General features: G+C 72.2%; 60 protein-coding genes and 1 tRNA gene (2 of these 61 cut by a window edge). 21 read left to right on the top strand and 40 right to left on the bottom strand.

All coding sequences use genetic code 11. The features are described from left to right. From ACFC0Z_RS24215 to rsmI, 4 genes are all read right to left on the bottom strand, one after another. On the bottom strand, positions 1-92 hold the beginning of the coding sequence (locus ACFC0Z_RS24215) for a ubiquitin-like domain-containing protein (RefSeq protein WP_376441589.1). The gene continues 1,162 nt to the left of window position 1, outside the view; the window shows 92 of its 1,254 coding nt (coding positions 1-92); it begins with the start codon at positions 90-92; its stop codon lies off the left edge, out of view. Positions 93-186: 94 nt separating this feature from the next. After that, positions 187-1,059, bottom strand: a complete 873-nt coding sequence (locus ACFC0Z_RS24210; RefSeq protein WP_376441587.1) for a TatD family hydrolase — start codon at positions 1,057-1,059, stop codon at positions 187-189. A gap of 75 nt (positions 1,060-1,134) precedes the next feature. Then, positions 1,135-1,563, bottom strand: a complete 429-nt coding sequence (locus ACFC0Z_RS24205) for a hypothetical protein (protein WP_376441584.1) — start codon at positions 1,561-1,563, stop codon at positions 1,135-1,137. Positions 1,564-1,685: 122 nt separating this feature from the next. Beyond that, positions 1,686-2,555, bottom strand: coding sequence for a 16S rRNA (cytidine(1402)-2'-O)-methyltransferase (rsmI, locus tag ACFC0Z_RS24200; RefSeq protein ID WP_376441581.1), 870 nt, complete (start codon positions 2,553-2,555; stop codon positions 1,686-1,688). A 52-nt stretch (positions 2,556-2,607) separates the two neighbouring features. On the opposite strand from rsmI, the gene ACFC0Z_RS24195 reads away from it, so the two are divergent. The 4 genes from ACFC0Z_RS24195 to ACFC0Z_RS24180 all read left to right on the top strand — a co-directional run bounded on the left by ACFC0Z_RS24195 (position 2,608) and on the right by ACFC0Z_RS24180 (position 7,557). After that, positions 2,608-4,389, top strand: coding sequence for a dolichyl-phosphate-mannose--protein mannosyltransferase (locus ACFC0Z_RS24195; RefSeq protein ID WP_376441578.1), 1,782 nt, complete (start codon positions 2,608-2,610; stop codon positions 4,387-4,389). Between the two features lie 107 nt (positions 4,390-4,496). Continuing rightward, a complete protein-coding gene (locus tag ACFC0Z_RS24190) occupies positions 4,497-6,146 on the top strand; it encodes a penicillin-binding transpeptidase domain-containing protein (RefSeq protein ID WP_376441575.1) in 1,650 nt (549 codons plus the stop codon). A gap of 77 nt (positions 6,147-6,223) precedes the next feature. Then, on the top strand, positions 6,224-6,709 hold the full coding sequence (locus ACFC0Z_RS24185; RefSeq protein WP_376441573.1) for a YbaK/EbsC family protein: 486 nt from the start codon (positions 6,224-6,226) through the stop codon (positions 6,707-6,709). After that, positions 6,706-7,557: an EamA family transporter gene (locus ACFC0Z_RS24180; RefSeq protein WP_376441570.1), complete on the top strand. Its 852-nt coding sequence runs from the start codon at positions 6,706-6,708 to the stop codon at positions 7,555-7,557. Before ACFC0Z_RS24185 ends, ACFC0Z_RS24180 begins: the two co-directional genes overlap by 4 nt. 13 nt (positions 7,558-7,570) lie before the next feature. On the opposite strand, the gene ACFC0Z_RS24175 is transcribed toward ACFC0Z_RS24180, so the two are convergent. From ACFC0Z_RS24175 to ACFC0Z_RS24150, 6 genes are all read right to left on the bottom strand, one after another. Beyond that, positions 7,571-7,855 carry a hypothetical protein gene (locus ACFC0Z_RS24175; RefSeq protein ID WP_376441568.1) on the bottom strand — a complete coding sequence of 95 codons (285 nt, stop codon included), beginning with the start codon at positions 7,853-7,855 and terminating at the stop codon, positions 7,571-7,573. Then, positions 7,852-8,199, bottom strand: a complete 348-nt coding sequence (locus ACFC0Z_RS24170; protein WP_376441565.1) for a DUF6247 family protein — start codon at positions 8,197-8,199, stop codon at positions 7,852-7,854. The genes ACFC0Z_RS24175 and ACFC0Z_RS24170 overlap by 4 nt, the downstream gene beginning before the upstream one ends. Further along, on the bottom strand, positions 8,196-8,390 hold the full coding sequence (locus ACFC0Z_RS24165; protein WP_376441563.1) for a hypothetical protein: 195 nt from the start codon (positions 8,388-8,390) through the stop codon (positions 8,196-8,198). The genes ACFC0Z_RS24170 and ACFC0Z_RS24165 overlap by 4 nt, the downstream gene beginning before the upstream one ends. Before the next feature lie 64 nt (positions 8,391-8,454). Then, on the bottom strand, positions 8,455-8,727 hold the full coding sequence (locus tag ACFC0Z_RS24160) for a hypothetical protein (protein ID WP_376441560.1): 273 nt from the start codon (positions 8,725-8,727) through the stop codon (positions 8,455-8,457). A 19-nt stretch (positions 8,728-8,746) separates the two neighbouring features. Beyond that, on the bottom strand, positions 8,747-9,196 hold the full coding sequence (locus tag ACFC0Z_RS24155; RefSeq protein WP_376441558.1) for an ATP-binding protein: 450 nt from the start codon (positions 9,194-9,196) through the stop codon (positions 8,747-8,749). Then, on the bottom strand, positions 9,196-9,468 hold the full coding sequence (locus ACFC0Z_RS24150; protein ID WP_376441555.1) for a hypothetical protein: 273 nt from the start codon (positions 9,466-9,468) through the stop codon (positions 9,196-9,198). Before ACFC0Z_RS24150 ends, ACFC0Z_RS24155 begins: the two co-directional genes overlap by 1 nt. Before the next feature lie 271 nt (positions 9,469-9,739). Here ACFC0Z_RS24150 and ACFC0Z_RS24145 point away from each other — a divergent pair, with 271 nt between their 5' ends. The 4 genes from ACFC0Z_RS24145 to ACFC0Z_RS24130 are packed head-to-tail and all read left to right on the top strand — an operon-like array spanning position 9,740 to position 11,952. Next, positions 9,740-10,618, top strand: coding sequence for a helix-turn-helix domain-containing protein (locus tag ACFC0Z_RS24145; protein ID WP_376441553.1), 879 nt, complete (start codon positions 9,740-9,742; stop codon positions 10,616-10,618). After that, positions 10,615-10,812 (top strand): DUF397 domain-containing protein, encoded by a 198-nt coding sequence (locus ACFC0Z_RS24140; protein WP_376441551.1) that lies wholly within the window; start codon positions 10,615-10,617, stop codon positions 10,810-10,812. The genes ACFC0Z_RS24145 and ACFC0Z_RS24140 overlap by 4 nt, the downstream gene beginning before the upstream one ends. Positions 10,813-10,847: 35 nt before the next feature. Next, positions 10,848-11,498, top strand: a complete 651-nt coding sequence (locus ACFC0Z_RS24135; protein WP_376441548.1) for a YdcF family protein — start codon at positions 10,848-10,850, stop codon at positions 11,496-11,498. A gap of 31 nt (positions 11,499-11,529) precedes the next feature. Next, positions 11,530-11,952 carry a hypothetical protein gene (locus ACFC0Z_RS24130; RefSeq protein WP_376441547.1) on the top strand — a complete coding sequence of 141 codons (423 nt, stop codon included), beginning with the start codon at positions 11,530-11,532 and terminating at the stop codon, positions 11,950-11,952. A 16-nt stretch (positions 11,953-11,968) separates the two neighbouring features. On the opposite strand, the gene ACFC0Z_RS24125 is transcribed toward ACFC0Z_RS24130, so the two are convergent. The 5 genes from ACFC0Z_RS24125 to ACFC0Z_RS24105 form a co-directional block, all read right to left on the bottom strand. Next, entirely contained in the window at positions 11,969-12,538 is a 570-nt protein-coding gene (locus ACFC0Z_RS24125; RefSeq protein ID WP_376441544.1) for a GNAT family N-acetyltransferase, read from the bottom strand. A 44-nt stretch (positions 12,539-12,582) separates the two neighbouring features. After that, on the bottom strand, positions 12,583-12,930 hold the full coding sequence (locus ACFC0Z_RS24120; RefSeq protein WP_376441542.1) for a hypothetical protein: 348 nt from the start codon (positions 12,928-12,930) through the stop codon (positions 12,583-12,585). Continuing rightward, entirely contained in the window at positions 12,927-13,544 is a 618-nt protein-coding gene (locus ACFC0Z_RS24115; RefSeq protein WP_376441540.1) for an RNA polymerase sigma factor, read from the bottom strand. The genes ACFC0Z_RS24120 and ACFC0Z_RS24115 overlap by 4 nt, the downstream gene beginning before the upstream one ends. Positions 13,545-13,627: 83 nt before the next feature. After that, on the bottom strand, positions 13,628-14,008 hold the full coding sequence (locus ACFC0Z_RS24110; protein WP_376441537.1) for a hypothetical protein: 381 nt from the start codon (positions 14,006-14,008) through the stop codon (positions 13,628-13,630). A gap of 104 nt (positions 14,009-14,112) precedes the next feature. Then, a complete protein-coding gene (locus ACFC0Z_RS24105) occupies positions 14,113-14,898 on the bottom strand; it encodes an SDR family NAD(P)-dependent oxidoreductase (RefSeq protein WP_376441534.1) in 786 nt (261 codons plus the stop codon). A gap of 57 nt (positions 14,899-14,955) precedes the next feature. On the opposite strand from ACFC0Z_RS24105, the gene ACFC0Z_RS24100 reads away from it, so the two are divergent. Next, the gene (locus tag ACFC0Z_RS24100; RefSeq protein ID WP_360810396.1) at positions 14,956-15,576 is read left to right on the top strand and encodes a LysE family transporter; all 621 of its coding nucleotides are present in this window, start codon (positions 14,956-14,958) and stop codon (positions 15,574-15,576) included. Here the strand turns inward: ACFC0Z_RS24100 and ACFC0Z_RS24095 are convergent. The 4 genes from ACFC0Z_RS24095 to ACFC0Z_RS24080 all read right to left on the bottom strand — a co-directional run bounded on the left by ACFC0Z_RS24095 (position 15,566) and on the right by ACFC0Z_RS24080 (position 19,449). Beyond that, positions 15,566-16,765 carry a serine hydrolase domain-containing protein gene (locus ACFC0Z_RS24095; protein ID WP_376441530.1) on the bottom strand — a complete coding sequence of 400 codons (1,200 nt, stop codon included), beginning with the start codon at positions 16,763-16,765 and terminating at the stop codon, positions 15,566-15,568. The two genes, ACFC0Z_RS24100 and ACFC0Z_RS24095, sit on opposite strands and share 11 nt — an antisense overlap. A gap of 71 nt (positions 16,766-16,836) precedes the next feature. Then, positions 16,837-17,589: an energy-coupling factor ABC transporter ATP-binding protein gene (locus tag ACFC0Z_RS24090; RefSeq protein WP_376441528.1), complete on the bottom strand. Its 753-nt coding sequence runs from the start codon at positions 17,587-17,589 to the stop codon at positions 16,837-16,839. Further along, entirely contained in the window at positions 17,586-18,350 is a 765-nt protein-coding gene (cbiQ, locus tag ACFC0Z_RS24085) for a cobalt ECF transporter T component CbiQ (RefSeq protein ID WP_376441526.1), read from the bottom strand. Before cbiQ ends, ACFC0Z_RS24090 begins: the two co-directional genes overlap by 4 nt. 1 nt (position 18,351) lies before the next feature. Then, on the bottom strand, positions 18,352-19,449 hold the full coding sequence (locus tag ACFC0Z_RS24080) for an energy-coupling factor ABC transporter permease (protein WP_376441523.1): 1,098 nt from the start codon (positions 19,447-19,449) through the stop codon (positions 18,352-18,354). 157 nt (positions 19,450-19,606) lie between these two features. Between ACFC0Z_RS24080 and ACFC0Z_RS24075 the strand changes: the two genes are divergently transcribed. Beyond that, a complete protein-coding gene (locus tag ACFC0Z_RS24075) occupies positions 19,607-19,954 on the top strand; it encodes an SsgA family sporulation/cell division regulator (RefSeq protein ID WP_376441521.1) in 348 nt (115 codons plus the stop codon). Positions 19,955-19,978: 24 nt separating this feature from the next. Here ACFC0Z_RS24075 and ACFC0Z_RS24070 read toward each other — a convergent pair whose 3' ends face one another. Both ACFC0Z_RS24070 and ACFC0Z_RS24065 read right to left on the bottom strand, forming a co-directional pair. After that, complete coding sequence (locus tag ACFC0Z_RS24070; RefSeq protein ID WP_376441518.1) at positions 19,979-22,162, bottom strand: MMPL family transporter; 2,184 nt, start codon at positions 22,160-22,162, stop codon at positions 19,979-19,981. Between the two features lie 93 nt (positions 22,163-22,255). Further along, positions 22,256-22,828, bottom strand: coding sequence for a TetR/AcrR family transcriptional regulator (locus tag ACFC0Z_RS24065; protein WP_376441517.1), 573 nt, complete (start codon positions 22,826-22,828; stop codon positions 22,256-22,258). Positions 22,829-23,011: 183 nt separating this feature from the next. Between ACFC0Z_RS24065 and ACFC0Z_RS24060 the strand changes: the two genes are divergently transcribed. After that, the gene (locus tag ACFC0Z_RS24060; protein ID WP_376441514.1) at positions 23,012-26,317 is read left to right on the top strand and encodes a S41 family peptidase; all 3,306 of its coding nucleotides are present in this window, start codon (positions 23,012-23,014) and stop codon (positions 26,315-26,317) included. A 93-nt stretch (positions 26,318-26,410) separates the two neighbouring features. Here ACFC0Z_RS24060 and ACFC0Z_RS24055 read toward each other — a convergent pair whose 3' ends face one another. Next, positions 26,411-26,917, bottom strand: coding sequence for a GNAT family N-acetyltransferase (locus ACFC0Z_RS24055; protein ID WP_376441512.1), 507 nt, complete (start codon positions 26,915-26,917; stop codon positions 26,411-26,413). Between the two features lie 228 nt (positions 26,918-27,145). Here ACFC0Z_RS24055 and ACFC0Z_RS24050 point away from each other — a divergent pair, with 228 nt between their 5' ends. Beyond that, the gene (locus ACFC0Z_RS24050; RefSeq protein ID WP_376441509.1) at positions 27,146-27,994 is read left to right on the top strand and encodes an IclR family transcriptional regulator; all 849 of its coding nucleotides are present in this window, start codon (positions 27,146-27,148) and stop codon (positions 27,992-27,994) included. Between the two features lie 9 nt (positions 27,995-28,003). Here the strand turns inward: ACFC0Z_RS24050 and ACFC0Z_RS24045 are convergent, their stop codons facing one another. The 4 genes from ACFC0Z_RS24045 to ACFC0Z_RS24030 form a co-directional block, all read right to left on the bottom strand. Next, a complete protein-coding gene (locus tag ACFC0Z_RS24045) occupies positions 28,004-28,186 on the bottom strand; it encodes a hypothetical protein (RefSeq protein ID WP_376441506.1) in 183 nt (60 codons plus the stop codon). 85 nt (positions 28,187-28,271) lie between these two features. Further along, positions 28,272-29,207: an SDR family oxidoreductase gene (locus ACFC0Z_RS24040; RefSeq protein ID WP_376441503.1), complete on the bottom strand. Its 936-nt coding sequence runs from the start codon at positions 29,205-29,207 to the stop codon at positions 28,272-28,274. Then, entirely contained in the window at positions 29,204-30,118 is a 915-nt protein-coding gene (locus ACFC0Z_RS24035) for an alpha/beta fold hydrolase (RefSeq protein WP_376441500.1), read from the bottom strand. Before ACFC0Z_RS24035 ends, ACFC0Z_RS24040 begins: the two co-directional genes overlap by 4 nt. Continuing rightward, entirely contained in the window at positions 30,115-31,731 is a 1,617-nt protein-coding gene (locus ACFC0Z_RS24030; protein WP_376441498.1) for a flavin-containing monooxygenase, read from the bottom strand. The genes ACFC0Z_RS24035 and ACFC0Z_RS24030 overlap by 4 nt, the downstream gene beginning before the upstream one ends. A 296-nt stretch (positions 31,732-32,027) precedes the next feature. Here ACFC0Z_RS24030 and ACFC0Z_RS24025 point away from each other — a divergent pair, with 296 nt between their 5' ends. Continuing rightward, positions 32,028-32,648 (top strand): MerR family transcriptional regulator, encoded by a 621-nt coding sequence (locus ACFC0Z_RS24025; protein ID WP_376441964.1) that lies wholly within the window; start codon positions 32,028-32,030, stop codon positions 32,646-32,648. A 13-nt stretch (positions 32,649-32,661) separates the two neighbouring features. Here the strand turns inward: ACFC0Z_RS24025 and ACFC0Z_RS24020 are convergent, their stop codons facing one another. Next, the gene (locus ACFC0Z_RS24020) at positions 32,662-33,465 is read right to left on the bottom strand and encodes an exodeoxyribonuclease III (protein WP_376441495.1); all 804 of its coding nucleotides are present in this window, start codon (positions 33,463-33,465) and stop codon (positions 32,662-32,664) included. A 58-nt stretch (positions 33,466-33,523) separates the two neighbouring features. On the opposite strand from ACFC0Z_RS24020, the gene ACFC0Z_RS24015 reads away from it, so the two are divergent. Beyond that, positions 33,524-34,006, top strand: coding sequence for a GNAT family N-acetyltransferase (locus ACFC0Z_RS24015; RefSeq protein ID WP_376441493.1), 483 nt, complete (start codon positions 33,524-33,526; stop codon positions 34,004-34,006). On the opposite strand, the gene ACFC0Z_RS24010 is transcribed toward ACFC0Z_RS24015, so the two are convergent. After that, the gene (locus ACFC0Z_RS24010; protein WP_376441490.1) at positions 34,003-35,637 is read right to left on the bottom strand and encodes a DHA2 family efflux MFS transporter permease subunit; all 1,635 of its coding nucleotides are present in this window, start codon (positions 35,635-35,637) and stop codon (positions 34,003-34,005) included. The two genes, ACFC0Z_RS24015 and ACFC0Z_RS24010, sit on opposite strands and share 4 nt — an antisense overlap. 280 nt (positions 35,638-35,917) lie before the next feature. Here ACFC0Z_RS24010 and ACFC0Z_RS24005 point away from each other — a divergent pair, with 280 nt between their 5' ends. After that, on the top strand, positions 35,918-38,218 hold the full coding sequence (locus ACFC0Z_RS24005) for a PA14 domain-containing protein (RefSeq protein ID WP_376441488.1): 2,301 nt from the start codon (positions 35,918-35,920) through the stop codon (positions 38,216-38,218). Between the two features lie 130 nt (positions 38,219-38,348). On the opposite strand, the gene ACFC0Z_RS24000 is transcribed toward ACFC0Z_RS24005, so the two are convergent. The 7 genes from ACFC0Z_RS24000 to galU all read right to left on the bottom strand — a co-directional run bounded on the left by ACFC0Z_RS24000 (position 38,349) and on the right by galU (position 43,629). Further along, positions 38,349-38,422 (bottom strand) — tRNA-Ala (locus tag ACFC0Z_RS24000). A 106-nt stretch (positions 38,423-38,528) separates the two neighbouring features. Beyond that, complete coding sequence (gene glpR / locus ACFC0Z_RS23995; RefSeq protein ID WP_376441485.1) at positions 38,529-39,575, bottom strand: gephyrin-like molybdotransferase receptor GlpR; 1,047 nt, start codon at positions 39,573-39,575, stop codon at positions 38,529-38,531. 136 nt (positions 39,576-39,711) lie between these two features. Continuing rightward, positions 39,712-40,326 (bottom strand): GNAT family N-acetyltransferase, encoded by a 615-nt coding sequence (locus ACFC0Z_RS23990; protein ID WP_376441482.1) that lies wholly within the window; start codon positions 40,324-40,326, stop codon positions 39,712-39,714. Next, a complete protein-coding gene (locus ACFC0Z_RS23985) occupies positions 40,323-40,826 on the bottom strand; it encodes a molybdenum cofactor biosynthesis protein B (protein ID WP_376441479.1) in 504 nt (167 codons plus the stop codon). Before ACFC0Z_RS23985 ends, ACFC0Z_RS23990 begins: the two co-directional genes overlap by 4 nt. Continuing rightward, positions 40,823-41,308 carry a cyclic pyranopterin monophosphate synthase MoaC gene (gene moaC / locus ACFC0Z_RS23980; protein ID WP_376441476.1) on the bottom strand — a complete coding sequence of 162 codons (486 nt, stop codon included), beginning with the start codon at positions 41,306-41,308 and terminating at the stop codon, positions 40,823-40,825. The genes ACFC0Z_RS23985 and moaC overlap by 4 nt, the downstream gene beginning before the upstream one ends. A 58-nt stretch (positions 41,309-41,366) precedes the next feature. Further along, positions 41,367-42,713 carry a gephyrin-like molybdotransferase Glp gene (gene glp / locus ACFC0Z_RS23975; protein ID WP_376441474.1) on the bottom strand — a complete coding sequence of 449 codons (1,347 nt, stop codon included), beginning with the start codon at positions 42,711-42,713 and terminating at the stop codon, positions 41,367-41,369. Positions 42,714-42,717: 4 nt separating this feature from the next. After that, a complete protein-coding gene (gene galU / locus ACFC0Z_RS23970; RefSeq protein WP_376441471.1) occupies positions 42,718-43,629 on the bottom strand; it encodes a UTP--glucose-1-phosphate uridylyltransferase GalU in 912 nt (303 codons plus the stop codon). A 104-nt stretch (positions 43,630-43,733) separates the two neighbouring features. Between galU and ACFC0Z_RS23965 the strand changes: the two genes are divergently transcribed. Next, positions 43,734-44,357, top strand: coding sequence for a 5-formyltetrahydrofolate cyclo-ligase (locus ACFC0Z_RS23965; protein ID WP_376441468.1), 624 nt, complete (start codon positions 43,734-43,736; stop codon positions 44,355-44,357). A gap of 14 nt (positions 44,358-44,371) precedes the next feature. On the opposite strand, the gene ACFC0Z_RS23960 is transcribed toward ACFC0Z_RS23965, so the two are convergent. Then, positions 44,372-47,161, bottom strand: coding sequence for a penicillin acylase family protein (locus tag ACFC0Z_RS23960; protein ID WP_376441466.1), 2,790 nt, complete (start codon positions 47,159-47,161; stop codon positions 44,372-44,374). Positions 47,162-47,453: 292 nt separating this feature from the next. Here ACFC0Z_RS23960 and ACFC0Z_RS23955 point away from each other — a divergent pair, with 292 nt between their 5' ends. The 5 genes from ACFC0Z_RS23955 to mscL all read left to right on the top strand — a co-directional run bounded on the left by ACFC0Z_RS23955 (position 47,454) and on the right by mscL (position 52,277). Then, a complete protein-coding gene (locus ACFC0Z_RS23955) occupies positions 47,454-49,007 on the top strand; it encodes a potassium/proton antiporter (protein ID WP_376441463.1) in 1,554 nt (517 codons plus the stop codon). Between the two features lie 237 nt (positions 49,008-49,244). Then, complete coding sequence (locus tag ACFC0Z_RS23950) at positions 49,245-50,519, top strand: MFS transporter (RefSeq protein ID WP_376441462.1); 1,275 nt, start codon at positions 49,245-49,247, stop codon at positions 50,517-50,519. Positions 50,520-50,588: 69 nt separating this feature from the next. Continuing rightward, positions 50,589-50,924, top strand: coding sequence for an FmdB family zinc ribbon protein (locus ACFC0Z_RS23945; protein WP_376441459.1), 336 nt, complete (start codon positions 50,589-50,591; stop codon positions 50,922-50,924). Positions 50,925-51,131: 207 nt separating this feature from the next. Then, positions 51,132-51,638, top strand: a complete 507-nt coding sequence (locus ACFC0Z_RS23940) for a hypothetical protein (RefSeq protein ID WP_376441457.1) — start codon at positions 51,132-51,134, stop codon at positions 51,636-51,638. Positions 51,639-51,710: 72 nt separating this feature from the next. Then, positions 51,711-52,277 (top strand): large conductance mechanosensitive channel protein MscL, encoded by a 567-nt coding sequence (gene mscL / locus ACFC0Z_RS23935; RefSeq protein WP_376441454.1) that lies wholly within the window; start codon positions 51,711-51,713, stop codon positions 52,275-52,277. Positions 52,278-52,293: 16 nt separating this feature from the next. On the opposite strand, the gene ACFC0Z_RS23930 is transcribed toward mscL, so the two are convergent. The 4 genes in view from ACFC0Z_RS23930 to ACFC0Z_RS23915 are tightly spaced (at most 52 nt apart) and all read right to left on the bottom strand, a layout consistent with a single transcriptional unit that may run on beyond the window. Next, the gene (locus ACFC0Z_RS23930; protein WP_376441452.1) at positions 52,294-52,488 is read right to left on the bottom strand and encodes a hypothetical protein; all 195 of its coding nucleotides are present in this window, start codon (positions 52,486-52,488) and stop codon (positions 52,294-52,296) included. A 52-nt stretch (positions 52,489-52,540) separates the two neighbouring features. Further along, positions 52,541-53,011 (bottom strand): hypothetical protein, encoded by a 471-nt coding sequence (locus ACFC0Z_RS23925; RefSeq protein ID WP_376441450.1) that lies wholly within the window; start codon positions 53,009-53,011, stop codon positions 52,541-52,543. Continuing rightward, positions 53,008-53,664 (bottom strand): ubiquinol-cytochrome c reductase iron-sulfur subunit, encoded by a 657-nt coding sequence (locus tag ACFC0Z_RS23920; protein WP_376441447.1) that lies wholly within the window; start codon positions 53,662-53,664, stop codon positions 53,008-53,010. Before ACFC0Z_RS23920 ends, ACFC0Z_RS23925 begins: the two co-directional genes overlap by 4 nt. Continuing rightward, on the bottom strand, positions 53,661-53,870 hold the 3' portion of the coding sequence (locus ACFC0Z_RS23915) for a 4Fe-4S dicluster domain-containing protein (RefSeq protein ID WP_125751250.1). 390 nt of this gene lie beyond the right edge of the window; only the last 210 of its 600 coding nucleotides appear in the window; its start codon lies beyond the right edge, outside the window — the gene reads right to left on this strand; the stop codon is at positions 53,661-53,663. Before ACFC0Z_RS23915 ends, ACFC0Z_RS23920 begins: the two co-directional genes overlap by 4 nt.

Below are 53,870 nucleotides of genomic sequence, written 5' to 3'. Positions count from 1 at the left end.
TGTGCGGGCAGGGGAACTACGGCCGGCGGCTCGTACGCGGGGAGGGTCGCCGTCCGCCGTCCGGCCCGGTGGCTGCCCTGGGAAGTGCTCACGAGGCCGGGACACTAGCCTCGCGCACGGTCACGCGTACGTGACTGGCCGACTACGACACGTAACCGTTATGGATCAGTGACCAGTCGGTTCCGCTCAGTAGTCGAAGGCGCGGGCCGTGTTCGCGGCGATCGCCTCGGCGAGCTCGTTCTCCCCGATCCCCCGCACGGCGGCCATCGCCCGGACGGTGACCGGGATCAGGTACGGGGCGTTGGGACGGCCCCGGAACGGCGCGGGGGTGAGGAAGGGCGCGTCGGTCTCGACGAGGACGAGGTCGAGGGGGGCGACGGCGAGCGCGTCGCGCAGCGGCTGGGCGTTCTTGAACGTGACGTTGCCGGCGAAGGACATGTAGTAGCCCTTGGCGGCGCAGATCTCCGCCATCTCGGCGTCGCCGGAGTAGCAGTGGAAGACGGTCCTGTCGGGGGCGCCCTCCTCGTCGAGGACGCGCAGGACGTCGGCGTGGGCCTCGCGGTCGTGGATGACGAGCGTCTTGCCGTGCCGCTTGGCGATCTCGATGTGGGCGCGGAAGGAACGCTCCTGCGCGGCCATGCCCTCGGGGCCCGTACGGAAGAAGTCGAGGCCGGTCTCGCCGACGCCGAGGACGTGCGGGAGGGCCGCGAGGCGGTCGATCTCGTCGAGCGCGTCGTCGAGGGCCGCGTCGCCGCCGCCGGGCCGTGCGCCCTGCCGGGACCAGCCGTCGGGGTCGCCGAGGACGATCCGGGGGGCCTCGTTGGGGTGGAGGGCGACGGCCGCGTGGACGTTCGCGTGGGCGGCGGCGGTCTCGGCGGCCCACTGGGAGCCCTTCACGTCGCAGCCGACCTGGACGACCGTGGTCACGCCGACGGCGGCGGCCTTGACGAGGGCCTCCTCGACCGTCCCGGACTGCATGTCCAGATGGGTGTGCGAGTCCGCGACCTCGACGAGGAGCGGCTCGGGCAGCGGCGGCGGGGCGTCCTTGGCAGCACTCATGCCCTCGATCGTACGAGGGACACGAGTGCCGCCGCCCGGCCGGTTACTTCTGCCGCTTCCTGCTTCGGCTGCTTCTTACTTCTGCTGCTTCCTGAACGGGTGCAGGAGGTCGGAAAGGTGCCAGTGGTGCGGCACGGGGGGCCTCTCGCCCTCCGCCCCGTCCTCGGTGAGCTCCTGCCCGATCGGGCCGGCCATGGAGATCGGTGGGGTCTCCTTCGCCCCCCGGTGGTGCTTCTCGGTGGCCGCGATCAGGTCGAGCACCGTGGACACCTGCCCCGCCCGCATGATCCGGACCACGTGCCCGTCGCAGTTCCTGCAGGTGGGACGGGACAGCGGGGACGGAACCCGCTCCCCGTCGGCCTTGTAGACGACGTACGTGTGTCCGGCGGCGTCGACGTGGTGCTCGATGTCGTACGCCTGCTCCCAGCCGTATCCACAGCGCATGCAGGCGAAGGCGTACGCCTCGTGGGCGACGGATATGCCGGTGCCGGTGATCTCGCTCATGCCAGCTCCTCTCCACTGCCCAGTGGACGCCCTTTCGGGGCGGAATGCATCAGGAGAAGGAAAACCGAAGGAGAACCATTGCCTTTCAGGTTATCCCTTTACGGTTTGCAGGGAGCGGCCCCTCATTCCTTTACCGACTTCTCCGCGTTCTTTGCCGCGACGACGGCATCGAAGACCTCGCGCTTGGGAAGTCCGGCCTCGGCGGCGACCGCCGCGATCGCCTCCTTGCGCCGCTCCCCCGCCTCCTCGCGGACCCGGACCCTGCGCACCAGCTCCTCCGCGTCGAGCTCGGCCGGGCCGGTCTCCGGGGCGCCCTCGACGACGACGGTGATCTCGCCCCGTACGCCCTCCTTCGCCCAGGCCGCGAGCTCGCCGAGCGGGCCGCGCTTGACCTCCTCGTACGTCTTGGTCAGCTCGCGGCAGACGGCGGCGCGGCGCTCGGCGCCGAAGACCTCGGCCATCGCGTCGAGGGTGTCGTCGAGGCGGTGCGGGGCCTCGAAGTAGACGAGGGTGCGGCGCTCGTCCGCGACCTCGCGGAGCTTTCCGAGCCGCTCGCCCGCCTTCCTCGGCAGGAAGCCCTCGAAGCAGAAGCGGTCGACGGGCAGGCCGGAGAGGGCGAGCGCGGTGAGCACGGCGGACGGGCCCGGGACGGCCGTGACCTTGATGTCCTGCTCGACGGCGGCGGCGACGAGCCGGTAGCCGGGGTCCGAGACGGACGGCATGCCCGCGTCGGTCACGAGCAGCACCCGGGCGCCGCCGACGAGCGCCTCGACGAGTTCGGGCGTACGGGCGGACTCGTTTCCCTCGAAGTAGGAGACGACCCGGCCGGAGGTGTGGATGCCGAGGGCCCGGGTCAGGCCGCGCAGCCTCCGGGTGTCCTCGGCGGCCACGATGTCCGCGTTCTCCAGTTCGGTGGCGAGTCGGGGCGGAGCGTCCGCGATGTCACCGATGGGGGTCCCTGCGAGTACCAGCGTTCCTGTCACACAGGACATCCTCCCAGCCCGGACAGGCGACGCGCACAGGAGCGTTCCCTACGATGGCGCGGTGACCAGTACCGCACCCGAGGCCCAGGAGGGCCAGCACCCCGCGACGGAGCCCGTGACCGGGCCCGCGACCGGGCCCGTGGCAGAGCCCTCTCCGTGGCAGCGGAGGCTGCGGCGCTTCGGCTACGCGCCCCGCGCCGACGCCCCCGCCCCCATCGGCCTCCGGGAACGGCTCGACCCGCCGTACGCCCGCCCGTCCGAGCGGATCTGGTCGCTGCTCGGCATCGGCCCCGTCCTCGCCGAGCGGCTGTGGCGGCTGTCGGCGTGGGGCGGTCCGCTCCTGGTCGCGGCCGTCGCGGGCGTCCTGAGGTTCTGGAACCTCGGCAAGCCGCACGCGGTGATATTCGACGAGACGTACTACGCGAAGGACTCGTGGGCCCTGATCAACCAGGGGTACGAGGGGGCGTGGCCGAAGGACATCGACAAGACGATCCTGCGGGACCCCGGCTCGGTCCTGATCCCCACCGACCCCGGCTACGTCGTCCATCCCCCCATGGGCAAGTGGGTCATCGGCGTCGGCGAGAAGATCTTCGGCTTCGAGCCGTTCGGCTGGCGCTTCATGGTGGCGCTGCTCGGCACGCTGTCGATCCTGATGCTGTGCCGGATCGGCCGCCGCCTCTTCCGCTCGACGTTCCTCGGCTGCCTCGCCGGTCTGCTTCTCGCGGTCGACGGCCTGCACTTCGTGATGAGCCGTACGGCCCTGCTCGACCAGGTCCTGATGTTCTTCGTCCTGGCCGCCTTCGGCTGCCTGGTCGTCGACCGCGACAAGGCGAGGAAACGGTTCGCGGGGGCGCTCCCCGTGGACGAGGAGGGCGTCCTGCGCCCCGACGCCGACATCGCCGAGACCCTCCGCATGGGCTGGCGCCCGTGGCGGATCGCGGCCGGTGTGATGCTCGGCCTCGCGGCGGCGACGAAGTGGAACGGCCTGTACGTGATGGCCGCGTTCGGCCTGATGACGGTCCTGTGGGACGTGGCGGGCCGCCGCACGGCGGGCGCCGTACGGCCGCGCGTCGCGGTCCTGCGGCGCGACCTGATCCCGGCGTTCGTCTCGGTGGTGCCGGTCGCGATCGGCACGTACCTGGCGACCTGGACGGGCTGGATCGTCAGCGACAAGGGCTACTTCCGCGACTGGGCCGCGAAGCAGGACGCGCTGCCGGGCGGCGGCGGCACCTGGAGCTGGCTGCCGGAATGGCTGCGGAGCCTGTGGCACTACGAGTCCGAGGTGTACTCGTTCCACGTGGGCCTCACGTCCCCGCACACGTACGAGTCGAACCCCTGGTCCTGGATCGTGCTCGGCCGCCCGGTCTCGTACTTCTACGAGTCCCCCGCCCCCGGCACCGCCGGCTGCCCCTCCACGGCGAAGGAGAAGTGCGCCCAGGAGGTCCTGGCCCTCGGCACCCCGCTCCTGTGGTGGGCCGCCTGCTTCGCCATCCTCTACATCCTGTGGCGCTGGGCCTTCCGCCGCGACTGGCGCGCGGGCGCGATCGCCTGCGGCATCGCCGCCGGCTGGCTCCCCTGGTTCATGTACCAGGAACGCACCATCTTCCTTTTCTACGCGGTCGTCTTCGTGCCGTTCCTGTGCCTGGCGGTGGCGATGATGCTGGGCGCGATCATCGGCCCCCGGGGGACATCGGAAAGGCGCCGGACTTTCGGCGCGGTGGCGGCGGGATGTCTCGTCCTGCTGATCGTCTGGAATTTCATCTACTTCTGGCCGATCTACACGGGAACTCCCATCCCGATAGACCAGTGGCGAAACAGGATGTGGCTGGACACCTGGATCTGACAGATCCGATACGGATCTGACGGAGCTGACAGATCTGAAGAAAGTTGCTCGACACACGGAAGTGACGCTGATTGACTGGACGGCCGTTCGGGGAGGGGACGTCAGTCATGCGCAGTGGAGCGAAGACCGCGATCGTCGGAGGAGTGTTCCTCGTCGTCGCGAGCGGAGTCGGGTACGGCGGATACAACCTGTGGAACGGGATCATGGGCGGCTCCACGTCGCCCACGGACGCACCGAGACGGAGCGGACCCGTCACCTCCGACGAGGTGACGGCGACCGCCCGGGACTTCCTCGCCGCGTGGGCCGCCGGGGAGGCCGAACGGGCCGGCCAGCTGACGAACGACCCGGTCACGGCGTCGCCGGCCCTGGCGGCGTACAAGGAGGGCGCGAGCATCTCGGCGCTGGCCATCACGCCCGAGGCGCCGGTCGACGTGACGGTGCCGTTCACGGTCAAGGCGACCATCACGTACAAGGGCGTGTCGAAGCCCTGGACGTACCGCTCCCAGCTCACCGTCCTCCGGGGCGAGACGACCGGCCGGGCGCTCGTGAAGTGGCTCCCGTCCGTGCTCCACCCGAAGCTGACGACCCCCGACGCCACGATCCGCACGGGCGTCGCGAAGACCGCTTCCGTGAAGGCCGTCGACCACGACGGCGTCGAACTGACGGCGGAGAAGTACCCGTCGCTGGCGCCGGTCCTCGCGGAGCTGCGGAAGCGGTACGGGGCGAAGGCGGGCGGCGAGGCGGGCATCGAGACCTGGATCGAACAGGGCACGGGTACGTACGGCGCTTCCACCCTCCCCCTCCTCGTCCTGACGAAGGGCAAGCCGGGCGAGCTGAAGACGACCATCGACGCGGGCGTCCAGGCGGCGGCAGAGAAGGCCGTCAAGGGCTTCTCGCAGGCGTCGGTGGCGGCGATCGAGCCGTCGACGGGCGCGATACGGGCGGTGGCCAACAACCCGGCCACGGAGTACAACACGGCCTTCATGGGGCAGCAGGCGCCCGGCTCGACGATGAAGATCGTCACGGCGGCGATGCTGATGCAGAACGGGGTGGTGGCAGGACCGGGCAGCTCGGTCGAGTGCCCGCCCACCGTCCTGGCACGGGGCCAGACCTTCCAGAACCTCGAGAAGTTCAGCATCCCCAACGCCACCCTCGCCCAGGCGTTCCGCCGGTCCTGCAACACCGCCTTCATCAAGGGGGTGCTCCCCAAGATGGCCGACAAGAACCTCGCGGACACCGCCCTCGGCACGACGGCCCGCGACTCCTTCGGCATCGGCCAGACCTGGGCGGTCGGCATCGGCGCCTTCGACGGCAGCGTCCCCGAGTCCGCCGGGAGCAACACCCCCGCCTCGTACATCGGCCAGGGCCAGATCCAGATGAGCGCCCTGAACGTCGCCTCGCTCTCCGCGACGGTGAAGAACGGCGGCTTCCTCCAGCCGTACCTGGTGGCGAAGGACCTCGACGACCGCGAGTTCGCCGAGGCGGACCGGCTCTCCCCCGGAGTCGCGTCGGCCCTGAAGCAGATGATGCGGGAGACGGCGACAGCGGGCGACGGCACCGCGACGAACGCGATGAGCGGCGTCCCCTCCCCCAAGGGCGCGAAGACCGGCTCGGCGGAGGTCGACGGGCAGGGGACGTCGAACAGCTGGTTCACCGGCTACTCCGGCGACCTCGCGGCGGCGGCGGTCGTGGAGGCCGGCGGTCACGGCGGTGACGCGGCGGGCCCGGTGGTGGCCCAGGTCCTGAAGGCAGGCTGACACGGCGCCGGGGGGGGCGTCCCACCCTCCGGAACCCGGTCGCATGGCCCGTACACCGGCCGCTAGCGTGTCGGGCCATGACGACCACGGAGCACGCACACCCCCAGTTCGCCGCCGCCCTCGCCGAGTTGGGTCTCGACGTCGAGATCCGCCGCTTCCCCGACGAGACGAGGACGGCCCAGCAGGCCGCCGACGCGATCGGCTGTGAGGTGTCCGAGATCGTGAAGTCGCTGATCTTCGCGGCGGACGGGGTCCCGGTGCTCGTCCTCATGGACGGCGCGTCGCGGGTCGACGTGGAGCGCGTACGGGCGGAACTCGGCGCGGAGAAGGTGACCCGGGCCGACGCGAAGGTGGTCAGGGAGGCGACGGGGTACGCGATCGGAGGCGTACCGCCCTTCGGCCACCGGACGAGCACGCGGGTCCTGGCGGACCGGGGCGTCCTCGACCACGCGGTGGTGTGGGCGGCGGCCGGCACCCCGCACACGGTCTTCGCCCTGCCCCCGAAGGACCTGGTCGCCCACGCGGGCGCGACGCTCGCCGACGTACGGGAACAGACGGCGTGACGCCGCTCGTCACCCTGGCCGTCCTCGTCGCCGCGGTGACGCACGCGAGCTGGAACGCGATAGCCCACGCCATCAAGGACCAGCTGATCTCCTTCACGCTGATATCCGGCGGAGGGGTCCTGATCGGCGCGGCGACGGCACTCTTCGTCCCCCTCCCCGCCCCGGAGGCCTGGCCCTACCTCCTCACCTCCGCCGCCCTCCACATCGGCTACTACGCCCTGCTCATGCGGTCGTTCACGCTCGGCGACTTCGGCCAGATGTACCCGATCGCGCGCGGTACGGCCCCGCTGGTCGTGACCGTCCTGGCGGCGGCCTTCCTCCACGAGGTGCCGAGCGGCTGGCAGTTGCTCGGCGTGGCCGTCGCCTGCGCGGGCCTGACGGGCCTCGCCCTGTGGGGCATCAGAGGCGCGGACGCCCGCCCCCAGTGGCCCGCCCTGCTCGCGGCGGGCGCGACGGGCCTGTCGATCGCCCTCTACACGGTCGTCGACGGCATAGGCGTCCGCGCCTCCGGCACCTCGCTCGGCTACATCGCCTGGCTGATGGTCGTCCAGGGCCTCGCGATCCCCGCATACGCCCTCTGCACGCGCCGCGCGACCCTGCTCCCGGCCCTCCGCCGGTACGCGACCCGAGGCCTCACCGGCGCCACCCTCTCGGTCACGGCCTACGCCCTGGTCCTCTGGGCCCAGACCCAGGCCCCCCTGGCCCCCATCGCAGCCCTCCGCGAGTCCTCCGTCATCGTCGGCGCCGCCATCGGCACCGTCTTCTTCAAGGAACGCTTCGGCGGCCCACGCATCGCGGCGGCGGGACTAATGGTGCTGGGGATCGGGCTGATGCTGCGGGCGGGGTGAGGCGGCGCGGGGGTCAGTCCTCGGCGTCGACGGTGGGAGCGAGGTAGTGGCGTGCGCGGAGGATCAGCACCGTGTCGTCGCGGTAGTCCTCCTGATACCAGAGCATCACCGGTCCCTCGGCGTACGTCTTCACGCCGGAGGCGGACTCCTGGATGTCGAAGGGGTGGCCGATGCGGCGGACGCCGACCGCGTCGGCGATGCGGCGGGCCAAGTCCTCCACATCCTGCCGCTGCTCGGCGGGCAGCCCGCCGACCACGTTCGCGGCATCCGGGTTGTACTCCCAGGTCCAGTCGCTCACGCGGCGGCCGCCTCCGCGTCGGCGAGAATCCGGGCGAGCTCGGCCGACGCGGCGCGCCGGGTGGTCTTGTCCTCGGAGCTTGCCACGATCTGCTCGCACTCGCGGAACCGGGCGGCGAGGTCGGGGATCCTCTGGACGGCGACCCACGACCACCAGTGGTCGACGAAGTGCCTGCCGGGCAGGAGGCTGAACTCGTCACGCGCCTGAGCCATCGCCTCGGTCCAGTGCGCGTCGAACCGGGGCAGGGCGGCGGAGTCGAGGCGGGCCACGGCGACACGGAGCGCGGCCGGGGTCTTCTCCGGCATGGGCACGAGGGGCACGAGGCCTTCTGGCTGGGTCGTCACGCGGCTGCGCTCCCTTCGGTCCGGTCGGCGTACTCGGCCTCGGCCTCGGCCTCGGCCTTGCGGGCGGTCACCCGTGTGGCGACGCGGGCCGGGGTCCGGTCGACGTGGCGGGCGCCGGCGGACGCGCTTCCGTGGCCGATCTCCACGCCGGTGAGGACGGCTCGTCCGCCCCTGGTCCTCGTGGTGGTCATGGTCACGAGAGTGCACCCCGCGCCCCCTACTTTCAACTGCTCTGGAAACGTCCCGCCCTCCGCCTCAGATACCGGTGGTGGTCGCCGCCGCCTCCGTACCCATTCCGTCGCAGGAGGCGCGGAAGAAGTCCGTGCGGATGCGGCGGAAGCCGGTGTGGCCGGTTTCCTGGGCGTGGGACAGGCACCAGGTGGCGGGGCCCCGGGCGTCGTCGGCGGCGCCGGAGCCGTCGTGGCAGGTGGTGCACTCCGCCTCGGTGATCAGACCGCTTCCCGTGCGGTCGGGCCGTAACGCCCAGAGCTTGGGGCGGCGGCCGAGACGGTGGTGGGGCCGGGCCACAGCGGCCCTCCCTGTTCCCTCAATTCCCTTGCTGCGCATGAGACTCCCTCTTCACGACAAGCTCCGCCCACACCAGCTTTCCCGGCCCGGAGCGGTCGCAGACACCCCACTTCTCGGCCAGTACGTCGACCAGCGGCAGCCCCCAGCCGCCGTCGGCTCCGCCGGTCTCCGGGAGCGCTATCAGCGGGCGCCGTTCCGATGCGTCGTGGACCTCGATGCGCAGACCGGCGCCGTCCGGGATCCGCACGAAGCGGGTCTCGATCTCCCGGCCGGGGACCCTGCCGTGGCGCACGGCGTTCGTCAGCAGCTCGGAGAGGACGAGCGAGGCGGCGTCCTCCAAGGCCTGCCACTCCCATCGGGCGAGCGTCCGCCGCAGCTCGCGGCGGGCGAGGGGGACACTTCGGGTGGCCTGCGGCCAGCGGAGGACGACGGTGTCGGGGCCGTGCGCGGTGGCCGGTTCGTTTCCCATCAGGCCACCTCCACGCCGTGGATGAGGCGGGGTCCGACGTCCACCCCGTGCGTCGCCAGCCAGAGGGCGCGGCGGCGGGCCCGGAGTGTGGCGGGGGTGTCCAGGTAGGGGCGGACGAGGGGGCTGCCCTCGCCCCGGAGGAGGGGAACTCGGGTGCAGACGTGGGCGGGTGGGGCCTGTGGGGGCGGGGCCGCCTCCCGTCGGCGCCGCCCGGACGGTGGGAGGAGCAGGGACAGAATCAGTCCGACAAGCCGGACGATAGGGTGGTGCACGTTGACGCTCCTTCGAAGCGTTGGCCACGCCCCCGGACCGGTCGCACGGTCGCGGGGGTTTCGACATTTCCGGATGGCGCCGGATCCCGGCACCCCAAGATCACGCAGTGCACGATCACGCGTGCTCTGCGTCACATTCCTCACGCTAGGGCTGTTCGATTCACCGACGCAAGTGGGCCTTCCGCAAATTTGCGGACCCTCCGAGGGGGGTCGCAACTGGCTCAACTCCGTTGGCAAGCGGCAAACTGACGCCACGTCGAGAGGAGACGACATGCCCGCAGGTGGGAAGCCGACGGTTCGCAGTCGGCGGCTCGGCTCTGCCCTCAAGCGCCTCCGCGAGGCGGCCGGAGTCGACCAGTCGGCGGCCGCCCAGGCCATCCTGAGATCCGTGACCAAGGTCAGCCGCCTGGAGAGCGGGCAGGTCTCCGCCTCCGCCCTGGAAGTCCGCACCCTCCTCGACTGCTACGGCGTCCGGGACCAGGGCGAGCGCGACCGGCTGGAGGAGCTGGCGCGGGCCAGCAATCAGCGGGGCTGGTGGCTGGACTACCAGGAGACGCTACGCCCGGACTACGCGGACCACATCACGCTCGAAAGCGACTCGACGTACATCCGCTCCTGGGAACCCGCCCTGATTCCCGGCCTGTTGCAGACTCCGGAGTACGCGGAGTCGGTGATCTCCTCGGGGCCTGTCTTCATCGCCGCCGACCGCATCGCCGAGCTCGTCAAGGTCCGCCAGGAACGCCAGCGCCGGATCGAAGCGGGCGGGGTGCGCTTCACCGCCATCATCTGGGAGCCCGCCATCACCTCACTCCGCGACGCCCCCGCCGTCCGAGACGGGCAGCTCCGGCATCTGCTCGACGCCGGGCAGCGCCAGAACGTCACCGTGCAGATCCTGCCGACGGCGGCGAACAAGTCCGCCGGCATGTCGGGACCGTTCGTCGCCTTCTCGTTCGGCGTGGAGCCCCACGTCGAGGCGGTGGCCGTACGGACCGTCGTCAACACGACTGTCGTGGAAACCCCCGAGGATCTCGCCGCCTATGCCGACGTTTTCGATCAACTACGCTCGGCGGCGATGTCGCCCGAGGAGAGCGCGGAACTCATCCGCCAGATCCTGGGCGACGCAGCGGATCGGATGGAAGAGGCAACGTGACACCTGAGATCGTCAGCGCATTCCGCAAGTCGTCCTTCTCGGATCAGCAGGGCGACTGCGTCGAGGTGGCGCGCACGTCCGTGGGCGGGAGTGCGGTCCGCGACAGCAAGACCGCCCCCATCGGCCCCCACCTCGCCTTCCCGGCGGACGCCTGGGCTTCGTTCGTCGATGCAGTGACGACCACCCGGCTGTAGGACCCCGTCCACGTACCCGCACCCGAGAAGGCGCGATGCTCCCCGCCACCACCTGGGCCGACGCCCAAACCCTCTGGGACTTCCAGCAGATGGGGCACACACCTCGGCCCTGCTCCGTCCTCGTCGGGCTCGGTAGTCACGACCTCGGGGTCGCCGACGTGGCCGTCGGGCTGTACCGGCGGGGACTGGCGCCGGTCATCGTGTTCACCGGGGCCACGAGTCGGACCACCGAGGGGCGGATGCCCCGGGGTGAGGCCGAGCATTACCGGGAGCGGGCGTTGGAGTCGGGGGTGCCCGAGGACGTCGTGCTCGTCGAGCCCCGGGCCCGTAACACCGGAGAGAACCTGCGGTTCTCCCGGGAGTTGCTCGCCGAGCGCGGGATCGAGGTCTCGTCCGTCCTCCTCGTCAGCAAGCCGTACGAGGAGCGGCGGGCCTACGCGACCGCGCGGAAGGTGTGGCCGGGGGTGGACTTCGTCTGCGCGTCGTCGCCGATGTCGCTGCCCTCGTACGTCGACTCCCTCCAGGATCCCCGGCTCGTCCTCGACATGCTCGTGGGGGCCGTGCAGCGGCTGATGGTCTACCCGGAGCAGGGGTTCATGGTCGAGACGGACGTACCCGAGGCCGTCGTCGGCGCGTTCGAACGGCTCCGTGACCAGGGGTTCACCAGCCGGCTCGTCGCCGGCTGACGCCGCTTCCGCCCTACCGTGAGAGTGCACCATGAGCTGGGACATTCTTCTGCTGCCGCTGCCCGCGGACGTCACGTCCATCGACGATCTTCCCGCCGATCACGAGCCGCCTCCCATCGGCAGCCGGTCCGGCGTTCACCAGGCACTCAGGTCAACAGTGGGCGAGGTCGACCTGACCGACCCAGCGTGGGGCGAGTTGCTCGGTCCGACCTGGGTGATCGAACTCGGCATCGGCGAGCACGACCCCGTCGAGTCGGTCATGCTCCATGTCCGGGGCGGGGAGGACGACGTGCTGCCCGTGATCTTCCGCATCTCCCAGGCCCTTGGCTGCCGCCCCTTCGACTGCTCGACAGGCGAGCTGCTCACGAACGCGGACGATGCCCGGGCGAGCTGGAGCGCTTTCCAGTGCTTCCGGGACAGAGCGATCGCGTCCGACTCGTGGCGTGAACCCTGAGGCACCCCCATGGGCCTCAGCGCAGGTCGAGGCGCATGATGATGCGGGGGTGGCCTGCCAGGACCGAGGTGGTGGGGGAGGCGTAGGTGAAGCCCGCGCGTTCGAAGTTCTTGCGGAGGCCCGCGTACGCCATCGTCGTGTCGACCCGGGCGTCCCCGTTGTCCAGCGGGTACGCCTCGATCGCCGGGGCACCGTGGGCGCGGGCGTATTCGACCGCACCGGCGATCACCGTGTGCGAGACGCCCTTCTTGCGGTGGCCGGGGCGGACGCGGACGCACCACAGGGACCACACCGGCAGGTCGTCGACGTGCGGGATCGTGCGGCTGCGGGCGAAGGACGTCACCGAGCGCGGTGCCACCGCCGCCCAGCCGACGGGCTCGTCGCCGTCGTAGGCGATCACGCCCAGCTGTTCCTTGCCGCAGAGCTCCCGGACGTACTCGCCGCGGGCCGGGCCCCTGAGTTCGTTGTTCAGCTTGGACGGGATGCGGTAGCTGAGACACCAGCAGACGGTGGCTTCGGGGGACTTGGGGCCCACCAGGGCCTTGATGTCCTCGAACTCCGTTGCCGGGCGGACGGTGAGGGTCATGGTCGCCACGATGCCACGGCGGACACCGGTCCGCGCCCCGGCCGTCAGCGGGTCGGGGTCGGGGCCGCCGGTCCGGGGGTTTGCACCTTCGGGGCGGGGAGCGCGGGGTCGTTGGGGGACGGGGTGGGGTCCGTGACCGGTGGCGGGCCCGCCGGGCTGACCGGGGTCGGGGCGAGCGGGGCTCCGGGGAGCAGCGTCAGGAGGCAGACCGCCGCCACGGTCGCCGCCACCGCCAGCACGGCCAGGCCCCGGCCGTAGGCGGACCGGATGCCCCGGGCCCTGCCCGTCGGGGGCGGCTGGCGGCGCAGGTCGTGGTGGGTGACCTGGGCGGCTCGGGCCGCCAGGGCCGCTCTCAGGCGGGCCTCGGTGTCGTGCGGGGGCGTCGGGGTCATCGGTCGGCCTTCTCCAGTTTCTTCGCCAGGGCGCTCAGGGCGCGGCTGGCCGTGGACTTCACCGTGCCCCGCGAGAGGCCGAGCGTTCCCGCGATCTGTTCCTCGGTCAGTTCCGACCAGTAGCGGAGGACCAGGACCTCGCGCTGGCGGTGGGTGAGTTCGGCCAGGGCGTCGAGGACCGTGCGGTGTTCCTCCGCCAGGAGGAGCCCCTCGTCGAGCGGTGGGGTCGGCGGCTCGTGGGGCGGGGTGTAGCCGCGGGCCGTGCGGCGGCGGCGCAGGACCGAGCGGGCCGCGTTGACCACGGCCGTGTGCAGGTACGCCCCCGGGTCCCGCAGGCCGTCGAGTGACGTGCCGTACGCGCGGCACACCGCCGCGAACGCGTCCTGGACGACGTCCTCGGCCGTGTGCAGGTCGTCCACGAGGAAGAGCGCCAGGCGCACCATGTCGAGGCGCCTCGCGTCGTAGAGCGCCGCCAGGCTTGGTGGGTGCTCGCTCTCGTACGGGCGGGCGCCCCCGCCCCGTACCACCGTGAGGTAGCGGGCCGCTCCGGTGATCCTGGCCAGCAGGAGGGACCACCAGGGGGCTGCGGCGGGTGTCGCGTACGCGTACTGCATGTGCCTCGTTCGGATTCGATGAGGAGGGTGGGGGTGGGCCGGGCTCCCCCACGGAGTCCGGCCCACCCCCGCTTTCGTGGTGGCTACTTGGCCGGGGCCGGGCGGGGCTCACCCGGCTCGTAGACGCCGGGGTGCGCCGCCTTGCCCGGGTCGACGACCCTGGCGGGCCCGGACCCGGCCGGCTTCGGGCCGGCCGGTGCGGGAGCCGCGGCCGGCGTCAGGTCGGCGACCTTCGGCGCGGCCGGCTGCGGGGTGTCCGTCGCGGGGCCGGCCGGGGCGGCGGGACGCGGGACGACCACCGCCGGTGCCGGGGCCGCGGGCACGGCCGGTGTGGTCCGGGTCGCGGGCGACGGCTTCGGGCCCGCGTCGGCCACGGCCTGCGCCGTGAAGGCTCCGCCGAGGAGCAGCGCGGCGCCTGCGGCGGCGCCCAGGATCCGGCGGCGGCGACGGGTCGGGTGGGTCATGAGGTCTCCCCAGGGGGTGCGTGCGGGACATGGGTCTGAAGGGCGCCTTCAACCCACCAGACGTGCGTCCCCCTCCGAGGTTGCGTCTCAGGAGGGAATTGTTTTCACGCCTCCCCCAGTACCTCCGCGAAGTGCTGGTTCACCGCCAGCAGTCCGCCGTCCACCCGCAGGGTCGTCCCCGTGATCCAGGAGGCGTCCCGGGAGGCGAGGAAGGCGACGGCCGCCGCTACGTCCTCCGGAGTGCCCACCCGGCCCAGGGGGTACGCCCGGGCGCCCAGGGCCGCCAGGTCGTCCTCCCGGCCCGCCCACGCCGGGGTCGCGATCGTGCCGGGGTTGATCTGGTTGACCCGTACCCCGCGGGGGGCCGCGTCGCCCGCCAGGGTGCGCGTCAGCGAGGCCAGGCCCGCTTTCGCCGCGCTGTACGCGTGGTTCCCGAAGTCCGCCTCGGCGTTGACCGAGCCGATCGTGACGATCGCCCCGCGCCCGCCCGCCGCCGCCAGGTGCGGCAGCGCCGCCCGGGAGCAGCGGACGGCGCCCATCAGGGTCACGTCGAGTTGCTCCGCCCAGCCGCCGTCCGGGTCGTCCTCGAAGCGGGCGCGGTCGGGTGCCACCGGTGCCAGGGCGTTGTTGACGAGGACGTCGAGTCCGCCGAAGGCCTTCACCGCGTGGGCGACGGCCGCGTCCACCGACTCCTGGTCGGCGATGTCGCAGCGCAGCCCTTCCGCGCCGGGGAGCCCGGCGGCCACTCTGCGCGCCCCCGCCTCGTCGATGTCGGTCACCAGGACCCGCGCGCCCTCCTCCGTCAGGCGCCGCGCCGTCGCCGCGCCGATGCCGCGTGCCGCGCCCGTGACGAGGACCCCGTACCCCTCGAACCGCCGTGTGAGTTCCATGGGGAGATTGTCATCTCTCCTTACGGCGGCCGCTGTTGATCGACTAGTTTTTCGTTCATGGGCCAACTGATCGCCGTAGCCGTCATCACCGTCCTGGCCGTCATCAGTCCCGGCGCCGACTTCGCCATGACCGTCCGGAACAGCTATCTGTACGGGCGGGCCGCGGGCGTCCTCGCCGCCGTCGGGATCGCGTTGGGCGTGCTCGTGCACGTCGCGTACACGATGCTCGGGGTCGGGCTGCTCGTGTCCCGTACGCCGGTGCTGTTCACCGTGATGAAGCTCGTCGGCGCCGCCTACCTCGTGTACGTGGGGTACAAGACCTTCGTCGCCCGCGCGACCTCCGTGGACCTGGAGAAGGGCGAGGGGCCCCGCATGACGTCCCTCGGCGCCCTGCGCGTCGGGTTCCTCACCAACGCGCTCAACCCCAAGACGATGCTCTTCGTCGTGAGCACCTACAGCCAGGTCGTCAGCGCGGACACCCCGCTCGTCCAGCAGGTGGGCTACGGGGTGTTCATGTCCGTCGCCCACCTCGTCTGGTTCGGGATCGCCGCCGTGCTCTTCTCCCAGCAGGCCCTGCGCGCACGACTGTTGCGGCGGCAGGCCGTGCTCAACAAGGTCATCGGGAGTGTGCTGGTCGGGCTCGGGGTGGTGCTGGCGTTCGCGCCCGCTACGGCATGACGGACGTCAGGGACTTCTTCACGGCCCTGATCAGTTCCTGCGCCCTCGGGTCCGCCGTCACCGTCTTCCGCATGCCGTTCGTGACGTACCCGAGCGCGATCCCCGACTCCGCGTCCGCGAAGCCCAGCGAGCCGCCCCGGCCCGGGTGGCCGAAGGACGTCGGGCCGAGGAGCGGGGACGCCGGGCCGTGCAGCATGTGGCCGAGGCCGAAGCGGGTGCCGACCAGGAGGACGCGGTCCGGGCCCGCCGACTCCTCCGTACGGGCCAGGGTCAGCGTCGCCGGAGCGAAGAGGCGATCCCCGGAGGAACCGTCGTGGCCGTCGACCGGGCCCAGCGTCGCCGCGTAGAAGCGGGACAGCGCGCGAGCCGTGGCGACGCCCGCGGAGCCGGGGAGTTCGGCCGCCCGGTAGGCCGGGTCGTTCTCGTCGGGCTGCGGCTCGATGACACCGAAGGCGCGGCGGGTGAGGGACTCCGGGTCCTTGTACGCCTCCGTCACCGAGCGCTTCGGGCGGAGCTTGACCGCCCCGGTGCCGGGCGGGTCGAGTTCCTCGACCGGGCCGAGCCGGCCGACGCGGTGGACCTCCGCCTCCGGCAGGCCGATCCACAGGTCGAGGCCGAGCGGGCCGCTGATCTCCTCGGCGACCCAGCGGCCTATGGTGCGGCCGGTGACCCGGTGGACGAGGCCGGAGAGCAGCCAGCTGAAGGTGTGGGCGTGGTAGCCGTGGGCCGTGCCCGGCTCCCAGACCGGGGCCTGCGCGGCGATGGCGCGGGTCGCCGTGTCGAGGTCGGTCGCCTCGGCGAGGGTGAGCGGCCGGTCCAGGACGGGGACGCCCGCCTGGTGCGCGAGCGTCTGCCGTACGGTCACCCGGTCCTTGCCCTCCGACCCGAACTCGGGCCAGTACGTGGCCACGGGGGCGTCCAGGTCGAGCAGACCGCGCTGGTGGAGCAAGAGGGGTACGGCGGCGGAGACGCCCTTCGTCGCGGAGCGGACGACCTGGGCCGTGCCCTCGGTCCAGGGGGTGCCGCCGTCGACGTCCCGGGTGCCCGCCCACAGGTCGACGACCTTGGTGCCCTCGTGGTGGACGGCGACGGCCGCTCCGCGCTCGTCGCGGTGCTCGAAGTTGCGCAGGAACGCGTCCCTGACCGGCTCCCAGCCCGGTGCCACCGTGCCCTGGACGTCGACGTTCACCCGTACCGCTCCTCGTGTCAGCTCCTGCTCGCGGCCCCCATGGTCTCAGGCCGTTGCCCTGGCCACCGAACTCAGGCCACCGAACTCGGGACGAAGCCGAACGGGAGCTCCAGGCGGTGCCGGGCCATCAGCTCCTCGTCGGCGAGGATGCCGCCGGTCGGGCCGTCGGCGGCGATGACGCCCTCGCTGAGGATGACCGAGCGCGGGCAGAGCTCCAGGGCGTACGGGAGGTCGTGCGTGACCATCAGGACGGTGACGTCGAGCGCGCGGAGGATGTCGGCGAGCTCGCGGCGCGAGGCCGGGTCCAGGTTGGAGGAGGGCTCGTCGAGGACGAGGATCTCCGGCTCCATCGCGAGGACGGTCGCGACGGCGACCCGGCGGCGCTGCCCGAAGGAGAGGTGGTGCGGCGGCCGGTCGGCGAACTCGGCCATGCCGACCCGGTCGAGGGCCTTCGCGACGACCGCTTCGAGCTCGGCGCCCCGGAGGCCGGCCGCCGCCGGGCCGAAGGCCACGTCCTCGCGGACGGTCGGCATGAACAGCTGGTCGTCGGGGTCCTGGAAGACGATGCCGACCTTGCGCCGGATCTCGGCGAGGTGCTTCTTGCCGACCGGGAGCCCGGCGACGGTGACCGTGCCCGCGCCGCCGGTGAGGATGCCGTTGAGGTGGAGGACGAGGGTGGTCTTCCCGGCGCCGTTGGGGCCGAGGAGCGCGACCCGCTCGCCGCGGCCGACGGTCAGGTCGACGCCGAAGAGGGCCTGGTGGCCGTCGGGGTACGCGTACGCGAGGCCCTCGACGTTCAGGGACGGTGGTGGTGCGGTGGTCATGTCGTCGTCCATCCGGTGAGGCAGATCAGGAGGGCGGTCAGCGGGAGCGCCGCGGCGTACGTCCACTGGGCGCGGGTCGCCGTCACCTCGTCGATGACCGGCATGGTGCCCGTGTAGCCGCGGCTGACCATGGCGAGGTGGACGCGTTCGCCGCGCTCGTACGAGCGGATGAAGAGCGCCCCGGCGGACTTGGCGAGGACGCCCCAGTGGCGTACGCCCCTGGCCTCGAAGCCGCGCGAGCGGCGGGCGACGGACATGCGGCGCATCTCGTCGGTGATGACGTCGCCGTACCGGATCATGAAGGAGGCGATCTGGACGAGGAGCGGCGGGAGCCTGAGCCGCTGGAGGCCGAGGATCAGGGCGCGGAGCTCGGTCGTCGAGGCGAGGAGGACGGAGGCGGCGACGCCGAGGGTGCCCTTGGCGAGGACGTTCCAGGCGCCCCACAGGCCGGGGACGGAGAGGGAGACGCCGAGGAAGGTCGTCTGCTCGCCGGGGACGACGAAGGGCATGAGGAGCGCGAAGGCGACGAACGGGATCTCGATCAGCAGCCGCTTGAGGAGGAAGCCCGCCGGGACGCGCGCCTTCGCCGCGACGATCCCGATGAGCAGCGCGTAGAGCGCGAACGCCCAGACGGCCTCGCGGGGCGTCGAGACGACGACCACCACGAAGCCGAGGACGGCGGCGATCTTGGTGTGCGGGGGCAGCGCGTGCACCGGGGAGTGCGCGTGCCGGTAGAGCTTGTGGGCGTGCCCTGCGCCCATGTCAGGCGACCTCCGCCGGTACGGGGGTGTCCTGGGGCGACGCGGAGTCGCGGCGACGGCCTCGTACGGCCCAGAAGGCGCCCGTGCCGACGGCGAGGGTGACGCCGACGCCGATGGCCCCGGCGAGGCCGCCGGAGAGGCGGGCGTCGTCGACGTCCTTCACTCCGTAGTCGGCGAGCGGCGAGCCGGCGGCCGCGTGCTCCTCGACCTTGGCGTCGATGCCCTGGTCGGCGGCGACCTTCTCCAGGCCGTCGGGGCTGGCGGAGGCGTAGAAGGAGACGAAACCGGCGAGGACGAGGGCGGTGACGACACCGCCGATCCACAGCTTCTTCGGGGAGCCGGCGGGCTGAGGAGCCGCCGCGGGGGCCGCCGCGGGGGCCGCGTCGACGAGCTCGCCGCCGACGCGGAGCTTCAGCGGGGCGGTCAGGCCGCGCGCGCCGTACACGAGGTCGGGGCGGACGGCGACGACCGCGCCGACCGTCAGCATGGTGATGACGGCCTCGCCGACGCCGATGAGGGTGTGCACGCCGACCATGGCGGTCAGGACCTTGCCGAGCGGGACGTCGGTGGTGCCGCCGACCGCGTAGACGAGGGTGAAGGCGACGGCCGCCGCCGGTACGGAGACGAGCGCGGCGACGAAGGAGGCGAGGGTCACCGAGCGGCGGGTGCGGGGCAGCAGGAGGACGAGGCCGCGGAAGATCGCGTACGCGACGACGACGGTGACGACGCCCATGACGGTGATGTTCACGCCGAGGGCGGTCAGGCCGCCGTCGGCGAAGAGGATGCCCTGCATGAGCAGGACGACGGCGATGCACAGGACGCCGGTCCAGGGCCCGACGAGGATCGCGGCGAGCGCGCCGCCGAGCAGGTGTCCGCTGGTCCCGGCGGCGACCGGGAAGTTCAGCATCTGCACGGCGAAGATGAAGGCCGCGACGAGGCCGGCGAGGGGCGCCGTCCGCTCTCCCCCGTAGCCTCCGGCACGGGAGGTGCCCCCTAGCTCGCGGCGGGCCCCGCGCAGGCTCAGGGCGACGGCCCCGGCGGCGACGACGCCGGCGGCGGCCGACACGGGGGCGTTGATGAATCCGTCAGGTACATGCACGTCCCGAATGATGCGGCTTCCTGCGAACGACTTGCAAGAGCGCACAGGAGACAGGACGGGCGCGAGGCAGATCACACCGGGGGGCGGGCATGGCCGCGCGGGGAGGGGGAAGGAGTGAAACATTGACTTATACCAGGACGAGTCGGGAGGAATCTCCATGGCCACCGCAGTGGACGACCACGCCAAGGGGCGGATCATCAGTGACGCCCCCCTCTCCCGGCCCGTCCCCGTCGCCCTCCGGTACGACCCCGGTTTCACCCCCGCGACCGTGCGCTTCGGCTTCCCCGGCGGCGTCGAGTGGTCCTTCCCGCGTGCCCTCCTGGAGACCGGTCTGAACACCCCGACCCGGCGCGGCGACATCGGCGTCTGGCCGTGCGGGCGGGTGCAGACGGTCGTCGAACTGCACCGGGAGGACGGGGTGACGGTGGTGCAGTTCGACACGACGGCCCTGTCGCGCTTCCTCCGGCACACGTACGCCGCCAACGCCTCGGTGACGAGGCGCTGACGGCGTACGGCGTACTCCGGCAGGTCAGACCTTGACGAGGTCGGGCTTGCCGCTGGGGTCGCCGTCCGTGGCGGCGGCGAGGGCCTCGCCCTCCACGTCCACGTTCGGCAGCACCCGGTCCAGCCACTTCGGCAGCCACCAGGCCTTGTGGCCGAGGAGCGCCAGGACGGCCGGGACGATCGCCATGCGGACCACGAAGGCGTCGAAGAGGACCGCGATCGCGAGGCCGAAGCCGATCATCTTGATCATCTGGTCGTCCATGCCGATGAAGCCGGAGAAGACCGCGATCATGATGACGGCCGCCGCGACGACCACCCGGGCGCTGTGCCGGAAGCCGGTCACGATCGCCTCGCCGGGCCGCTGCCCGTGGACGTACGCCTCGCGCATCCGGGTCACGAGGAAGACCTCGTAGTCCATCGCGAGACCGAAGACGACACCCACCATGAAGATCGGCATCATCGACATGACCGGGCCGGTCTGCTCGACGCCGAACAGGCCGCCGAGCCAGCCCCACTGGAAGACCGCGACGACCGCGCCGAGGGCCGCGACCACCGAGAGCAGGAAGCCGAGGGCCGCCTTCAGGGGGACGAGGACCGAGCGGAAGACCAGGGTCAGGAGGATGAAGGCGAGGCCGACGACGAGGGCCAGGTACGGCACCAGGGCGTCGTTCATCTTCTGCGAGAAGTCGATGTTCATCGCGGTCGCGCCGGAGACCAGGACGTCGTCGCCGGTGGCCTCGCGGATGTCGTGGACGAGGGTCTCGGTCTCGCCGGAGGACGGGCGGTCCTTCGGGACGACCGTGATCATCGCCGCGTCGCCGGCCTTGTTCAGGGTCGGCGGGGCGACCGCGGCCCAGCCCTCCAGGCCCTTGATCGTGGAGACCGTCTTGTCGGCGGCGGCCTTGTCGCCGTCCACGACGACGAGCAGCGGGCCGTTGAAGCCGGGGCCGAAGCCGTCGGACAGCAGGTCGTAGGCGCGGCGCTCGCTGGTGGAGACCGGCTTGGCGCCGTCGTCCGGGAGGCCCATCTCCAGGGAGGCGGCGGGGACGGCGATCGCGCCGAGGCCGAGGACGCCGACGAGCAGGACGAACACGGGGCGGCGGATGACGAAGCGGGCCCAGCGGGTGCCGCCGTTGGGCTTGTCCTGGCTCTTCTCGACGCCCTTCTCGACGCTCTTCTCGACGCCTCGGCGCGCCTTGCGGCCGATGACCTTGTCGCCGGCGAAGCCGAGCAGCGCCGGGATGAGGGTGAGCGCGATGAGGACGGCGATGACGACCGTCGCGGCGGCGGCGAAGCCCATCTTCGTCAGCATCGGGATGTTGACGACGGCCAGGCCGACCAGGGCGATGACGACGGTGAGTCCGGCGAAGACGACGGCGGAGCCGGCCGTGCCGACCGCGCGGCCCGCGGCCTCCTCCTTCTCGCGCCCGTCGGCGAGCTCCGCGCGGTAGCGGGAGACGATGAAGAGCGCGTAGTCGATGCCGACGGCGAGGCCGATCATCATCGCGAGGGTGGAGGTGGTGCTGCCGAGGTCCAGGACGTTCGCGAGCGCGGTGATCGAGGAGACGCCGATGCCGACGCCGATGATCGCGGTGAGCAGCGGGAGTCCGGCGGCGACGAGCGAACCGAAGGTGATGACGAGGACGATGCCCGCGATGACCACGCCGACGATCTCGCCGGCGCCGGTCTCCGGCATGGTGGTGAGGGCGTCGCCGCCGACCTCGACGGTCAGGCCCTTGCCCTGGGCGCTCTCGCCCGCCTGCTTGAGCGCCTCGCGCGTCTCGTCGGTCAGCTCCATGGCGTTGACCTTGTACGCGACGGAGACGTAGGCGGTGGAGCCGTCCTGCGAGACGGCGTGCGCGGTGTACGGGTCGGCGACCGAGACGATCTGGTCCGAGCCGGACTTCAGCGCGGCGACGGTGTCCTCGACGACGGCCTTGTGGGCCGGGTCGGTGACCTTCTGGCCGTCCGGTGCCTTGAAGACGACGCGGGCGGTGGCCCCGTCGGCGCCGGCGCCGGGGAAGCGCTCTTCGAGCAGGTCGAAGGCGCGCTGGGCCTCGGTGCCGGGGACGGAGAAGGAGCTGGAGGTCGCGGCGGGCGCGGTGGCGGCGCCGATCCCGGCGACGGCCAGGAGGGCCACCCAGAGGAGGGCGACGAGCCGTCGGCGCCGGAAGGCGGCACGGCCGAGCTTGTAGAGGAACGTGGCCACGGGGGCGTACTCCCAAGGTGGGGCGGGACAGGACATGGGGAGCCGGCCCGACGGCGTGAGCGGTGCGCAGTCAGGTAAAGAGAGAAAAGAGGGTCAGACGCCGAGTGAGGGGAGCACGACGGCGTCGAAGTACGCGCTGAGGAAGGCGCGGTCGACCGGTTGGTCCTCGATCAGAGGGCGGGCGATGAACGCACCGATCAGCATGTGCGGGACGAGCTTGAGCGCCGGGTTGGCGGCGTCGATCTCCCCCCTGCGTACCGCTCGCTGGAGCACCTCGTCGAGGCCGTTCATCTCGGGTTCGATGAGCAGCTCGCGCAGGGCCCGGTGCAGTTCGGGGTTGGTGTGGACGGCATGGGCGAGGCCCCGCATGAGTGCGGCGTCCTTGTCCATCTGGCAGTCGTCGGTGTGGGAGAGCAACTCCTCGATGTCACCGCGCAGCGAGCCGGTGTCGATCTCGGCGATGTCGACCGGCTTGTTGTGCCGCATCGCCCGGGCGACCAGCTCCGGCTTGCTCCCCCACTGGCGGTAGAGGGTGGCCTTGCTGGAGTGGGTGCGGGCGGCGACGGCGTCCATGGTGAGGGCGTCGTAGCCGACCTCGCGGAGGAGGTCGAGCACGGCCGCGTACAACTCGGACTCCCGCTCGGGAGTGAGTCTGCTGCGTGCCATGGCCGGTACCTCCGATGCGAACGAAGTGCGGAACGAAACGGTTTCGTACAGCTCTTCCGGTACGAAGATACTCCCCGCCTCCTGCGAAACGAAACCGTTTCGTACGTGTCGCGGGCCACACCCCCGGAAACCCGAAGGTACGTACGAGTTGCCGCACCCCCTCCGCGCGGAAAGCATGTGGAGGTGAGCGACAAGGCGAGCGACGACGACATCGCGTACCTCCGGTTCCCGCACCTCCACGACGACCTGCTGTGCTTCGCGGCCGAGGACGATCTCTGGATCGCCCCCCTCGTCCCCGAGGGCCACCGGCCCGGCCGCGCGTGGCGGCTCACCGTCGACCGGACCCGGGTCGGCCACCCACGCTTCTCACCGGACGGCTCCCACATCGCGTACACGAACTGGCGGAGCCTCGACCCGGAGATCCACCTCGTCCCCGTCGAGGGCGGCGCCGCCCGCCGCCTCACCTACTGGGGCTCCACCGACACCCGCGTCTGCGGCTGGACGCCCCCGGACCCCGACCGGGGCGGGCGCTCCGACATCCTCGCCGTCTCCTCGCACGGGCAGCCGTTCTCGTACTTCTCCTGGGCCTACACGGTCCCGACCGACGGCTCCCCGGGCGGCCGGCTGCCCTGGGGCCCGGTCGCGGACATCTCGATGACCGACGCCCCCGCACGCCAGACGCTCCTCCTCACCGGGAAGCCGCCCCACGAACCCGCCGCCTGGAAGCGGTACCGGGGCGGCGCCACCGGCCGCCTCTGGCTGCACGGCGAGCGCCTGCTGCCCGACATCGGGGGCCACCTCGACTCCCCGATGGTCGTCGGCGACCGGATCGCCTTCCTCTCCGACCACGAGGGCGTCGGCAACCTCTACTCCTGCCTGCCCGACGGCACCGGCCTGCGCCGCCACACCGACCACGACGAGTTCTACGCCCGGCACGCCTCCACCGACGGCCGCCGGGTCGTCTACCAGTGCGCGGGCTCGCTGTGGATCGTCGACGCGCTCACCCCCGACTCCCGCCCCCGCAAGCTCGACGTCCGGCTCGGCGGGCAGCGCGTCGGCCGCCGCCCGTACCAGGTGCCCGCCTCCCTCCACGTCGACGCGGTCTCCGTCGACGAGACCGGCCGGGCCAGCGCCGTCTCCGTGCGCGGCAGCCTGTACTGGCTCACGCACCGCGACGGCCCGGCCCGCACGATCGTCGACACCCCCGGCATCCGCGTACGCCTCCCGGAGATGCTCGGCAGCGGCGGCCAGGTCGCGTACGTCACCGACGCCGACGGCGAGGACGCCGTCGAGGTCGCCTACCTCCCGCGCGCCAGCGGCGACCGCCCGCCCCGCCGGCTCGCCTCCGGCGGCCTCGGCCGGGTCGAGGAACTCATCGCCGACCCCGACGGCGAACGGCTCGCCATCGCCTCGCACGACGGCCGGCTCCTCCTCCTCGACGCGACGGAGGAGTCCAACGGCGAGGTCACCGAGCTGATCAGGTCGGTCAACGGCCCCGTCCGCGACCTCGCCTTCTCCCCCGACGGCTCCTGGCTCACCTGGTCCCACCCCGGCATCGGCCGCTCCCTGCGCTCCATCAAGATGGCCCGCATCTCGGGCCCCGGCGCCCGGACGATCGTCGACGTCACCAACGGCCGCTTCGAGGACGAGAACCCCGTCTTCACCCGCGACGGCCGCTACCTCGCCTTCCTCTCCTGGCGCGGCTTCGACCCGGTGTACGACGTCCACACCGGCGACCTCTCCTTCCCGCTCGGCTGCCGCCCCTACCTCGTCCCGCTCTCCTCGGCCACGCCCTCCCCGTTCGCGCTGCTCCCCGACGGGCGGCCGGCGGCCGGCGGTCTCGACCCGGCCGACGACGACTCGGACAGCGGCGACGGCACGGTCACCGTCGAGATCGAGGGCCTCCCCGACCGGGTCACGCCCTTCCCGGTCGCCGCCTCCAAGTACTCGGCGCTCGCCCCGGTCAGCGGCGGCGGGCTCGTCTGGCTGCGCTGGCCCATCTCGGGCGCGCTCGGCGAGACCTTCGCCAACCCGGCCGACACCTCGGGCCGCCCCACGCTCGAACACTTCACCATCACCAAGGCCCGCAAGACCGAACTCGCCAAGGACCTCGACTGGTTCGCGGTCAGCGGCGACGGCACCCGGCTCGTCGTCGCCGACGAGGGCGAGCTGCGGGCCGTGCCCGCCACCGAGTCCGGCGACGGCGACTCCACCGTCTACCTCGACCTGCGGCGCATCCTCCACGAGGTCGACCCCGGCGCCGAGTGGCGGGGCGCCTTCGACGAGGCCGGGCGGATCGTCCGCGCGTACTTCTGGGAGCCGGGGATGGGCGGCGTCGACTGGACGGCGGTCCTCGACCAGTACCGTCCGCTCGTCGAACGGGTCGCGTCCCCCGACGAGTTCGCCGACCTGCTGCGCGAGGTCATGGGCGAGCTCGGCACCTCGCACGCGTACGTCACCCCCGCCCGCCGCAACGAGGGCCCGCCGCACTACCAGCGGGCCATGGGCCTCCTCGGCGCCAACCTCGTGCCCCGCGAGGCCGGCTGGACGGTGAAGCGGATCCTGCCCGGCGAGTCCTCCGACTCCAAGGCCCGCTCCCCCCTCGCCGGTACGGGCATCCGCGAGGGCGCCGTCCTCACCCACGTCGACGGCCGGCCCGTCGACCCGGTCGCGGGCCCCTACCCGCTCTTCTCCGGCACCGGCGGCACCACCGTCGAGCTCACCTTCACCCCCGCCGAGGGCGAGGGCCGCTCCCGCCGCGTCGCCGTCGTCCCGCTCGTCGACGAACGGCCGCTGCGCTACCAGGACTGGGTCGCCAAGCGCCGGGCCGTCGTCCGCGAACTCAGCGGCGGGCGCTGCGGCTACCTCCACATCCCCGACATGGGCGGCTCCGGCTGGGCCCAGTTCAACCGCGACCTGCGCATGGAGGTCTCCCGGCCCGCGCTCATCGTGGACGTCCGGGGCAACGCGGGCGGCAACATCAGCGAGCTGGTCATAGAGAAACTGACCCGCAGGATCCTCGGCTGGGACCTCACGCGGGACGCCCAGCCGGTCTCGTACGCCTCCAACGCCCCGCGCGGCCCGGTCGTCGCCCTCGCCGACGAGGCCACCTCGTCCGACGGCGACATGATCACCGCCGCGTTCAAGCTGCTCGGCCTCGGGCCGGTCGTCGGCCAGCGGACCTGGGGCGGGGTCGTCGGCATGACCGGCCGCCACCGGCTCGGCGACGGCACGCAGATCACGGTGCCGATGAACGCGGCCTGGTTCCCCGAGTACGGCTGGTCCCTGGAGAACCACGGCGTCGAACCGGACGTCGCGGTGCTCCGCACGCCCCTCGACTGGGCGGAGGGGCGGCACGCGCAGCTCGACGACGCGGTGAACGTCGCGCTGTCGCTCCTCTCGGAGACCCCGGCGGCGAGCCCGCCGGGCTACGAGTCGGTCCCGGACCGCTCCCGCCCGAAACTCCCGCCGAGGACCGAAGGGGCGTGAGGGGGCAGCCGACGGGGGCCCGGGCTCGGTCCTCCGTCGGCTGCCCGTCGACTGCCCCCGTCGTCTCAGGCCCCCGCCGGCTGCCCCGTCGGCTCAGACCCCCGTCGCGCCCAGGTCCAGCTCGTACGACGTCCCCGCCCGTCCCTCCAGCGTCACGCTGCCCACCGCGCCGAAGCCGACCCGGCCGAGCACGGTCCTCGACCCCTCGTTGTCGAGCGTCGTGACGGCGGTCAGGCGGCTCAGCCCGTACTCCTCCCGCGCGATCCGGCACACCTCGCGCACCCCCGCCGTCGCCACGCCCCGCCCGGCCGCCTTCCGCGCCACGCGGTAGCCGAGCTCGGCGGAGCCCTCCGCCACGTCCACGAGGTTGAACCGGCCGAGGATCTCCCCGTCCTCCCCCACGAGCACGTGGAAGTGGATCGTCCCCGTCTCCTGCTCGGCGAGCCGCTCCCGGTGCACGGCGTCGAACTCCTCGAAGTACGCATCACCGCGATCGGGCACAGAAGCGGCGAAATACTCCCGGTTCTCCCGCTCGAAGGCGAGCAGGGCGGGGCCGTGATCGTCACGAAGACGCTGAAGTCCGGGCTCTTGTTCAGACATGAGGGCAAGCTAAGCCTTAGCTCTGGAACGCGCGCACGAATATCCTTCGGTTCCGGGCCGGTGACGGCGGAAAACCGCCAGGCGGGAAGTGGACGGAGAGCGCGCTTGCACCCCTGGGTGCGGCGTCACACTCTGACCACGTACCGCCGTGCCGGATCGGGGAACGCAACGGGTCGCGAGGACGGGACAGGGAGCGTGCCGCCCCACGATCCAGAACAGGAACACCGCATGCCCGACGAACGTCCGCCGACCGGACAGACCCTCATCCAGTCCGTCCAACGTGCCATCCACCTGCTGCGGGCCCTGCACCACCGAGGCGGCACCGCGAGCGCGAAGCAGCTCGCCCGGGACGCGGACCTGCCGCTGCCCACCGCCTACCACCTGCTGCGCACGCTCTGCCACGAGGGACTGGTGCGCAAGGAGCGTCACGGGTACACGCTCGCCGACCCGGACGGCCTCGCGGTCCCGCCCACCTCCGCGCCGGAGATCCTGCCGACCCAGGAGTGGGCGGACCACCTGAGTCTGGAACTCGACGCCGCCGTGTACTTCGTCAACTACCGCGAGGGTGACATCGCTGTCACGGCGGTCTCCCGGAACCCCGACTGCCCGCCGGTCTCGGAGTGGGCCGACTTCCGGCTCACCGGCCACGCGCACGCGGCGGGGCAGGCGCTCCTCGCCCAGCTCTCCGACGCGGAGCGCGCCGACCACCTGAGCCGGCACCCGGCCGTGCCGCTGACCCGCCACACCATCACGGGGCGGACCGCCGTCGAGCGGCGGATCGGCTCGCGGCCGCGCGGGGGCGCGAGCCTGGAGTACGAGGAGTACCAGCTCGGCACGGTCTGCGCGGCCGTCCCGATCACGGTCGGCTCCTCGGCCGCCGCCCTCGCGATCTCGCTGCCGACCGCCCGCTCGTCCGAGCTCCAGCCGCTCGCCCGCAAGCTCCAGGAACGTGCGGAAAGCATTCTGCTCGACCGGACCTTCTCGGTGGAGCCGCGTACGCCCCGAGTGCCCCGCCCGTCCCGCCAGGACCCGGGAACGCGCGAGGACGCACCCGGAGCGGTCCCGGGTGCGTCCTGAGAAGGGCCTTCAGATCTCGTAATCCTGGTCGACCTTGTCCTGCGCCTCCTGCTGGGCCCGCCGCGTCTCCTCTTCGGAGAGGTCACGGCCCTTCGACGCGCGCTCGGAGGCCTCGTCCCTGGCCTGCCTGGCCTTGTCCGACTTCTCGGCCAGTCGCTTCGCCTTGTCCTTGAACTGGTCCTGGATGCCCATGGGGGTTCACTCCTAGAAGGGGCGCGAGGGAGACTTGCCCCCCGACCAGCGTGGCACGCGCGAACGCCCGTCGCATGTCGATCGGTTACGCGCTGTGATTCCCGGCGCCCCGCTGACTCCCGGCACCCCGGTGACTCCCGGCACCCCCGTGACTCCTGGCGTCCTCGTCGGCCGCGCCGCCCGCGCCCACGAGCCCCTTGGACACCGTGCCGAGGCGCGGCTCGAACCGCCGCATCTCCCGCTGCCCGACCGTGGCGATCAGGGAGGGCAGGTAGCCCCGCACCGACTGCATCCCCCGCAGCCACCACTGCGCGTACACGTGCGCGGAGCGCCGCTCGACGCCCTCGACGATCCGGTCGACGGCCGGGCCGAGCGGGTACGTGCGGTTCGCCGGCCACGGCAGCCGGGAGCGCAGCTCGCGCATGACGTCGTCCTGGTCGGCGCCCCTGACCATGTCCGTGTCGGTCCAGGACAGGTAGCCGACGCCGACCTTCACGCCCTTGTGGGCGACCTCGGCGCGCAGACTGTGCGCGAAGGCCTCGACGCCCGCCTTGGAGGCGCAGTACGCCGTCATCATCGGCGCCGGGGTGAGGGCGGCGAGGGAGGCGATCTGGAGGAAGTACCCCCGGGACTCCATGAGGACCGGCAGGAACGCCCGGCCGGTCACGGCGCCGCCGACGAGGTTGACCTCGATCACCCGCCGCCAGGCGTCCGGGTCGGAGTCGGCGAACGGGCCGCCCGCCGCGACACCGGCGTTGGCGACGACGATGTCGACCTTCCCGAACCGCTCCTTGACCTCGGCGGCGACCGCCGCCATGGCCACGTGGTCGGTGACGTCGGCGTGCCACCAGTGGGCGTCGGTGTGCAGCCGCCCGGCGACCTCCTTGAGCTGCTGCGGCTCCAGGCCCACGAGCGCGATCTTCGCGCCGCGCGCGGAGAGCTTGCGGGCGAGGAGCTCGCCGACCCCGCGCGCGCCGCCGGTGACGACCGCGACCTGACCTTCCAGACTCACCCTGCTCATGCGTCCGCCTCCTCGTTCGTCGACACGGTCTCCTTCACGCCCAGGTACGTGAGGGTCAGTTCGCGCAGCTGCGCGGTGACGGCCTCGGGGGCCTCCACCGGTGTCATGTGTCCCATGCCGGGCAGTTCGACAAGCCCCGCGCAGTGCGGGAGGGCCTCCGCCATCGCCCGGGAGTGGGCGGCCGGGGTGAGCCGGTCGGCGGTGCCGACGAGCACGGCGGCGGGCACCCGCAGGTCGCGTACGCCCGCTTCGAGGTCGAGCCCGGCGAGGACCTGCGACCAGCCGTACCGCGAGGGACGCGGGCAGGCGTGGACGATCCGGGCGCAGGCGTCGACCCGCTCGGGCGCCGAGGCCGGGCCCATCGTCGCGTACTTGAGGATCCGCTTCGAGACGGCCGTGACGGGCCCCAGCGGCGCCTTCGAGCCCAGTACGGCCCTGGTGAGGCGGGTCCGCAGGCCGCCGGGCCGCAGCGGGACGACGGTGGCCTCCTCGGTGAGCCGCGCGAAGCCGGTGGAGCAGAGCAGGACGGCGGCGGCGTGCTGCCGGAAGCCGGGACGGCCCGCGGCGGCCATGATCGTCATGCCGCCCATGGAGTGCCCGGCGACGACGGCCCGCTCGCCGGGACCGAGGGTGGCCGCGAGCACGGCCTCCAGGTCGTCGGCGAGCGCGGTGGTCGAGTAGCCCCCGGGTCCGGGGACCGGGGAGCGGCCGTGGCCGCGCTGGTCGTAGGCGATGACCCGGTGGTCGGCGGCGAGCGCCCGGATCTGCTCGGCCCAGAAGCCGATGGAGCAGGTCCAGCCGTGGGCGAGGACGACGGCGGGCGCGGCGTCGGGGCCGTACACCTCGACGTGGATCCGCGCGCCGTCGGCGGAGACGGCGGTGAGCTCGCGGGGCGCGGGCAGGGACCTCACTGCGCGGCCTCCTTCTTGCGGGCGGGGGTACGGGTCTTGGCGGCGGTCGCGGCGGTCTCGGTGGACGTGGCGGCCTCGGCGGCCCCGGCGGCCTCGGCGGCCCCGGCGGCCCCGGCGGCCTCGGCGGGCGCCGGGACCGGCTTGGGCGCCCGGATCACCTCGTACTCCGTGAGGTCGACCTGCCGGGTCTCGCGCCGGAACTCGCCGGTCGTCCCCGGCCAGAGCGTGGTGTTGCGCCCGTTGGCGTCGAGGTACCAGCTGTCGCAGCCGCCGGACTTCCAGACCGTCCGCTCCATGCGGGCCTGCACCTTGCGGTTCCAGGCGCCGACGGCGGAGGGCCGGACGGCGAGCGCGGTGCGGCCGCCGAGCAGGGTGAGCTGGCGGAGGTAGTCGGCCATGTAGTTCAGCTGGGACTCGATCATGAGGATCATCGAGGAGTTCCCGAGACCCGTGTTGGGGCCGATGACCGTCATGAAGTTGGGGAACCCGGCCGCGGTGGCCCCGCGCAGCGCCTCCGTGCCGTCCTTCCAGGTCTCCGCGAGGGTCCGCCCGTCGGCACCGACGACCCGCTCGGCGATCGGCATGTCGGTGACGTGGAAGCCGGTGCCGAAGACGATCGCGTCGACCTCGGTCTCGGTGCCGTCGGTGGCGACGAGGGTCGAGCCGCGCACCTCGCGGAGACCGGAGGCGACGACGTCGACGTTGGGCTGCGCGAGCGCCGGGTAGTAGGTGCTGGAGAGCAGGATCCGCTTGCAGCCGATGCGGTACGAGGGCGTCAGCTTGGCCCGCAGGACGGGGTCCTTGATGGCCTTCGCCATGTTGGCCTTGGCGAGCCGCTCGACGAGCCCGAGCTGGTCCGGGTGCTTGGTGAAGGCGCTGACCTGGAGTTCGCGGATGCCCCAGAGGAGACCGCGGCGCGCGGTGCCGGTCGCGGGCACGGCGCGGTGGAGCCAGCGCTCGGGGGCGCTGATCTCGCGGTCCATGCGGCGCATGACCCACGGGGGCGTGCGCTGGAAGAGGGTCAGCTTCCCGACCTCCGGCTGGATGGCCGGGACGATCTGGATGGCGGAGGCTCCGGTGCCGACGACGGCGACGCGCTTGCCGGCGAGGGCGTAGTCGTGGTCCCAGCGGGCCGAGTGGAAGACCTTGCCGGGGAAGTCGGCGAGGCCCGGGATGTCGGGGATCTTCGGGTCGGAGAGCGGCCCGGTCGCGGAGACGACGACCTCGGCGGTGAAGGAGCCCTGGCTCGTCTCGATCTCCCAGCGGAGCTGCTCGGCGTCCCAGGCCATCCGCAGCACCTCGTGGTTCAGGCGCAGGTGCGGGCGGATCCCGAAGGTGTCCGTGACATGCTCCAGGTACGCGCGGATGTGCCGCTGCCCGGAGAAGGTCCGGGGCCAGTCGGGGTTGGGCGCGAAGGAGAAGGAGTAGAGGTGGGACGGGACGTCGCAGGCGCAGCCGGGGTAGCTGTTGTCGCGCCATGTGCCGCCCACGGAGTCGGCCCGTTCCAGGACGACGAAGTCGGTGATCCCCTCGCGGCGGAGCCGGACGGCGGCTCCGAGGCCTCCGAATCCCGATCCGATCACCGCCACCCGTACGTGCTGGTGCTTCGCCATGCCGCCTCCCGCGCGCCCGCAAGATTCCGCCAGCAATCACTGGCACAGTCGGGACTGTAGAGCAGCGACATACCGAGCGGTAGGGGTCGGGCGAGGGAAAGTTACCGGCGGTACGACATAGGCTGGCGGGCGTGGCAGAAGGATCGGGAACCGACGAGGACGCACGCGGGGTCGGCACAAAAGGCGGCGCGACCGCGCACGGCGCCCTGACCGGCGCCCTGACCGCCCCCCGGACCGGCACCGGTACCGGCGCTCGTGCCGGCGCCGGCGCTGCCGCCGGCGTACGCGAGTACCGCATGGAGGAGCTGGCCACGGCCGCCGGCATCACCGTGCGCACCCTGCGCTTCTACCGCGAGCGCGGACTGATCCCGCCGCCCCGCCGCGAGGGCCGCATCGCCTGGTACGACGACCACCACCTCGCCCGGCTCCGCACGATCGCCGCCCTCCTGGAGCGCGGCCACACCCTCAACGGCATCGCCGACCTCACCACCGCCTTCGAGAGCGGCCGCAACGTCCGCGAGGTCCTCGCCCTCGGCGCCCCCACCGAGGAGGAGCCCGTCCGGCTCACCCCCGAGGAGCTCGCCGACCACTTCGCGGACCAGGCGACCCCCGAGAACCTCGCCGCCGCGCTCGACCTCGGCTATCTCGCCACCGACGGCGAGGAGATCATCCACACCAGCCGCCGCCTGCTCGACGTCTCCGCCGCGCTCGTCCGCGAGGGCATCCCGCTCGCCGCCGTCCTGAAGGCGGGCGCGGACGTCCGCGTCCACGCCGAGGCCCTCGCGGACATCTTCGCCACGCTCATCGCCGTCCACACCCCGGACCGCGACCCGGCCCCCCTGCGGCCGCTCGCGAAGAGCGTGGTCGAGGCCGAACTCTCGCTCGCCCTCGACCGCCGCCTGAACGGAACCGTCTAGAGCCGGACAGGGCCTAGAGCTCGTAGACCGCCGTGACGGGCGCGTGGTCGCTCCACCGCTCGTCGTGGGTCGCGGCGCGCTCGACGAAGGCCTTGACGGCCTTGGCCGCGAGGCCCGGCGTGGCGACCTGGTAGTCGATGCGCCAGCCGCTGTCGTTGTCGAAGGCGCGGCCCCGGTAGGACCACCAGGAGTAGGGGCCCTCGACGTCGGGGTGGAGGGCGCGCACGACGTCCACGTACCCGCCGTCCCCGTCCTCGAAGACCCGCCCGAGCCACTCCCGCTCCTCGGGAAGGAAGCCGGCGTTCTTCCGGTTCGCCTTCCAGTTCTTGAGGTCGGCCTCCCGGTGGCAGATGTTCCAGTCACCGCAGACGACGACCTCGCGGCCCTCGGCGGCGGCGCGGACCCTGAGCTCCTTCAGGTACGGCAGGAACTCGCCCATGAAGCGGTACTTCTCGTCCTGGCGCTCGGTGCCGACCTCACCGGAGGGCAGGTAGAGGCTGGCGACGGTGACGCCCGGGAGGTCGGCCTCGATGTACCGGCCGCTGCCGTCGAACTCGCTCGACCCGAAGCCGACGCGGACGGCGTCCGGCTCGCGGCGCGTGTAGAGGGAGACACCGGCTCGGCCCTTGGCGGCGGCGGGCGCGTGGGCGGTGAACCAGCCCTCGGGCGCCCGCACCTCCGCCGGCAGCTGCGCCTCCTCGGCGCGCACCTCCTGGAGGCAGACGGCGTCGGCGGAGGTCTCCGCCAGCCACTCGACGAAGCCCTTCTTGGCGGCGGCGCGGAGGCCATTCACATTCACGCTTGTCACGGTGAGCATCCCGGGAGAATACCGACACCCGCGCCCGTCGATGTCGCATACACGTACGATTCGCCGCATGCGCATCCGTCCCACGCCTTACGACCACCCGGACGCCGTCGCCCTGGAGCAGGCGGTGCAGCGGGAGTACATGATCCGTTACGAGAGCGACGGCGACGCGACCCCGCTGGATCCGCGGATGTTCGTCCCGCCGCACGGCCTCTACCTCCTCGTGTACGACGCCGAGGGCCGCCCGGTCGCCAGCGGCGGCTGGCGGACGCAGGACGAGAACGAGGACGGGTACGCGGACGGGGACGCCGAGCTCAAGCGCATGTACGTGGTCCCCGAGGCGCGCGGCCTGGGCCTGGCCCGCCAGGTTCTGGCTGCCCTGGAGGAGGACGCGCGGGCGGCGGGCCGGACGCGGATGGTCCTGGAGACGGGCACGGCCCAGCCGGAGGCGATCGCGCTGTACGCGTCGAGCGGGTACGAGCGGACCGACAAGAAGTTCGGCCACTACCGCGCGTACGACAGCAGCCGCTGCTTCGTGAAGCCGCTGGTCTAGGAGACGGTCTCCTCACGGCGCGCACGCGCCGGGAGGGTCACCGGAATCCGCGTGGAGGCGAGCGCGCCCAGCCCGAGGAACGCGGCGGCGGCGAACATGGTCCACCGGGTGGCCTGGGCGAACCCGTCGTCGAGCGCGTCGACGACGGCGGGCCCGCCGGCCCCCAGCGGCCCGCTCTCCCCCTGCTCGCGGAGGGTGTCGATGTCGGAACCGGCGGACTGCCGGGTGGCGTCGACGACCTGGTTCGCGACGGTCTCCGGAACGCCCGGAACGCTCTCGACCTTCTGCGGCAGCGTGTGGGCGAGGAGCACGGACAGCAGCCCGCCGATGAGGGCGGCGCCGAGCGCGGAGCCCAGCTGCCGCGCGGTGCTCTGCACGGCGGAGCCCTGCCCGGACTGCTCGACCCTGACGTGGGCGAGGACGGCCCCGGCGAGCTGCGCGGAGGCGAAGCCGAGCCCGAGCCCGTACCCGGCGAGGAGCAGGGCGAGCAGCCAGGGCGCGGTGTCGGCGGTCACGGTGAGGGCCGTGAGGGCGACGAAGACGGCTTCCATGGTGACGCCGAGGGTGACGATCCGGGCGGGCGCCATGGTCCGGGCGAGCCCCTCGGTGAGCCCGCCGGCGAGGAAGGCCCCGACGGCCATCAGGGCCAGCACGACACCGGCGCCCAGGGTGCTCAGCCCGAGCACGTTCACGAGGTACAGGGGCAGCACGAACAGCAGGCCGAACTCGCCGAGGGCGACGACGAGGGCGGTGAGGTTCCCCCACCGGAAGCCGCGGGACCCGAAGAGGGACACGTCGAGGAGCGCGGCCCCTCCGGTCCGGGCCTGCCGGGCCTCGTACCACCAGAACACGCCGAGCAGCACGAGCCCGAGCGCGAGCAGCACGGGGATGGGCGAGATCGGCAGGCTGGTGTCCCGGAGCGGCGTCCACCACCCGTAGCTCTGCCCCTCGATGAGGGCGAAGACGACGAGCGCGAAGCCCAGGGCGCTCAGCCCGACCCCGGCCAGGTCGAAGCCGTCGCTCCCGGCGACGCGGGGCGCCCGGGTCTCCGGCACCCACACCACGGCCCCCACCAGCACCAGGGCGGCCACGGGCAGGTTGACGATGAAGATCCACGGCCAGGTGAACGAGGTGGTGAGCCACCCGCCGAGGAGCGGCCCGACGGCCGCCATCCCGGCGATGACGGACCCCCAGACGGCGAAGGCGACGGTCCGTTCCCGCCCGCGGAAGAGCGCGTTGACGGCGGAGAGGGTGGCGGGCAGGATCAGCGCCCCGCCGACGCCCTGGACGACCCGGCCCCAGATGAGCGCCCCGGAGGAGGAGGCGACGGCCGCGACCAGGCTGCCCAGGGCGAAGACGACGATGCCGGCCGCGAAGGTCCGCCGGCGTCCGATCCGGTCGCCGAGCTTGCCGGACGGCAGCAGGAGCGCGGCGAAGACCACCGAGTACACGGAGTTGACCCACTGGGCGCTGGTGAAGTCGAGCCCGAGGTCGTCGATGATCACCGGCAGCGAGACGCTGACGATGGTCCCGTCGAGCACGATCATCGACAGCCCGAGCGCGAGCACGCCGAGCGCCTTCCACCGCCGGGGATCGAGCCCCTCGTCCGCAGCAGCAGCCGACTCGCTCATGCGCTCTCCCACCCACGTACGGACCCGACGAGCAAGATCACTCGCACCCGCACGCTAGGAGCGGCCCGCCGTCCCCGCACCCGGGACGCGTCCACCCGGGTGACGCGGAGTCATCCGGAGCCCCGAAGCCCCGGGGGCCCGAAGTCCCGTACGCACAAAGGGAAACGGAAGAGCTAATTCCACACAATTCCCCTTTCCCGAACGAACTCTCGAATGACACGATCATGGCGAGTTACACGCCATACACCTGTCCTCTCCTCGAAAGAGTGAACGCCACCTGATGCGCAGATCCCTCGGCACGGCACGTCGCCGCACCGCCGGTGCCGCCGTGCTCTCCCTGGCCACCGTCCTCACCGGGCTCGCCTTCCCCGCCACCGCGCAGGCCGCCACGACCTGCGCCGCCGGCGTCTGGAAGGCCGAGTACTACGCCAACACCACCCTCACCGGTACCCCGAAGGGGACCGTCTGCGACACCGCCATCGCCGAGAACTACGGCCTCGGCGACCCCGCGGGCGTCACCCTGCCGAAGGACAACTTCGGCGTCCGGTGGAGCACCACCCGCAACTTCGGCTCCGGCGGCCCCTTCGACCTCAAGGTCGCCGTCCAGGACGGCGCCCGGGTGTACCTCGACGGCGTCCGCAAGATCGACCTGTGGCGCAACGTCTCCACGAACCAGAACAAGACGGTCCGCCTGACCGTCCCGCGCGGAACCCACACCCTGCGCGTCGACTTCGCCGCCTTCACCGGCACCGCGAACGTCTCCTTCACCTACGCCCCGGTCATCGGCGCCACCCTCGACCGGGTCGCGCCCCTGGCCCCCACCGGCCTGAAGACCGTCTACTCGGCAGCCACGCAGAAGACCACGGTGACCTGGTCGAAGAACGCCGAGATGGACCTGGCCGGCTACCGCGTCTGGCGCCGCACGGGCCCCACGGGCACCTGGGTCCGGCTCAACGCCGCCACCCTCACCGGCACCACCTACACCGACGCTCCCCCGGCCACCGGCGCCAAGTACGAGTACGTGCTCCGCGCCCTCGACCGCTCCGGCAACTCCTCGCCGCTGTCGGCCGTGTCGGGCGTCACCAGCGCCGACAAGACGCCTCCCGGCGTCCCCACCGGCCTCAGGGCCCTCGTGGACCCGTACGGCGCCGGAGCCCGCATCTACTGGTCCGCGGTGAGCGGAGCGAGCGCCTACGAGGTGCAGCGGTCCCTGAGGCCCACGGACGGGTACGCCACCGTCGGTCCACTCGTGACCGGCTACGAGATGACGGACCCGAGCGTCCTGCCGGCCACGACCTACTACTACCGCGTGCGCGCCCGCGACGCGGCGGCGAACACCTCCGCGTACTCGGCGGCGATCCAGCTCGCCGTGCCCGAGACCAGGCCCCTGGCCCCGACCGGCGTCTCCGCCAGCGGCACGCTCGAAGGCAACACCGTCGGCTGGACGTACACGGCCGACGACACCCACCGGTTCCACGTGTACGCCGCCGCCTCGGCCTCCGGCCCCTGGACCCGGCTGACCGAGACCCCGGCACCCAACGCCTTCTACGAGGACGCCACGGCGGTCCCCGGCGAGCTGCGCTACTACCACGTCCGCACGGTCACCCCGCTCGGCACGGAGTCGCACCCGTCGACGACGGTCTCGGCCATCCGCGTCCGCGACACCACCCCGCCTCCCGCCCCGTACGGCCTGCACGCGTACAGCAGCACGGACGGCGTGCGCCTCGACTGGACGCCCAACACCGGCGACGACACGAACCACTACGTCGTCATGCGCAAGCAGTCGTACGAAGGCTGGGAGCAGATCGCCAACGTCTGGGGCGCGACGAGCACCTTCTACCTCGACACCAGCGGCCAGGAGGGCGTGTCGTACGGCTACACCGTCCTCGCCGTCGACGAGGTCGGCAACACCTCCCGCCTGCCCGAGCCCGGCTACAACACCGTCTACGGCAAGCGCACCCCGGTCTACGCTCCCCCGGCCGCGCCCGCCTCGCTGACCGCCACGCTCACCGAGAACGGCAAGGTCAGCCTGGAGTGGGCCGCGAGCACGGCGACCGACGTGGACCACTACTACGTCTACCGCGTGCAGGCCGAGGACCCGAACCCCGACAACGCCACCGCGGTCTCCACGGCCCTCTCGCCGTCGACGACGACGTTCACCGACGAGTCCGTGACCGCCGGCCGGTCCTGGGCCTACTACGTCCGTGCCATCAGCACGCACAACGTCCGGTCCGAGGCCTCGCCGCGCGCCGAGGTCACCGTGCCCTGCCCGACCACGACCGCCCCGGCCAAGCCCCGCCTGACGGGAGGCGACTACTACGAGGGCAACGTCCGGCTCGTCTGGGAGACCGGAACGTGCGACCAGGGCAACACCGTCTCGTACAACGTGTACCGCTCGCGTGACGGCCGCCCCTTCGCCCCCGCGAACCTCGTCGCCACCGGCCTCACGGAGCCGAACTTCAGCGACCCGGACCTGGCGCCGGCGTACTACTACTACGTCGTCACGGCCGTCTCCGCCGACGGCACCGAATCGGCCCCGACCGGAGTCTTCACGGTCTCGGTCCCGTACCCGTCCTCCTGACGCGACACCCGAAGGCCCCCGCCGCCCGGACACCACGTTCCGGGCGGCGGGGGCCTTCGCCGTGCCATCGCGCCCCTGAACGACGAAAATCCCGCCCGATCTTGCGATCGGACGGGATTCCCGGTGTCTGTGGACCTGTGGGGATTTGAACCCCAGACCCCCTCGATGCGAACGAGGTGCGCTACCAGACTGCGCCACAGGCCCTTGCGACGTGTGAAACATTAGCACCTCGATCGGGAAGAACAAAAATCGGTTCCGCCGCAGGTCAGTCGGGGGGTCGTCGCGGGCCCCCCGGCCGGGGTCGTCCAGGTCATTCGTTGGCCGCGCGGGGGCGGTCGTCGTCGGCGTACTGGTCGAAGAGCGGGGTGCGGCCGCCGTCGCGGCCGCGGCGGGGCGGGGCGGCCGGGCGGCGGCGCGGGGTGGCCGGGGGCGGGGCCGGGTCGGCGGCCGTGGAGGAGCGGGCCGCGCTCCAGGTCTCCGGGTCCGTGATGTCGACGCCGCCGGGCGCGCGCGGGGCCACGGGGGCCGTCACGTACGTGGGGAGCGGGACCGGGACCGGTTCCCAGCTGTCGCCGCGGGCGGGGCCGCGCTCGCGCTGCTGGTCGACCCACTCCGCGTGGTCCGTCTGTTCGACCAGGGCCCGGCGGTCCGCCTCCTGCGGGGACGGGGCCGGGTCGACGGCCGGCTCGGGCGTCGGGGCCGGGCGGCGGGACTCGCGCAGCCGGGCCGCCGCCGCTTCCGCGCGGCGCCGGTCCATGACGTACACGAAGCGCCGCCGCTCCTGGATCCGCAGGTGCACGATGTACGCGCTCAGCAGGACCGCGGGGGCTGCGGGCGCCCACAGGAGGTGGACGCCGCCGACGGCCGCGACCGCCGCGCCGACGCTGAAGGCGGCGAAGAGCAGCATGGTGGTGCGCCGGCGGCGGGCCAGGACCTTGCCTCTGCGGGCACGTTCGGCCGCGCCGGGGGCGGGCCGCGCGGGGGCGGGTTCCGGGGCCGGGGCTGGGGCCGGTGCGGGCTCGGGGGCCTGCTCCGGGAATTCCGGGAGTTCCAGGCGCGCCTCGGTTCTGGCCGCGGGCGCGGAAAAGCCCCGGACGTCGACCGAGCTCAGTCGCTCGGTCTCCTCGTCCGGTTCTCCGTCGGGCGTCGGTTCCTCCGCCGTACGGTCCCGTTCCTTGAGCTCCTTGGCGTACCGGCGCTCCATTCCCGCCCGTCCGGACAGCAGCCGGATGGCGGTGCTGAAGCGTTCCGTCGGACGGGCTTCGTTCAGCTCGTCCTGCCTGCGGAGCCACATCGGCACCAAGTAGGCGGCCCAGGCCCCGACGATGACTGCGTAGATGAGGCCGCTGCTGCTCACGCCTCACACGGTAGAGGGGTTCGCGGGGGGCCATCGGCCAATTGGCCCGGTGTGTCGCACGATCTGGCTGATATCACTGAACTTTTTTGTGATTGTTCAGATCGTTCGCGGCCAATTGGCGATTAAATTCGAACACTTATTTCATTCTTTGCGAGAGACGCCATCTCCGCAACAACCCCTCCGGCACCTCTTCCGCCGTCAGCGCGAACACCAGATGATCCCGCCAGGCACCGTCGATGTGGAGGTAACGCGGCCGCAACCCCTCCTCGCGGAAGCCGAGTTTCTCGACGACCCGGCGCGAAGGCCCGTTCTCGGGGCGGATGCAGACCTCCATCCGGTGCAGTCCGACCATCCGGAAACAGTGGTCCGTGGCGAGCGCGACCGCCGTCGGCATCACCCCGCGCCCGGCGACCTCGCTGTCCACCCAATAGCCCACGTGACCCGAGCACATCGAGCCCCAGGTGATCCCGGCCACCGTCAACTGCCCGACCAGCCGCCCCTGGTACTCGATGACGAACGGCAGCATCCGCCCGGCCTTCGCCTCCGACCGCAGATGGCGGACCATCTGACGGTACGTCGGCCGCTGCGCGACCGGCCCGCCCGGCGCCGGCGGCGGCACCGTCGCCTCCCAGGGCCGCAGCCACTCGCGGTTGCGCCGGTTCACCTCGCGCCAGGCCCGGTGGTCGCTCATCTTTATGGGGCGCAGGACGACGTCCCCCTCGACGAGCACCACCGGCCAGGACGGGATCATGACGACATCGGGTGATCGCCGCCGCGGATCTGGTCGACGGCGTGACGGAGGAGCGGCTCCAGGACGGCCAGACCGTCCCGTACGCCGCCCGGGGAGCCCGGCAGGTTCACGATCAGCGTCCGGCCCGCGACGCCCGCGAGGCCGCGCGAGAGGGCCGCCGTGGGCACCTTCTCCCGGCCGTACGCGCGGATGGCCTCCGGGATGCCCGGGATCTCGCGGTCGAGGACCTTCCGGGTGACCTCGGGGGTCTCGTCGGTGGGCGAGATGCCCGTACCGCCGGTGGTCACGATCACGTCGTACCCGGCGGCGATCCCGGCGCGCAGGGCCGCCTCGACGGGCGCCCCGTCCGGGACGATCTGCGGGCCCTCCACGGCGAAGCCCAGGGCCGAGAGGCCCGCGGTGATCAGCGGGCCGCCCTTGTCCTCGTAGACGCCCGCGGAGGCCCGGTTGGAGGCCGTGACGACGAGCGCGCGGTAGCCGCCGCCCGCGAGGCCCGTCACGCCTCGCTCCGCGTCCAGTGACCCGACTTGCCGCCCGTCTTCTCCTCCACCCGTACGTCGGAGATGACCGCGCCCTTGTCGACCGCCTTGATCATGTCGACGACCGTCAGGGCCGCCACCGAGACCGCCGTCAGGGCCTCCATCTCGACGCCCGTGCGGTCCGTGGTCTTCACGGTCGCGAGGATCTCGACCGCCTCGTCCGTGACCGCGAGGTCGAGCGTCACGCCCGACACGGCCAGCGGGTGGCAGAGCGGGATGAGGTCGGGCGTCTTCTTCGCGCCCATGATCCCGGCGATCCGGGCGGTCGCGAGGGCGTCGCCCTTCGGGACGCCCTCGCCGCGCAGCAGCTCGATCACGCGCGGCGAGACGAGGACCCGCCCGCTGGCCCGCGCGGTGCGGGCCGTGACGTCCTTGGCGGAGACGTCGACCATGCGGGCCGCCCCCGCCTCGTCGATGTGGGTGAGACCTTGCTGCGTGCTCATCGCCGTGACACTCCCGGTCCGTGTATGGGGACGACACCGTACCCCCACCCTCGCCCCCTCAGCCGAGGAGGACCACTTCGAGCTCGGTGCCGGGCTCGACGCTCTCCGTCTCCTCCGGGACCACGAGCAGGCAGTCCGCGTGCGCGAGCGCCGCGATCAGGTGCGAGCCCTCGCCGCCCACCGGAGTGACGGTGCCCGCCTCGGGGTCGTACGTGCCGCGCAGGAACTGGCGGCGGCCGGACGGCGAGGACAGCGTCCTGGGAGCGGCGAGGACCGCGCGGACGCGGGGGCGGTGGAGGTCCTTCACGCCCATGAGCGCCCTGATCGCGGGGCGGACGAACAGCTCGAAGGAGACGTACGAGGAGACCGGGTTGCCCGGCAGCGCGAGCAGCGGGATCTGCTCCTCGCCGATCGCGCCGAAGCCCTGCGGCTTGCCCGGCTGCATCGCCAGCTTGCGGAAGTCGACCTGGCCCTCGGAGGTCAGCGCCTCCTTCACCACGTCGTACGCCCCGACGCTCACCCCGCCCGTCGTCACGATCAGGTCCGCCCGGATGAGCTGGTCCTCGATCGTGGCCCGCAGCTCCTCGGCGTCGTCGGTGACGGCGCCCACCCGGTAGGCGAGGGCGCCCGCGTCCCGCGCGGCGGCGGCGAGCGCGAAGCTGTTGGAGTCGAAGATCTGGCCCTCGCCGAGCGGCTCGCCGGGCTGGACCAGCTCGCTGCCGGTGGACAGGACGACCACCCGGGGGCGCGGACGCACCCGGACCGTGCCCCGGCCGATCGCCGCGAGCAGGGCGATCTGCGGCGGCCCGAGGACCGTGCCGGCCGCGAGGGCCCGCTCCCCGGCCCGTACGTCGCTGCCCACCGTGCGGACATGGGCGCCGGCCCCGGCGGAGCGGTGGACGCGGACCTCGCCGCCCGAGCCCTCGGGCGCCGCGGAAGCGGCGCGCATGCCGGTGGCCGCGCCCCCGCCCGTACCGCCGTCGGTCCACTCGACCGGGACGACGGCCTCGGCGCCGGGCGGCAGCGGGGCGCCGGTCATGATGCGGGCGGCCTGGCCGGGTCCGACCGTCGGCAGCGAGCCGTCGCCCGCGGCGACGTCGCCGATGACCGTCAGGACGGCCGGGAACTCCTCGGTGGCACCGGTGACATCGGCGACCCGCACCGCGTACCCGTCCATGGAGCTGTTGTCGAAGGGCGGCAGCGCGACCGGCACCGTCACGTCCTCGACGAGGACACAGCCCTGCGCGTCGAGGAGCTGGAGCTCGATGGGTTCGAGCGGGCCGACCGTCGCGAGGATGTCGGCGAGGTGCTCGTCGACCGACCACAGGCCGCGGGCCGGGCCCGCGCAGGGGTCGGCGGCGGAGTCGTGCCCGTGGCCGTCGGACGGTGCCGTGTTGCTGCTCAAGGTCCTACATCTCCTCGCTGACGTACCTCCGGAGCCAGTCCCGGAAGTCCGGTCCCAGATCTTCACGTTCGCACGCGAGTCTGACAATGGCACGCAGGTAGTCGCCGCGGTCGCCGGTGTCATAGCGGCGGCCCTTGAAGACGACGCCGTGGACCGGTCCGCCGATCTTCTCCTCGGCCGCCAGCGTCTGGAGGGCGTCGGTCAGCTGGATCTCGCCGCCCCGGCCGGGCTCGGTCTCGCGGAGCACGCCGAAGACGGCGGGGTCGAGGACGTACCGGCCGATGATGGCGTAGTTGCTCGGCGCCTCCGAGGGCTCCGGCTTCTCGACGAGGTCCGTCACGCGCACGACGTCCGCGTCGCCGGTCGCCTCGACGGCCGCGCAGCCGTACAGGTGGATCTGGGAGGGCTCGACCTCCATGAGGGCGACGACGCTGCCGCCCTCGCGCTCCTGGATCTCCACCATCCGCGCGAGCAGGGGGTCGCGCGGGTCGATGAGGTCGTCACCGAGGAGGACGGCGAAGGGCTGGTCGCCGACGTGCGGCTCGGCGCACAGGACGGCGTGGCCGAGGCCGCGCGGGTCGCCCTGGCGTACGTAGTGCATGGTGGCGAGGTCGCTGGGCTCCTGCACCTTCGAGAGGCGCTCTTCGTCGCCCTTGCGGATCAGCGCTTCCTCGAGCTCGTAATTCCGGTCGAAATGGTCCTCCAGGGGACGCTTGTTCCGGCCGGTGATCATCAGGACGTCGGAGAGACCGGCCGAGACGGCCTCCTCGACGACGTACTGGATGGCCGGCTTGTCGACGACCGGAAGCATTTCCTTGGGCGTCGCCTTCGTCGCCGGCAGGAAGCGGGTGCCGAGGCCGGCGGCGGGGATGACAGCCTTGCTGATCCGGCCGAGCCTGGGGAGCGAGTCATTCATACGGTGAACTTTAACGGCTGGGAATGAGAGGAAGATGTGGCTTCCGTTACTTTCCTCCCTATAAAGCCAGTTACGAGACTTTCGCGAAAAGGCATGAGCCCGACATGACACCCACAACGCCCGAGAACATCTCCCTGGAAATGTCCGAGAAGACCCTTCTGCGCCGCCGGCTCCTGGATGCCAGGTCGGCCCTGAGCGCCGAATTCCTCGCGCGCACGGCCGAATCCCTCGCCCGCCGGGGAGTGGAACTCGCCGAACTCGCCGAGGCCTCCACCGTCGCCGCCTACGTGTCGGTGGGCCGCGAACCGGGCACCCGCGCGCTGCTCGACGCGCTCCACGCGCGCGGGGTACGGGTTCTGCTCCCCGTCCTGCTGCCCGACAACGACCTGGACTGGGCCGCGTACGAGGGCCCGGAGCGGCTCGCGAAGGCCGGCCGCGGCCTGCTCGAACCCGTCGGGCCCCGGCTCGGCCCCGAGGCCGTCGGCACCGCCGACGCCGTCCTGCTGCCGGGGCTCGCCGTCGACGCGCGCGGCATGCGGCTCGGACGGGGCGGCGGCTCGTACGACCGGGTGCTCGCCCGCCTCGCACGCGCGGGCGTGGACCCGGCCCTCGTGGTCCTCCTCTACGCGGACGAGGTGGTCGCGCGGGTCCCGGAGGAACCGCACGACCACCCCGTGCACGCGGTGGTGACCCCGGAAGGGGTCACCCGCTTCCGGCCTGAGGCCTGAGGCCTGAGGCCTGATCAGGGCTTCAGCGTGAGCGTGTCCTTCGTCGAGGCGTCGACCGCCGCCTTGCCGTAGGACCAGTCGTACAGCTCGCCCTTCGCCCACGCGTCCGTCTGGTCGGTGTAGTTCCCGTGGAAGGCGTGGCCCGAGGCGCCGGTCAGGTTGACCCACCGGGACTTGTCCCAGTCGCCGACGTTCACGACCATCCGCATCGACGGGACCCAGATGACCTCGTAGCCGCCGGCCGCGTTCCAGCCGGTGGCGTCGACCGCCGCCTCGCCGCCGCCCAGGTTCCACGGGCCGCGGTTGAGGAGCTGCTGCACGAGACCGGGACCGGCCGTGCCGAGCGTCTGGTTCTTGAGGGTCAGCTGGTGCAGCCGGCCCCAGCTCCAGGTCGAGACGTCCTTGCCGAGCTTCGCGGTCAGCTCCCAGCGGGCGTCCTTCATGGCCCGGGCGAGGAGTTGGTCACGGGTCTCGGTGGGCTGGTCGACGCGGTTGCCCGGGGTGACCCACCACTCGCTCTTCTCCTGCTTGAGGAGCGGGCGGACCACCTCGTACCAGCGGTCGCCGCCGTCCGGCTGCGCCGAGTCCGCGTCGCGCTCGCCGCACTCGCGGACGAGCTTGTTCTGCTCGTCGACCGGGCCGGTCGTCTCCGCCGGGCGAACGGCGATGCAGTCGCCCTCGGCGCGCAGCTCCTTGGGCAGCTTGTTGCCGAAGGCGAGCTTGAGGACGTTGCGCCAGACCGCGTTGAAGTACGCGGCGGCGGCCGAGTCCGGCTCCTGCGTGTAGTCCCAGCCCTCCAGGAGCTTCTGCGCCTCGCGGACGGACGGGTCGGAGATGTCGACCTTCAGCAGGAGCGGGTTGAGCATGGTCGCGATCTCGCTGCGGTTGTCCGTCTGCATGGTCCGCATGTCGTCCGGCGAGATCTTCCCGCCGTCCTTGATCTTCGACTCGATGAGGTCGTTGATCCGCTGGCTGCGCGAGCCGTAGCCCCAGTCCTTGGTGAGCAGGTCGGGGTAGGTGCGCTGGTCGAGCACGGCCTGGTTGGCGGTGACGATGTAGCCGCGGTCCGGGTTGTACTCGTACGGCAGCTGCTGGAAGGGGATGTACCCCTTCCACCGGTACGAGGAGTCCCAGCCCGGCGCCGGGAGGGTGCCGTCGCCCTTGGTCCGCTGCGGGATCTTGCCCGGGGACTGGTAGCCGATGTTGCCCTCGGTGTCGGCGTAGATCAGGTTCTGGGACGGGACCTCGAAGTTCTTCGCGGCGGCCCGGAAGGTCGGGAAGTCCTTGGCGCGGTCGAGGGCGAAGATCGCGTCCATCGACTTGCCCGGCTGGAGGGCGGTCCACTGGAGGGAGACGCCGTAGCCGGTGCCGCGGTCGGGGGCCGCGTTGCCGACGGGGGCCTTCTGGCCGACCTTCTCCAGCTCGGCGGAGCGGTCGGAGACCAGCGGGCCGCGCTCGGTGGAGCGGACCGTGATCGTCCGGCTGTCGCCGCCGGCGACCTTGATGGTCTCCTCGCGGACCGTGAAGGGCTTGACCTTGCCGTCGACGAGGTAGCCGTCGGGGCCGATCTTCTCCAGGTAGAGGTCGGTGACGTCGGCGCCGAGGTTGGTGAGACCCCAGGCGATCTTGTCGTTGTGACCGATGATCACGCCGGGCATGCCGGAGAAGGTGTAGCCGGCGACGTCGTAGCGGCAGGTGGCCGAGACCGAGCGGCAGTGCAGGCCCATCTGGTACCAGAGGGACGGCAGCTGGGGCGCGAGGTGCGGGTCGTTGGCGAGGAGCGGCTTGCCGGAGGTCGTGTACCTCCCGGCGACGACCCAGGAGTTCGAGCCGATGCCGTTGCCGTTCGGGCCGAGGAGGGCCGGGATGGAGTCCAGGACCTCGGACATGGAGGAGAGCGCGCCGAGCTGGGCGCTCACGCCCGAAGAGCCCGAAGAGCCGGAGGAGCCCGAGGAGCCGGAGCCGCCCGGGCCCGTGCCCGGGGTGTCGCCGGTGGTCGCGCCGTCGGCCTCGCCGGGCTTGGCCGCCGGGTCGAACTGCCCGGTCGACTCGTCGACGGCGCCCTGGTCGAGGATCGGCTGGTGGAGCGCGTACGGGTACTCGGGGTAGAGCTGCTTGATCTGGCTCGCGCTCAGCCGGCTCGTCATCAGCGAGCGGTCGATCTCGTCCTGCATGTTGCCGCGCAGGTCCCAGGCCATCGCCTTGAGCCAGGCCACCGAGTCGACCGGGGTCCACGGCTCGATCGCGTAGTCGTTGGTGAGCGCGAGGGCCGCGTACTCGACGGAGACGTCCTCGGGCGCGCGGTCCTTCAGGTAGGCGTTGACGCCTTCCGCGTACGCCTGGAGGTACTTCTTCGTCTCCGGCGCGAGGACCTTGTCGTACTCCTGCTGCGCGACCCGGCGCCAGCCGAGCGTGCGGAGGAAGGCGTCGGTGTCGACCTGGCTCTCGCCGAACATCTCGGAGAGGCGGCCGGCGGTCACGTGGCGCCGGACGTCCATCTCGTAGAAGCGGTCCTGCGCCTGGACGTAGCCCTGCGCGCGGAAGAGGTCGGTCTCGTTGTCCGCGTAGATCTGCGGGACGCCGTTGGCGTCGCGCTTGACCTCGACGTCGGAGGAGAGGCTGTCGAGCCTGATCTGGCCCGTGGTCTGCGGGAACGAGGCCCGGACGGTGCTGACTCCCCAGTACCCGCCGAAGCCGATGCCCGCGACCAGGGCGAGGACCAGGACGACGAGGATCAGGCGGGCGCGCCGCCCTTTCTTCTTGGCGGTCTTCTTGCCGGGGGGCGCGGTCGTGTTGGAGGGCATCGCTGTCCTTCGAGGGGCAGGGTGGTCCTGGAGTACGGGAGCAACCTTAGGCGCAGCGTCCGGAGGGCCCGGACGCGGTGTCAGGGAAGCGAGCTCCCGATCAACGGCAGAGAACCGCACTGGTGAGCGGGGAAGGGCAGCCCGGAGGCAAAGAGAGCGTCAAGAAAGCGTTAAAGATTAGGTAAGGTAACGAAGTGTCTGCCGCTGGAGGAACGATCCAGCAGCGCGTGAGGGGAAGGATCGGCCACTGACTGTCCACCAGCTCAACGAACTCCTGCTCATCTGCTCCCTGGTGCTGCTCATCGCGGTCGCGGCCGTGCGGATCTCCTCCCGGAGCGGGCTCCCCAGCCTCCTGCTCTACCTCGGCATCGGCATCGCGATCGGGCAGGACGGCATCGGCAACGTCGCCTTCGACAACGCCGAGCTCACGCAGGTCATCGGCTACGCGGCCCTCGTCGTGATCCTCGCCGAGGGCGGTCTCGGCACGAAGTGGAAGGAGATCAAGCCGGCCCTCCCGGCCGCCGTCGTCCTCTCCACGGTCGGCGTCGCCGTCAGCGTCGGCATCACCGCCACCGCCGCCCACTACCTCGTCGGCCTGGAGTGGCAGCAGGCGCTGATCATCGGCGCCGTCGTCTCCTCCACCGACGCCGCCGCGGTCTTCTCCGTACTGCGCAAGGTGCCGCTGCCCTCCCGGGTCACCGGTGTCCTGGAAGCCGAGTCCGGCTTCAACGACGCCCCCGTCGTCATCCTCGTCGTGGCCTTCTCCACGGCCGGACCGGTCGACGACTGGTACGTCCTGGTCGCGAAGATCGCCATGGAGCTCGCCATCGGCGTCGCCGTCGGCCTCACCGTCGGCTTCCTCGGCGCGTACGGGCTCCGCCACGTCGCCCTGCCCGCCTCCGGCCTCTACCCGATCGCCGTCATGGCCATCGCCGTCGTCGCGTACGCGGCGGGCGCCCTGGCCCACGGCTCCGGCTTCCTCGCCGTCTACCTGGCCGCGATGGTCCTCGGCAACGCCAAGCTGCCGCACGCCCCGGCCAACCGCGGCTTCGCCGAGGGACTCGGCTGGATCGCCCAGATCGGCATGTTCGTCCTGCTCGGCCTGCTCGTCACCCCGCACGAGCTGGGCCACGACTTCTGGCCCGCCGTCGTCATCGGCCTCGTCCTGACGATGGTCGCGCGGCCCATGGAGGTCATGGTCAGCCTGCTGCCCTTCAAGATCCCCTGGCAGGAGCAGGCCCTCATGTCCTGGGCCGGCCTGCGCGGAGCCGTGCCCATCATCCTCGCCACCATTCCGATGGTGTCGCAGATCGAGGGCAGCGAGCGGATCTTCAACATCGTCTTCGTCCTCGTCGTGGTCTACACCCTGGTCCAGGGCCCGACCCTGCCCTGGCTCGCGAAGGCGCTGAAGCTCGGCGAGGACTCGGCGGCGGCCGACCTCGGCGTGGAGTCCGCGCCCCTGGAGCGGCTGCGCGGCCACCTGCTCTCCGTCGCCATCCCCGAGCAGTCCCGGATGCACGGCGTCGAGGTCGCGGAGCTGCGGCTCCCGGCCGGAGCGGCGGTCACCCTGGTCGTACGGGAGGAGAAGAGCTTCGTGCCGGGTCCGGCGACCGTGCTGCGGCAGGGCGACGAGCTCCTCGTCGTGGCCACCGATCCGGTACGGGACGCCACGGAGCGTCGCCTCCGGGCGGTCGGACAGGGCGGCAAGCTCGCCGGCTGGCTCGGGACGGGCGGGGCGACGGCGGCCTCGGAGCCGAGCGGGACGCAGTTGCGGTTCGGCAAGGGGCACCGTCGCACCGGTCGCACCGGCGCGACGGGGCAGGGAGCCGCTAATCGCAGGCATTAATTCGGGCGTGGGGGTGTTTCCCAGGCAGAAGGCAGGCGTTCCCTGTAGCATGAAGGAACACCTGATCGAACCAACTCTGCCTGACGCAGAGCTGGCGCGACCGTATGGCGGCCGAGGCGCCCCTCCGCAGGGGGGCCGGACCGGTATCTACCGCAGTAACGCGCATGAGGACAGCTCTCGGCGACACCCGCACCACCATGCCGGGGCGCGCTACCAGGCGGCAGAAAGGCCAGGACCGTGGCGTCCACGGTCAACACCACGGGCAAGCGCCCCGGATACGGGCAGCTCCTGCGTACTCCCGGTGCGCTCTCCTTCGTGATCCCGGGCTTCGCCGCCCGCCAGCCCTTCGCGATGCTGACCATCGGCATCGTCCTGCTCGTCCAGAGCACCACCGGATCCTTCGGCAGCGCCGGCGCCGTCGCCGCCGTCACCGGCGTCTCGATGGCGCTGTTCGCCCCGCAGACCGGCAGGCTCGCCGACCGCTTCGGCCAGCGCGCCGTGCTCGTCCCGGGCGTCCTCGTCCACACCGCCTCGGTCGCGCTGCTCGTGGCGCTCGCCCTCGGCGACGCCCCGATGTGGGCGCTGTTCCTGGCCGCGGTCCCCACCGGCGCCTCCGTGCCGCAGGTCGGACCGATGGTCAGGGCCCGCTGGGCCGCGAAGCTCGACGGCACCCCGCTGATGTCGACGGCCGCGGCCTTCGAGTCCGTCACGGACGAGTTCACCTTCGTCGTCGGTCCCGTCCTCGCGACCGCCCTGTGCACCGGCATCCACCCGGCCGCGGGCCTGATCACCGAGGCGGTCCTCACCCTCGTCGGCGGCCTGTTCTTCGCCGCGCAGCGCGCCACCCAGCCCCCGTTCGGCATCTCCGCCGCCCACACCAGCGAGCCGCACCGCTCGGCGCTCTCCGTCCCCGGCGTCCGCGTCCTGATCGTCGCCTTCCTCGGCATCGGCGCCGTCTTCGGCGGCATGCAGGTCTCCCTGACCGCCTTCTCCACGGAGATCGGCAACCCCGGCATCAACGGCGTCCTGTACGGCATCTTCGCCGCCGGCAACATGCTCGCGGGCATCGCGGTCGGCGCCATCGCCTGGAAGATCGGCCCCCGCCGCCGGATGCTCCTCGGCTACGCCGGCCTCACGGTCGCTGCCTCCCTGCTGTGGACCACGCACTCCGTGGTCCTGCTCGGCGCGCTCGGCCTCGTCGTGGGTCTGTGCATCGCCCCGGCCCTGATCACCGGCTACACGATCGTCGAGACCCTGATCCCGGCGTCCGCCCGTACCGAGGCCTTCACCTGGCTCACCGGCGCGGTCGCGCTCGGCCAGGCCGCGGGTGTGACGGTCGCGGGCCGTCTCGCGGACGCCCAGGGCGCCAGCGCCGGATTCCTCGTGCCGATGGCGGCCACCGTGCTCGCCTTCGCCACCCTCGTCAGCCTGCGGTCGCGGCTCAAGCCGCGCGAGACCGGCCGGGTCGCGGCACGTGGCGTCGGTCACCGCGTGCCGGTGACGGTGGACTGATTCCGAGGAATACGTCAAGATGGAACGTCGTTAGCACTCGATGAGTGTGAGTGCCAGGAGGAAGTCACAGTGCCGACCTACCAGTACCAGTGCACCGAGTGCGGCGAAGGCCTCGAGGCGGTGCAGAAGTTCACCGATGACGCGCTGACCGAGTGCCCCAGCTGCAAGGGCCGCCTGAAGAAGGTGTTCTCGGCCGTCGGCATCGTCTTCAAGGGCTCCGGTTTCTACCGGAACGACAGCCGCGGCTCGTCGTCCAGCAGCTCGCCGGCCTCTTCGTCGAAGTCCTCGACCTCGTCGTCCTCGTCCTCGACGTCCTCGACGTCGTCGGATGCGAAGCCGGCCGCGTCGTCCTCGACGTCCACCGCTTCGTCGTCGAGCACCGGAAGCTCGACCTCGGCCGCCTGACCGGCCCGTTCCTTCACCGAGGGCCCCGTCGCACACGCGACGGGGCCCTCGGTGTTTTCGTGTGGCCCCTCACCCCTGGGAGTGAGCGGGTTATCCCCAGGCGGTGGGTCGTCCACAGGCCGGAGCGGGGAGGTGGACGGGCCGGGAGAGTGGGGGCGGAGATCTTCCCGGATCTCCTTTCTCTCCTTCTGGATCGGTGGTGTCGTGATGACGACGGCGATGACGGCGACGGTGGTGCCCGTGTTCGAGCCCGTACGGGGTGTGGGCGGCCGGCGGTCCCCGCTGCGGGGGCTGCGGCGGGCCCGGCCCGTGCTCGTGCTGCTCCTGGCGCTGACGAGCGCGCTGCTGGCCCTCGCCGCGGGGAGTGCGAGGTCGGGGGCCGCGCCACCCTCGCGGGAGGCCTCACCGCCTCGGGCCCGGCCGCCCGTCGCGGTGCGGCTCGTGACCGCGCCGGTGCGGATCGCGGACGCCGAGACCGTACGGCTTCTGCGGCCCGGGGACCGGGTCGACGTGATCGCCGCCTCCAACTCCCCGACGGGCGCGGCGGGTGAGGCGCGCGTGGTCGCTACTGGCGCCCGAGTGGCCGAAGTTCCGCGCTCGGGTGAGACTCATTCGGATGGAGGGGCGCTCGTCGTCCTCTCCGTTCCGCGGTCGACAGCGGCAACGCTGGCAGGTGCCGGTGTCACGTCACGACTGGCGGTGACGGTGTGCTGATTCGCACTGACTCACTGTCAAGTCACCGTCCCGTGTGTACGGATTGGACGCCTTCACGCCCTTCACGGCGTAATGGCTCCGCACACAGCGCAACGGACGAGAACGAAAGGCACCTTGGTGGCCGAGAAGAAGGAAAGCGTGCTGGAGGGCTTCAAGGCCTTCCTGATGCGCGGAAACGTGATCGACCTCGCGGTGGCGGTCGTCATCGGTGCCGCGTTCACGAACATCGTGAACTCGGTGGTCAAGGGGATCATCAACCCGATCGTCGGCGCCTTCGGCACGAAGGATCTGGAGGGTTACGCGTCCTGCGTCAAGGGCACCTGCAAGGTGGTCAACGGCGAGATGGAGGGCATCCAGCTCCAGTGGGGTCTGGTCCTCAGCGCGATCCTGAGCTTCATCATCACCGCGGCCGTCGTCTACTTCCTGATGGTCCTGCCGATGGCCAAGGTCCTCGCCAAGCGTGCCGCGCACGACAAGGCGAAGGAGGGCGTCGCGGAGACCATGGAGATCAGCGAGCTGGAGGTGCTCAAGGAGATCCGCGACCACCTCGTGGCGCAGCGCGGCGGCTCCGGCTCCGGCTCGGGTACGAGCACGGGGACCGGCACGGGCACGGGTTCGGGGACGCACCCCACCTCCTGACCGGCCCAGGCCGGGATCAGAGGTGGTGCGGCGGCTTCTCGTCGAGGAAGCGCGCGAGGTCGGCGGCGCTGTCGCCGCCGGCCGGAGGCCGCTCGCCCCATCCACGGTCCGTGTCGTCCGCGGACTGCTGGTCCAGCGGATCGTCGAAGACGAGCTTCGGCTTGGACGTGGGCTTCGCGTCTCGCGGGCCGTGGGCGGGGGCGGTGCTCATACCCTTCAGGGTACGCCCGCTCCCCCGCCCGGCCCCGCCCGGCCGGGGGCCCTCAGCGGTCCTTCGGATCGAGGGCCCACAGGCCCAGGACGACCAGGAACGACAGGACGAGGAAACCCGCCCCCCACCAGGCGGTGCCGGTGTCTCCGGCCATCCACTCGTCCACCACGATCGTCAGTCCCCAGAGCTGGCCGACGACGACCGTGAGCGCCAGCGCGAGACGCGCGGACAGCTTCGAGGAGCGCTCGGGCTCCTGCTCCGTACCGGCGCCGGGGCCCGGGCCGGTGTGCCGGACGCGGGGGTCTCCGTAGCCGCTGGTGGGCCTGATCTGCGGGTAGCGCTCGTGGACCGGCCGGTTCAGGCGGGCCTGGGCGCTGCCGGGGGTGTAGGCGGGGGCGGCCGGCGCGGTCTTCTCCGGCGAGACCGCCGGGACCTTCTCCGACGAGACTGCCGGGGCTGCCGGGGCTGCCGGGACCGGCGGCTCCGGGGCGTCGGGGTCTCTCGGGAACGGGGTGTCGGTCATGTGCGCCGGCTCCTCTCGGCCTCGGCCTTGGCGGAGGCCCCGGGGCAGCCGAGGCGTTCGGCGAGCTCGGGGCGGGTTCCGTCGAGCTGGCGGCACAGGCCCTCGCGGGCGCTCTCGCCCGAGCGGGCGGTGCCGATGGCCCAGACGCTGCCGTCGACCTCCTCCACCAGCAGCACCTTCGGGAGTCCGCGCGGCGGCGGTCCTGCGGTGACCTCTCCCGTACGGGCGTCGAAGATCCCCTCGTGGCAGGGGCAGTACAGCTCGCCCTCGCTGCCGCGTTCCTTGCGCCAGAGAACGGCGCAGGCGAGGTGGGTGCAGACGGCGGAGTAGCCGGCGAGGGTGCCGTCCTCCATGCGGACGGCGATGGCCCGGTCCTCCTCACCCGGATAGCGGAACGCGAGGGACTGGCCCGGTTCGATCGCGTCGGCGATCCTCTTCGGTTCGGGTGCGCCGTCGCTGTCACCGTGGCGGTGGAGGATGCCGGAGGCGACGGCGACGCCGCCGACGGCGAGGCCGCCGGAGACGGTGGCGACGATCCGCAGGTAGTCGCGGCGGCTGGTGAGGGAGTCGGCGGCGATCCGGTCCCGGAGTGCCGACTGCGCCGCGTCGGTGCCGGGGTCCGGTGCCGGCGGCTGGGGATCGGTGACGCTCAACGGACATCCCTTCCATTGATCTCGACGACGGGGAGGCCGCCGGGGACCGGCCACTGGACCTTGTCGGCGGGGACGACCATGGCCACGCCGGTGGTGACCGTGGTCGAGCCGAAGGTGAAGGAGTCGGCCACCTGGACGCCGGGGCGCTCGGCCTGGAGCTCTTCGAGCGTTCCGTAGAAGAGGGCACCGGTGGGGCAGACCGTGGC

The sequence above is a fragment of the Streptomyces sp. NPDC056144 genome (assembly GCF_042264145.1).
GTDB lineage: Bacteria > Actinomycetota > Actinomycetes > Streptomycetales > Streptomycetaceae > Streptomyces.
This window is presented reverse-complemented; position numbering and strand designations above follow the sequence as displayed.

Bases quoted from the DNA above. Each gene is read 5' to 3' on its own strand.
- ACFC0Z_RS24210 (WP_376441587.1), bottom strand. From the start codon at position 1,059: ATGAGTGCTGCCAAGGACGCCCCGCCGCCGCTGCCCGAGCCGCTCCTC.
- ACFC0Z_RS24205 (WP_376441584.1), bottom strand. From the start codon at position 1,563: ATGAGCGAGATCACCGGCACCGGCATATCCGTCGCCCACGAGGCGTAC.
- rsmI (WP_376441581.1), bottom strand. From the start codon at position 2,555: ATGTCCTGTGTGACAGGAACGCTGGTACTCGCAGGGACCCCCATCGGT.
- ACFC0Z_RS24190 (WP_376441575.1), top strand. From the start codon at position 4,497: ATGCGCAGTGGAGCGAAGACCGCGATCGTCGGAGGAGTGTTCCTCGTC.
- ACFC0Z_RS24185 (WP_376441573.1), top strand. From the start codon at position 6,224: ATGACGACCACGGAGCACGCACACCCCCAGTTCGCCGCCGCCCTCGCC.
- ACFC0Z_RS24165 (WP_376441563.1), bottom strand. From the start codon at position 8,390: ATGACCACCACGAGGACCAGGGGCGGACGAGCCGTCCTCACCGGCGTG.
- ACFC0Z_RS24155 (WP_376441558.1), bottom strand. From the start codon at position 9,196: ATGGGAAACGAACCGGCCACCGCGCACGGCCCCGACACCGTCGTCCTC.
- ACFC0Z_RS24145 (WP_376441553.1), top strand. From the start codon at position 9,740: ATGCCCGCAGGTGGGAAGCCGACGGTTCGCAGTCGGCGGCTCGGCTCT.
- ACFC0Z_RS24135 (WP_376441548.1), top strand. From the start codon at position 10,848: ATGCTCCCCGCCACCACCTGGGCCGACGCCCAAACCCTCTGGGACTTC.
- ACFC0Z_RS24130 (WP_376441547.1), top strand. From the start codon at position 11,530: ATGAGCTGGGACATTCTTCTGCTGCCGCTGCCCGCGGACGTCACGTCC.
- ACFC0Z_RS24125 (WP_376441544.1), bottom strand. From the start codon at position 12,538: ATGACCCTCACCGTCCGCCCGGCAACGGAGTTCGAGGACATCAAGGCC.
- ACFC0Z_RS24120 (WP_376441542.1), bottom strand. From the start codon at position 12,930: ATGACCCCGACGCCCCCGCACGACACCGAGGCCCGCCTGAGAGCGGCC.
- ACFC0Z_RS24115 (WP_376441540.1), bottom strand. From the start codon at position 13,544: ATGCAGTACGCGTACGCGACACCCGCCGCAGCCCCCTGGTGGTCCCTC.
- ACFC0Z_RS24110 (WP_376441537.1), bottom strand. From the start codon at position 14,008: ATGACCCACCCGACCCGTCGCCGCCGCCGGATCCTGGGCGCCGCCGCA.
- ACFC0Z_RS24105 (WP_376441534.1), bottom strand. From the start codon at position 14,898: ATGGAACTCACACGGCGGTTCGAGGGGTACGGGGTCCTCGTCACGGGC.
- ACFC0Z_RS24100 (WP_360810396.1), top strand. From the start codon at position 14,956: ATGGGCCAACTGATCGCCGTAGCCGTCATCACCGTCCTGGCCGTCATC.
- ACFC0Z_RS24090 (WP_376441528.1), bottom strand. From the start codon at position 17,589: ATGACCACCGCACCACCACCGTCCCTGAACGTCGAGGGCCTCGCGTAC.
- cbiQ (WP_376441526.1), bottom strand. From the start codon at position 18,350: ATGGGCGCAGGGCACGCCCACAAGCTCTACCGGCACGCGCACTCCCCG.
- ACFC0Z_RS24075 (WP_376441521.1), top strand. From the start codon at position 19,607: ATGGCCACCGCAGTGGACGACCACGCCAAGGGGCGGATCATCAGTGAC.
- ACFC0Z_RS24065 (WP_376441517.1), bottom strand. From the start codon at position 22,828: ATGGCACGCAGCAGACTCACTCCCGAGCGGGAGTCCGAGTTGTACGCG.
- ACFC0Z_RS24055 (WP_376441512.1), bottom strand. From the start codon at position 26,917: ATGTCTGAACAAGAGCCCGGACTTCAGCGTCTTCGTGACGATCACGGC.
- ACFC0Z_RS24050 (WP_376441509.1), top strand. From the start codon at position 27,146: ATGCCCGACGAACGTCCGCCGACCGGACAGACCCTCATCCAGTCCGTC.
- ACFC0Z_RS24045 (WP_376441506.1), bottom strand. From the start codon at position 28,186: ATGGGCATCCAGGACCAGTTCAAGGACAAGGCGAAGCGACTGGCCGAG.
- ACFC0Z_RS24040 (WP_376441503.1), bottom strand. From the start codon at position 29,207: ATGAGCAGGGTGAGTCTGGAAGGTCAGGTCGCGGTCGTCACCGGCGGC.
- ACFC0Z_RS24030 (WP_376441498.1), bottom strand. From the start codon at position 31,731: ATGGCGAAGCACCAGCACGTACGGGTGGCGGTGATCGGATCGGGATTC.
- ACFC0Z_RS24025 (WP_376441964.1), top strand. From the start codon at position 32,028: ATGGAGGAGCTGGCCACGGCCGCCGGCATCACCGTGCGCACCCTGCGC.
- ACFC0Z_RS24020 (WP_376441495.1), bottom strand. From the start codon at position 33,465: ATGCTCACCGTGACAAGCGTGAATGTGAATGGCCTCCGCGCCGCCGCC.
- ACFC0Z_RS24015 (WP_376441493.1), top strand. From the start codon at position 33,524: ATGCGCATCCGTCCCACGCCTTACGACCACCCGGACGCCGTCGCCCTG.
- ACFC0Z_RS24010 (WP_376441490.1), bottom strand. From the start codon at position 35,637: ATGAGCGAGTCGGCTGCTGCTGCGGACGAGGGGCTCGATCCCCGGCGG.
- ACFC0Z_RS24005 (WP_376441488.1), top strand. From the start codon at position 35,918: ATGCGCAGATCCCTCGGCACGGCACGTCGCCGCACCGCCGGTGCCGCC.
- ACFC0Z_RS23990 (WP_376441482.1), bottom strand. From the start codon at position 40,326: ATGATCCCGTCCTGGCCGGTGGTGCTCGTCGAGGGGGACGTCGTCCTG.
- moaC (WP_376441476.1), bottom strand. From the start codon at position 41,308: ATGAGCACGCAGCAAGGTCTCACCCACATCGACGAGGCGGGGGCGGCC.
- galU (WP_376441471.1), bottom strand. From the start codon at position 43,629: ATGAATGACTCGCTCCCCAGGCTCGGCCGGATCAGCAAGGCTGTCATC.
- ACFC0Z_RS23965 (WP_376441468.1), top strand. From the start codon at position 43,734: ATGACACCCACAACGCCCGAGAACATCTCCCTGGAAATGTCCGAGAAG.
- ACFC0Z_RS23960 (WP_376441466.1), bottom strand. From the start codon at position 47,161: ATGCCCTCCAACACGACCGCGCCCCCCGGCAAGAAGACCGCCAAGAAG.
- ACFC0Z_RS23940 (WP_376441457.1), top strand. From the start codon at position 51,132: ATGACGACGGCGATGACGGCGACGGTGGTGCCCGTGTTCGAGCCCGTA.
- mscL (WP_376441454.1), top strand. From the start codon at position 51,711: ATGGCTCCGCACACAGCGCAACGGACGAGAACGAAAGGCACCTTGGTG.
- ACFC0Z_RS23930 (WP_376441452.1), bottom strand. From the start codon at position 52,488: ATGAGCACCGCCCCCGCCCACGGCCCGCGAGACGCGAAGCCCACGTCC.
- ACFC0Z_RS23925 (WP_376441450.1), bottom strand. From the start codon at position 53,011: ATGACCGACACCCCGTTCCCGAGAGACCCCGACGCCCCGGAGCCGCCG.